Below are 57,382 nucleotides of genomic sequence, written 5' to 3' on the forward strand. Positions count from 1 at the left end.
GCTGATGTTGACCGGGCTGATAACACCGCAGTTTTTAAGCACGTTCTTGACCTGCTTTTTGAAAAAGGGATGATCGTTAAGATACGGAATGTTTTCCCAGCCCTGATCCTCGCCGTGGTACTGCCCCAGCGTCATTTCCGGCGTTACGCCGCCGCTGAAAACCGCGTCAAGCAGGGCGGGAACCCTGTCGGCCGTAATTTTATGGAAAGCAATGCGGTTTCTGCCCGGCAGCCACACGTCCACAAGCGGTTCCATGGCGCAGAACCCCACACAGCCCACCTCAACCACTTCGGCGGCGATTTTCCTGTCCGCCAGATATTTCCTGACCGCCTCCAGAGTCCGGCCCGCGCCGGTGGCGAGCCCGCAGGTGCCCGCACCCACCAGAATCATCGGAACGGAAGGCTTGCGCTCCCTGAAAACCTCTTCGATATCGGCGGCGGACAGACGCTTTAAAAACGCGTCCTTTATTCCAGCCGGCAGACAGTTCAGGCCGTCTTTATACGCTTTATCAATCGCCGCCATATCATTTCCCTCCCTGTTTGTACTGCGCTACCAGCCTGTCCAGCGAGTCAGGCGTCATCTTGGCGTGAAATTCGCCGTTGATGCTGACCACCGGCGCCAGCCCGCACGCGCCTATGCAGGCGACCACCTCGATGCTGAACTGGCCGTCTTTCGTCGTTTCTCCGGCTTTGATGCCAAGAAGCTGCTCAAGCCTCTCCAGCACGCCCAGCGAACCCTTGACGTGGCAGGCGGTGCCCCGGCATAAGAGGATATGGTTCCTGCCCTTGGGCGAAAAACTGAACTGGTTATAAAAAGTAGCCACCCCGTAAATCTTGCTTACGGGCACGTTCAGATATTCCGACGCGGCTATCATGTTCTCGCGCGACAGGTAGCCGAAAGTTTCCTGAAATTCCTGCAACACGGGTATGAGCATGTTGCGCTCGCCCGCGGGATATCTGCTGAGTATTTCTTTAGTTTCCGTTTTCACTGTAGTATCACCTTTGCTGCACACGTTATAGTCTGGCGGCCGCCAGGCGGCACGCCTTTTATAAATTGTTGGAAAAATACGCGGTCTTTTCGATCGCGGTGGTAATATCTATGTTTTCCAGATAAATGCCCTCGCGCACGGCGACGCTCGCCGGGGCGAAGTTAACTATGCCTCGGATGCCCGCGGCGGTCATCGCGTCAGCGGTGCGCTGGGCGTCATCCGCCGGAACGGAGATGATGCCAAGCGTTATCCCTTTTTCCTTCACCACTTCGGACAAACGCTCCGGCGGATAGCACTTGCAGCCGGAAATAACGCGATCCGCCTTGTCCGGGTCGGAATCGAAGGCCGCCACAATCGCTATGTTCGGCCGCCGCTTGGCGAAATATGAAAGCACCGCCCGCCCCAGATTGCCCACCCCGACTATTGCCACATTCACTTTCTGCGGCACCAGCCGCGACTCAATCTCTGCCAGAAACTCTTCTATTTTGTACCCCTTCTGCGGCCGCCCGTTTATCTGAAGACGCATTATATCCCGCCTAACCTGTTCCGGCGAAATATCCGCCGCGCTCGCCAGTTCATGCGAAAAAACATTTTCACGGCCCTCCTGACGAGCCTGCAAAAGAAACTGCCGGTACTTCAGCAACCGACTGACTTCACGACAGGAGATCTTCTCACCCATACTGTTTTCCCCGTGCTCCATACCAAATTCAACATTCGTTATTTTGCAAACAAACCAGCTTCACGGTCTTGTTACTTTATAAACGATTATTGATATTATAAACAAATTACAGTTGATTTTCAATGGTTTACTGATTTTCACTGTACTTTTACAGGAATAATATTTTCGGCTAAAATACTGTTCGTTTTATTATCACGAATTTACAACGGCGGCTCGTTATTTTATTAACGTAACTACCGAAAACACCCCGATGGCACCAAAACCGGGTAACGGCTTTATTTTTTGAAAGCGGATTTCCTTTAAATGCCGTAACAATTAAGGTAATATATACATATGAACAGGATAATGGCGTTTGCTCTTGCCGTAATTTCCCTTTCCGGCTGCGCAGCGCCCGGGAAAATGTCCGCCGCAACAGCATCGGTCGCCAAACCGATACGGGTAGGTGTCTATCAAAACAAACCCGCCGTTTTCATTCTGCCTGATGGCAGCGTCGGCGGACTTTCCATCGCGCCGCTTATCGCCGCGGCAAAAGCTAACAACTGGAACCTTCAATTTGAAGAATGTTACTGGGCGCAATGCCTTATGCTTCTGGAAACCGGCGGCATGGACCTGATGGTTGATATCGCCTATACTCCGGAGCGGGCCAAACTGTACGATTTTTCCCATGAACCGGTTTTTCTGACCTGGGGCCAGTTATATCAGAAGCCCGGAGCCGGACTTGATACCCTCGCCGCGCTTAAAGGAAAAACCGTGGCCGCGCTCGCCAACGATGTGCACAATATCGGGCCGGACGGAATCCGGAAAATGCTGGCTGACGCCGGCGTAAACTGTGAAATCGCTGAAACCGAGTCTTATCTGGACGCTTTCTCCGCGGCAGCTTCCGGCAAAGCCGACGCCGCCATGGTGCCCAGCATGTGGGGCGCGGAAAACGCACGCACATTCGGGCTGGAACCGGCGGGGATCCGTACCGGCTCGAAGGAAATCCGTTATGCCGCGCGCAAGGGAACAGATCCCGCCATTCTGACCGCCATAGACAAAATCCTCAAAACCAATTCAACAACAGCCAGGGGGAATCCGCAAAATGACCGCTAAAACCGTTGTGACCGATTATAAAGTAAAAGATATTTCGCTTGCCGCCTGGGGCCGCCGGGAAATTGAAGTGGCCCAGCATGAAATGCCGGGCCTTATGGCGATCCGCGCCAAATATGCGGCGGCCAGACCGCTTGAGGGCGCGCGGATCATGGGCTCGCTGCACATGACAATCCAGACCGCCGTGCTCATCGAAACGCTCCACGCGCTGGGTGCGCAGGTGCGCTGGGCAAGCTGCAACATTTTTTCCACACAGGATCACGCCGCCGCGGCTATCGCGGAGGCCGGCATTCCGGTTTTCGCCTGGAAAGGCGAAACCCTCGAGGAATACTGGCGCTGCACCGCACGGGCTCTTGATTTCGACGGAAAAGGCCCGCACCTGATAGTGGACGACGGCGGCGACGCGACGATGATGATCCATAAAGGCTGCGAAGCGGAAAAAAATCCCGCCTCGCTCGACTGCGAAGCTGCCGGCGAGGATGAAATTGAACTCATTAAATATCTCAAGGCCGAACTGAAACGCAATCCGCAGCGCTGGACAAAAGCGGCCAAAGAAGTGCGCGGCGTATCCGAAGAAACCACAACCGGCGTGCACCGGCTGTATCAGATGATGGAGCAGGGCAAACTGCTGTTCCCGGCGATCAACGTAAACGACTCTGTCACCAAATCAAAGTTCGATAATCTCTACGGCTGCCGCGAATCGCTGGCCGACGGCATCAAGCGCGCGACTGACGTTATGGTGGCGGGCAAAGTTGTTGTCGTGTGCGGCTACGGCGACGTGGGCAAAGGCTGCGCCAAAGCGATGCGCGGGCTTGGCGCGCGTGTGATCGTGACCGAAATTGATCCCATCTGCGCGCTTCAGGCCGCGATGGAAGGCTATGAAATCACTACCGTGGAAGACACGCTGGGCCGGGGCGACATTTATGTGACCACCACCGGCAACTGCGATGTCATACGGGTTGAGCATATGCTCGGAATGAAAGACCAGGCCATCGTCTGCAATATCGGGCATTTTGACAATGAAATACAGGTGGGCAAACTGAACGCGGCAAAGGGCGTGAAAATCGTGGAAATCAAGCCGCAGGTGGACAAATATATCCTGCCCGGCGGCAATGAACTGTTTATTCTGGCGAAAGGACGGCTGGTCAACCTCGGCTGCGCCATGGGGCACCCGTCGTTCGTGATGAGCAATTCTTTCTCAAACCAGACGCTCGCCCAGCTGGATCTGTGGCAGAAAGATTACAAGACGGGCGTGTACCGGCTGTCGAAGGAGCTGGACGAGGAAGTTGCGCGCCTGCATCTTGAAAAAATAGGCGTGAAACTCACCAGGCTCACGCCCGAACAGGCCGCCTATCTCGGCGTAAACCCCGCCGGGCCCTACAAGCCGGAACATTACCGGTATTAGCGGCCGGCATGGCCTTTAAACAAAAAGGAACTCTCCGGCCGGAGAGTTCCTTTTTGTTACCGGACTGAAATCCTTATTTATAAACCACGAAAGTGTTCAGCATTTTGTCATGCAGCCCCTGCTTATATCGGGTGAAACCGGGCATGCATATAACCACTATTCCCGCGATGGCGACCGGTAACACGATTAACGGATGAACGGCTTTTGAAAGAAACAGCGCCGTTCCGTAAACGAGCGGGAACACCGCCGCGATCAGAAAATACCGCATAAAAGCGCGCCCGAACGACAAACGCCCTCCCGTCGCGCCGATCACCTGTATTTTAAGAAGCATTTTGCCGGGCGTGGCCATTTTATCCGAGCTGTCAAAAAGAGTGAAATACAAGGCGCTTGCAACAAATGACACGAGCGACGGCACCCCCGTGAATTTCAACACCACTTCAACAATCAGCAGGATGATGCCGTCTATCACGCTGGCTACGAACCGGCTGTTTAATGTGGCATAGCGCACGGCATTGGCCGTTTCGGGTTCGCTCTGCGCGACAAAAGCGGAAAAATCCGGAACCGGCGCAATCGAATCGGGAATCTGCTCTGGCAAATCCGGCTGCGGCAACTCGGCAGGCGGCAATTGAGCCTCAAGAGGCTGGCCGGCGGGCCGTTCCGGGGCCTGATTGCCCGGCAAATCAACCGACTGGCCGGCCTGCGGATTCTGCGGCCCGGCCGGTTTTATTTTCGGAAACCACTCTTCCGGCGGCAACGCTTGCGGCGACTGAGAGCCGCCCGACTGGCCCGGAGTCATGTCCTGCGGATCGAAATTCAACTGGTTATTGTTTTCCGGCATGAGATCTCCCTGAGGCAGCCATATTGCATGGCGTTTCATAAATTATAGCATAGTCGCCCTTGATAAACCCCGCCAAAACCGCTAGAATTGAATGGTAAATTATGCCGGACTGCATCTTCTGTAAAATAGCCGCCGGACAAGTCCAGTCGCGTATGGTATACGAGACGGAGGATATTGTCGCATTCGCCGACCTCAACCCTCAGGCGCCGACCCATATCCTTATTATTCCGGTAAAACACATCGCAAAACTTACCGCCGCGGAACCGGCCGAGCTGGAACTGCTGGGCAAACTGCAGCTCGCCGCCGCGGCAATAGCAAAGCAGTTCGGAATAAAAGATTTCCGGCTCGTCACCAATAACGGCAGGGGCGCGGGCCAGTCGGTTGACCACCTGCATTACCATCTGCTGGCCGGCAGGCGGATGAACTGGCCTCCGGGCTGACCGCCGCAGATTTTGTTGCAAATAATTTAAGGCAAAAAAGGCAGGTGATCGAGAGTGGTTTTCATTAAAGTGAGAGATGGCGAATCGTTGGAAGAAGCCCTTAAGCGCTTTAAACGTGAATGCGAGAAGAACGGCATTCTGAAAGAAATCAAACGCCGCGAGTTTTACCAGACCCCGAGCGTAAAGCGCAAATTGAAATCACAGGAAGCCCAGCGCAAGATGCGCCGGGCCAAACGCCGCCGTTATTAATACGGCCAATCAAAACGCGGACAGCCGCCCTTGCCGGACAAGCGGGGCGGTTGTCTGCCTGTAATTTTACGGTAAATGGCGCAAAACAGCCAGATTGAAACGATCCGGGAACGGGTTGACATCGTTGATGTCATCCGGGAATATGTGCCGTCGCTTAAAAAAGCGGGGCGCACCTATAAAGCGAGATGCCCGTTCCATAACGAGAAAACCCCCTCCTTCACGGTCAATCAGGACAAGGGGATGTTCTATTGTTTCGGCTGCCAGTCGGGCGGTGACGTTTTCGCGTTCGTGATGAAGATCGAAAACATCCCGTTCAACGAGGCCGCAGAAAAACTGGCGAAACGGGCGGGAATAGAATGGCAGCAGGACAGCCGCACGCTCGGCCCGGAACAGAAAGAGCGGCTGGAAATCAAAAAAACGCTGGATTTTGCGGCCGGTTTTTTTCATAAAACGCTGCTTGAAACCGCAGCGGCCGGGCCGGCGCGGGACTATCTGGCGAAACGCGGCCTGACCCGCGAAACGACCGGAAAATTCATGCTCGGCTATGCGCCGGGCACGGCAACCGCCCTGGCGAACGCCGCGAAAAAAGCCGGCTACTCCGCACAGCAGCTGCATAAAGCCGGTCTGGTTTCAGCCGCGGAAACCGGCTCGCGGGACTATTTCCGCGACCGGGTAATATTTCCGATAACAGACCAGCGCGGCGATACCGTCGCGTTCGGCGGGCGGGTGATGGGTGACGGCCAGCCCAAATACCTGAATTCGCCGGAAACGGCCGTTTTCGTAAAAAGCCGCGTGCTGTACGGGCTGAATCTCGCGGCGCAGCCGATCCGCAGGACCGGACGGGCCGTTCTGCTGGAAGGCTATATGGACGTGATCGCCTGCCACCAGCACGGCGCGGATTACACCGTGGCGCCACTGGGCACTTCGCTGGGCGAAGGTCACGCCGCGCTGCTTAAACGCTACGCGTCGGAAGCGGTGGTGCTGTTTGACGGAGATTCCGCCGGCATCCGCGCCGCGCTCCGCGCGGGCCGGATCCTGACAGCGGCGGGGATTTACACGAAGATCTCGCTGCTGCCCGACGGGCAGGACCCGGACGATTACGTCAGGGCGCACGGCAAAGACGGGCTTGAAAAACTGCTCGCGCGGGCGGTTGACGTGGCGGCGTTTCATACGCAGCTGGCTCTGGCGGAAGTGAAGAAACCGCTTTCTCCGGTTGACAAAACCCGGCTGGCGGATCTGCTTGCCGAAACCGTGGCGATGCAGCCGGACGAGATAGTGCGCGCGGAATGGCTGCGCGACACGGCGGAAAAAATAGGCGTGTCGGAAAACCTGTTCGCCAAACGGGTTCGGGAAGTCAAAGGCGGAGCGTCCGCGCCCGAACGCGAGGGGAAAACAGCCGCGCCGGAAGAACTGCCGAACCCGCCGGCCGAAGAACGCGACCTGGTGCGCCATCTGCTGCGGCACCCGGAACTCATACGGCTGGCGGATGAACGGACAGAGGAGGAATTTTCCTCCCGCTCCGCCTGGGCGGCGCTTGCGGAACTTAGAATTCTGCTGGATGACGGAGTGGCGCAGGCCGCGCTGGTTACGGAACTTGCGGCGCGCCGGCCGGAACTGGGGAAATGGCTGTTCAGCCTGGCGGTTGAAGAATTTCCCGCGAGCGCGACGCCGGCGCGTGAGATCGCCGCCTGCGCCGAAATGATCAAACGCGCCCATTTAAGCCGCCGGTACAGGGAAATCACCGGCCGGCTTTTACAGCTGCAAAAAACGGGCGAACAGCCGCCCGCGGAACTTTTGAGAGAGCAATTCAAGCTCGGCGTACTGCTTAAATCAAGCCGGACCACAAAGGAGTAGGTATGGCAGAAGAATATAACAAGGCGTTACAGGATCTCATCGAGCACGGCAAGGAACACGGTTACCTGACGCTTGAGGAAATCAACAGGTCGCTTACCACGGCATCCATGAGCAGCGAGGAAATAGACGGCCTGATGACCACGTTCGAGGACCTCGGCATCGCCGTGGTTGACCGCAAGAAATACAAGGCCATGGCGCTGGCAGAAAAAGAAGCCTATACCGAAGAGTGGGTTTCCAGCCCCGACATATCCAATTCGATCCGGATGTATCTGTCGGAAATGGGGAAAGTGCCGCTGCTGTCGCGCGACGAGGAAATAACGCTCGCCCGCAACATCCGCGAACGCGAGAAGGAGCTGCGGCAGCTGGTGCTGGAGTCGCAGGTCACGATGCGCGAAATCTGCAGCTGGGAAGACCTGATTGAGCAGGATGAAATGACCCCCAAGGAACTCATGCCGCGCGGAAGGAAATCAGCGCAGGAACTGTCGGGCATGAGGCGGAAAATAAAGAAAGTCGCGCAGTTTATCGAAACGAACGAGCGGGAAATAACCCGTCTGTCCGACGAGATCCGCTCCGGCAGGCTGAAAGAAGCCGAAAAGCACAAAGCGATCCAGGCGGTTGAGAAAAAGAAGAAAGCAGTAGTCGCGCAGATTACATCGCTTAACCTTAATCAGGACAAGATCAAGCGGCTCACCAACAAGATCAAAAGCATCGCGATGAAACTTGACGAATGCAACCGCGAGAAGGAGGCATACGAAGCCAAATTCGGGAACCTCGCAAAAGCGGCGCAGGAATACAAGAAACATAAGGCGGGGAAGCTGACAAAAGAGCAGTTCCGGTCGGCGACGGGCGCGTCGGTCGCCAATTACGAACTGGCCCTGGAAAACTGCAGCCAGCTGGAAAAACGCATGGAGCGGCTGTGCAAGACCATTCCGGTCCCGCCGGCCGAATTCATGGCGCTCAACGACCGGATCGTGTTTCTGGAAGACATGATTTTGCAGGACAAGCTCAAACTTATCAAGGCAAACCTGCGGCTGGTGGTTTCAATCGCCAAGAAACACGTCAACTCCAACCTGGAACTGTCCGACCTGATTCAGGAAGGCGGGCTGGGTCTGATGAAAGCTGTGGAAAAATTCGAATACAAACGCGGCTTCAAGTTTTCAACATACGCGACGTGGTGGATCCGCCAGTCAATCAACCGCGCGATAGCCGACCAGGCCAACACCATCCGTATTCCCGTACACATGAAAGAGCTGGTTTCCAAGCTGACCAAGGTAACCAACCGCTACCGCCAGGAAAACGGGCGCGAGCCTACGATCGAGGAATATAAAAAACATCTGCATATCTCGATCGAGAAAGTGAAAAACGTGCTCAAGATCATGCAGGATCCGATCTCGCTGTCCACTCCGATCGGAGAGGACGAGGACTCGCACCTTGAAGATTTTATCGAGGACAAGAGCGGGCCGGGCCCGTCTTTTTCAGCCGTGGATTTTCTGCGCCGGCAGGAAGTCGCCAACGTGCTCGACACCCTGTCGGAGCGCGAAGCGAAAATCATAAAACTGCGTTTCGGCATAGATTCCGGGTATCCGCGCACGCTTGAGGAAGTGGGCCGGATATTTAAAGTGACCCGCGAACGCGTGCGCCAGATCGAGGCCAAAGCAATCCGCAAACTGCGCCATCCCTCGCGCAGCAAACTGCTGCGCGATTACATGGACTGACGGCAGATTGAAGTTATCCGGGCATGGCGCCTGCGGAAACCGCCGGCGCCATGTCTGTTGATACGGTTTTTTTGCGTAAAACCCGCCTGCCCGCGCAAAACGCACAGCCGCCCGGTTTGGCGCGCATACCGGGCGGGACGGAAATTGGTATATTGATAGCATGATTCCGTTACTTTATCTGACCGACCGGAAAAACCGGGCCCTCATACCCGACGAAAAGGGCATCGCCGGAGCGTTCGCCTCGGCGGGAATGAACGTTGCCATCGCGATCTGGGATGAAACCGACTGGGACCCGTATCCGAACATTCTTATCCGCACGACGTGGGATTACACTTTGAAACCGGACCTCTTTTTAAGCAAAATACGCGCCGCAACCCGGCGGGGCCAGGCCGTCATTCATCCAGAACACGTCATAAGATGGAATATAGACAAACGCTATCTGGTGGAACTGGCCCGGGCCGGACACAAAGTGGTGCCCACCTGCGTGGAAGAAAATTTCCGGCCCGGAACGCTCGCAAAATATTTCGGGCAATACCCGGCACTGGTGCTCAAACCCGCCATAGGCGCGGGCGGACGCGACACTTTCAAAATGTCCGCCCACGATGATCCTTTGAAACCCGCCGCGCTATTCGGCGGAACGGTTCTCATACAGCCTTTCATCCCGGAAATCGAAACCGTCGGCGAACATTCTTTCATTTTCTTCAATGAAGAGTTTTCGCACGCGGTTCTGAAAAAAGCCGGAACCGGCGAATTCAGGGTGCAGGACGACCACGGCGGCACGGTGGAGGCATACAGCCCGTCCGGAGAAGAAATACGGCAGGCGCGGCGGCTGCTGCAATCAGCCGGTCGCGATACGACTTACGCACGCGTTGACGCGGTGAAATGGAACGGCGAATTTCACCTTATGGAACTGGAGATTATCGAGCCGGAACTGTTTTTCCGGTTTTCAAACCACGCAATGAACCGCTTCGCGCTGGCGGTGCGGGCGAAGTGCGGCTAGCTTGTCATGCCGAAACAGGCCCGGCGCGGCAAGCCGCGCGGAACAGTCGGGTTGACATTAAAAAGGGCCCCCCGTCAGTGACGGGGGGCCCTTTGAAAACATCCGCGTTTTACTTTTTCGCGTGGTCGGCCGAATAATTCTCCAGCAGCCGTGCCACGGAGTCTTTCGCGCCCAGCCCCACTGCCAGCGCAACCCCCAGCCCCACAGAGGCCAGAACCGTTATAATCAGATAATTGATTATCGTGGTGGCGATCTGGAGCTGTTCCAAAGCCATCTGGATGGCGAACATTATGATGGACACATAGACCAGTTTTGCCAGCGCATTGCCGCCGGGCACATTGTTCGCCGTGGCGGAATTTTCCACGATCTGCCGAACAAACCGCGCAAACAGCAGTCCGCCGAATACGATTATTATGGAAACCGCCAGGCTGGGAATGAAAGCGATCAGCCTGTTAAGCAGAACCGTTATGGCGTCCAGCTTCAGCGCGCCTGCCGCCAGCGAGAAAAAAACCAGCATGATCATCCAGTACACGGCATAGGAAATCACGTTGGTGGGCGATTTGCCGAACCCCACCCGGGTAAGAATTTCGTTGATGCCGAACCGGGAGGTGGACTCGTCCAGCCTGAATTTCGACAGTATTTTCACCGCCAGCATTTTCGCCGCGCGCGACAGATAAAGCCCGATCAGAAGAAATACCAGCGAAGCCAGTATGTTGGGCACAATATTCATGAATTTAGTCCAGACCGCCAGCAACGGCTCTTTAAACAGCGCGACGATTTCAGTTGCCATAATCTCTCCTTGGTTTCAGCTAAAAGCTGTCCGTACCTGTTTGATTATAGCAAAGTTTAGCGCGCGGCACGGCTGGCCGTATTGCGCAATCTAAAATCCAGCCACAGGACCAATCGGTGCAATTTACCAGCTAACCCTTTAGCGGCCCGTTTTCGTGGGCCGCAAGGGGCGGATAATGACACGACAAACCCGTATGGCATATGCTTCGCAATCCAAAAAAGATACCGGCAGGCATCCGAAGCTGTTGAGAAAAAGCTGACGGCGGTTTACAGACTGGCGAAAAGGGCGAAAACAGTCAAAATGACTGATTTTAAGAACAGGAGAAAACCGCCTCATGGCCAGATTCCCGGCTTGCTTGACAGTTGGCCCGCAAACCTGAAATACACGGTTTTGCGGGAAGCGATAAATTCCTATAATATATATGCTATTATAAAATACGTTTATGACAAATATTAATCTATCCTCTTATCCCGCCGCCGTGAAATTCGGCACTTCCGGCTGGCGCGCTCCCATAGCCGACGGGTTCACCGCATTCAACCTGCAGCGGTTAACCCAGGCCCTTCTTTCCCATATCATTGAAAATCCGGAATACGGATTCCAGGGCGACCAGTACCGCCGCCACTTGAAAGAAAAAGGCCTCAAACACAAGAAACCGCTTGTCATAGTCGGGTACGACACGCGTTTCATGTCGGAACAGTTCGCCCGGCTGGTGGCGGACGTGCTGGCCTCCAATGCGGTGTCGGTAAAACTGGCGCAGAACCCCGCGCCCGTTCCGGCGGTCGCGTTCGCGGTGGTAAAATACGGCGCGGTCGGCGGAGTGACCATCACCGCCAGCGAGGGCCGGCATTTCCTGAGCGGCTTTAAATGGACCCCGTTCTGGGGCGGGCCCGCGATTCCTGAAGTAACCGAGGATATTGAAAAACGCCTGCACGGAACGATTTCTTCGGTAAACCGCGCGGGCCTGCATGAATTCGCGTTCAACAGTCCGCTCGTGGAACCCGTTGACATAAGCGAATGCTACCTGCAGCACATTGAAACGCTGATTGATTTCAAACGGATAAAGAAAGCCGGCTTGAAAATATGCGTGGATCCGCTGTTCGGGTCGGCCATTTCATACCTGCGCCCGCTGCTTGAGCGGGCCGGGCTCAAGCCCGACGGCATCCACGAATACCGGGATGTGCTGTTCGGAGGGAAACCCCCCTACACCGGGCCGGATTCCCTGGCGGACCTTTCCAAGCGCGTCACCGGAAACAGGCTGGATATCGGCGTCGCGTGCGACTGTGACGGCGACCGGTTCGGCATTATTGATTCCGACGGCAACTGGATCTCGCCCAATGAAGTGCTCGCGCTCGCGCTGGATCATCTGGTGCGCAACCGCGGCATGAAAGGCCGGGTATGCCGCAGCGTGGTGACTTCGCATTTCGTGGACGCGGTGGCCCGCAGCCACGGCCTGGAAATACGCGAAACGCCGGTCGGCTTCAAATTTGTGGGCGAACTGATGCGCACGGGCAATTATATTATCGGAGGCGAGGAGTCGGGCGGGTTTTCCATTCTCGGCCATGTGCCGGAGAAAGACGGAATGCTCGCCTGCATGCTGATTATCGAAATGCTCGCCTACGACAAGAAACCGCTAAAAAAAATACGGCAGGATCTGCATAAGCGGCTCGGCGAATTTTTCAGCGTGAAGACCAGCATGCCCATAATGGACGACATGGAACGCATGATCGAACGGCTGACGCTCAAGCCGCCGCTGGCGCTGGCAGGTTTTTCAGTCTGGCGCATAGACCAGACCGACGGGTTCAAATTCATCCTGCGCGACGGTTCATGGCTTGGGCTGCGGCCCTCGGGCACGGAGCCGATGGTGCGCATTTACGCCGAAGCGACGGGCCAGAAAAAACTGGATCAGCTGGTGCAGGCCGGAAAAGAGATAATCAAGGGGAAATTCTAAGATGAAAACCAAAATAACCAAAATAACTGCCAGAGAAATTCTTGACTCCCGCGGCTTTCCCACGGTGGAAACGGAAGTGCTTCTTGCCGACGGATCAGTGGGCCGCGCCGCGGTCCCCAGCGGCGCGTCAACCGGAAGCCATGAGGCGCTCGAACTGCGCGACGGCGGCAAACGCTACAACGGCAAAGGCGTGCTCAAGGCTGTCAGAAACGTCGCCCGGATTGAAAAGGCGGTCAAAGGAATGGATGCGCTGAAAATCCGCGCGCTTGACGAAACCCTGCTCAGGCTCGACGGCACCGCCAACAAAAGCAAGCTCGGCGCCAACGCGATGCTGAGCGTTTCCATGGCCGCGCTCAGAGCCGGAGCCGCCAGCAAAAAAACCGCCCTTTACAAACACATCCGCGCCGCCTATTCAATAAAGGAAAAAAACTATCTGCTGCCCGCGCCGATGCTTAACATCATAAACGGCGGCAAGCACGCCGATTCCGGGCTGGACGTGCAGGAGTTCATGATCGTGCCGGTCGGCGCGCCGAATTTTTCCGAAGCGCTGCGCAAGGCGGCGGAAATCTACCAGCAGCTGAAAAAACTGCTCGCGTCGCGCAAAATGACCGTATCCGTAGGCGACGAAGGCGGGTTCGCGCCCCAGATCAGGCGGCATGAAGACGTGCTCAAAACCATCATGGAGGCCGTGCGCAACGCGGGCTATTGCGACAAGGACGTTAAAATCGCGCTCGACTGCGCCGCCAGCGAATTCTGCCATGACGGAACATATGTGTTCGAGGGCAGGAAATGCGACGCCCGGCAGATGACCGCGACCTACGCCGAATGGGTGAAGAAATATCCGATCATTTCAATAGAAGACCCTCTTGCGGAGGACGACTGGGACGGCTGGAAGCACCTGACCGACAAACTGACATCAAAAATCAGCATAATCGGCGACGACCTGTTTGTCACCAACCCCGGCAGGCTCGAAGAGGGCATCAGCCGCCAGATCGCCAACGCGATCCTCATCAAGCTCAACCAGATCGGCACCGTGACCGAAACGGTGGACGTGATCAAAACCGCGCACAAAGCCGGTTATACCTGCGTCATTTCGCACCGGTCGGGTGAAACGGAAGACGCGTTCATCGCCGATCTGGCGGTCGCCGCCAACGCCGGCGCGATCAAAACGGGCGCGCCCTGCCGGTCGGAACGGCTGTGCAAATACAACCAGCTGCTCCGGATTGAAAACGAACTGGGCGCCAAAGCGAAATACGCCAAAGGCCGCGTTTTCAAAGCGGTGAAGTGATTTTAACGCAAAACCGGTTCCAGTCCCCGTGCCGGCAACAGGGCGGGGACAGGAACCGGCTCCGCGCACGACTGTATGAAAAAATTGCGGAAATACTGGATCTATATCGCGGTCGCGGCTACGGCGCTGTTTCTGGCGACCCGCAGCGATTTCCGGGTGCTGATTCTCAACAGCATCGAACTGCACCGGCTCAAGGGCGAAAACGCCCGGCTGGACGCGGAATATGACAGGCTGGCGGCCGAGCATAAAAAACTTCAGGACTCGGACCGGTATCTGGAGCGCGTCGCCCGGAAAGAGCTGAACATGACCAAGCCCGGCGAACTGGAATACCGGTTCGACCCGCCCGGGAAAACGGATAGCCATGACAATCAGGGTAATTCAGATTGAAACGGGCCGCATGGCCAATTTCTCCTATCTGGTCTGCGCCGAAAACGCCGGCAGGGCGGTGCTGGTGGATCCGTCGTGGGATATGGCGAAACTGGAAAAGCATGCGGCGCGGGAAAAAGTCGCCATAGAAGCCTGCCTGCTGACACACGGGCATTATGATCATTCGATGCAACTCGCGCCATTGCTTGAAAAGCTCGGCATCAAGGCGCATATTGACGAACGCGACATTTTCATGCTCGAAGATCTGCCGCAGCGCCTTCTCGCTCCGTTAAACAGCGCCACGAAACTTGAACTGGCCGGCCTGACAATTGAAGTCGTCCCCACGCCGGGCCATTCGCCCGGCTCGGTCTGTTACATCATGGACGGCAATATTTTTACCGGCGACACGCTTTTCACGGGCGCCTGCGGCCGGGTGGATCTGCCCGGCTCGGATCCGCGCGCGATGACGGAAAGCCTGCGCAGGATCGCCACGCTTGATCCGGCGCTTGTCATGTGGCCGGGCCACGCGTACGGAACCGTAAACTCAATTACGCTGGGCGCGGAAACGAAAACCAATCCTTACATAAAATTCGCGCTGCGCGGCATAACGCCGGCCGAATGACTTCGAAACCCGAAAAATGGGCGGTGGTGGCCGATTTCGACGGCACGGTTTCCATGAAAGATGTTTCTGACGAATTATGCTTTCATTTCAAAACCGCCAGCCGGGCCGGGATACGCGGCTCCTACGCGCCGGGCGTGAAAGTCGAGGACTGGCTAGCAGCCTCGTTCGGCGCCATAACCGCGCGGCGCGGCGAAATTGAAAAATTTGTTTCCGGATTTGCGCGCCCGCGCGCGGGTGCGCGCAGATTTTACGAATATTGCAGGCGGAACGGACTCCCTTTTGAAATAGCGAGCGGCGGGCTTGATATTTACATCGCGCCTCTGCTGGAAAAATGGGGGCTTGGCGACAGCCGGTATTTCTGCGCCGCGGTCACTCCCGCGCGGCCGGCCGGGTACAGTGTAAACTACCGGAAAATGCTCGGCCGCGCCGCGACGGTGGACGAATTCAAGGCACAGCGGGTTCGCCGACTGAAAAAACAGGGGTTCAGAGTGCTTTTCTGCGGCGACGGGACAAGCGATCTTCTGGCCGCGCTTGAGGCCGACGCGGTATTCGCGCGCTTCAAACTCGCGCGGCTGTGCGCGCGGGCCGGGAAAAAAACGAAACGCCTTGTCAGCTTTGACGCGGCGCTTAAATTTTTAAAGGACAGAGAACATGCATCCGGAGCTGTTTAATTTAGGACCAGTCCATATCGCCTCGTACGGCGTGATGACGCTGATCGGTTATACCGCCGCCATCTGGTACGCGCACGCGAATCTGGTGCGCATGCAGCTGGATGCCGACCGGTTCTGGAACCTCGTCACCGCCATCATTATCGGCGCGCTGCTGGGCGGAAAACTGCTTTATGTGGCAATCTACTGGCACGGGATGGGCGCCGACTTTTCCGGGCGGCTGCGCGAAGCTTTAACGGGCATCCGTTATGGCTTTGTATTTTATGGCGGGCTGCTGGGCGCGCTCGGTCTGAGCTGGTGGTATGCGCGGCGCGCTAAAATACGGTTCTGGCAAACGGCGGATTGCTTCGGCCCGGCCATTGCGCTGGGCCACGCATTCGGCCGGATAGGCTGTTTTCTGGCAGGCTGCTGTTATGGACGGATTGCGCCGCGCTGGGCGGGCGTATCGTTCAGCGATCCGCAGTGCCTGGTTCCGGCCAGTCTGCTGGGCGTGCCGTTATATCCGGTTCAGCTGTTTGAATCGGCGGCGAATTTCGCGTTGTTTGCCGTGCTGCACCGGCTGCTGACAAAAAAATCCGCCGGATATGGAAAATACGGGATCGTAATGCTTGGATACGCGGGCGGATACGCCGTCATACGGTTTATTACGGAATTCTTCCGCGGCGACGACAGGGGCGGCGCGCTGCTCGGCCTTTCGCCTTCACAGCTGCTGGCGCTGTCGGCGGCGGCGGCGATAGCGGCGGTTTACAGGGTTCTGCCCGAACGAAAACCCGGCCGCCCGGCAGGAAAGGATTGATTATATGAAGAAAGAAGTTTTTCAGTTCAACGGGGAGTTCCCGGAACGGCTGGACGCGTTTGTCACTCAGCAGCTGGAAAAATACTCGCGCGCTTTCGTGCAGGACCTGATAAAAAACGGCGGCGTGAAGGTGGACGGCAAACTCAAAAAACCGTCGCATCTGCTGGAAAAGAAATGCGCCGTTGAAATTGCCTGGCCCGAGCTGGAAAAACCCGCGATGAAACTGTCGGACATGATCATTTTCGAGGAAGAACGGTTCCTGGCGGTTGACAAACCGGGCGGACTGCTGGTTCACCCCACCCGCGACGACTGGGGCACGGACGACCGCATACTTTATTCCGGCGAGGACACTCTCGCCGGGCTTATTCTCAAGGACCGGCCAGAACTGAAAAAACTTGACCGCGCGGGCATCGTGCACCGGCTCGACCGCGACACCAGCGGCGTGATGCTGATCGCCAAAACGCCGGCGGCGCAGAAAAGCCTGCTCAAGCAGTTTCATGACCGCAAGGTGCATAAAACCTACAATTGCATAGCGGTGGGCGAAATACCGGACGAACGCGGTATCATTGACGTGCCGATCGGGCGCATAACCGGCGGCAAGATCAAGGCCTCTCCGATGGGCCGCTCCGCGGTCACCGAATATCACTGTCTGCAACGCAGGCACGGCTACACCTTTGCGGAACTGTTTCCGAAAACGGGCCGCACCAACCAGATCCGCGTTCATCTGGCGTGGCTGGGGTATCCGGTGCTGGGCGATACCGTGTACGGCAAAAAACCCGTGCCGAGGCTGATGCTGCATTCGCGCCGGATCGAGTTTGCCTGCCCCGGAACGCGCAAAAAGGTCAGTTTCGAGTCGCCGCTGCCAAAGGATTTTGAAGCCATCTGGCGGAAAGTGACGGGCGCGGCGATCGGAACGTAAAAAACGGTGTTTATTTTAAGCCGGCAATAGAGTAGAATGATAATAACCTTAATAATGACGCGTTTGCGGCGGCATTCATCGGGGGCGACTAGCTTCGACGGGCGGATGTGAGGCTGGCTTCGCAGGCCATGGTTGACCAGGCCATGTAAAACAGGGTCAAAAACATAGTTGCCAACAGCAACGAAATGGCCTGGGCACACGCCTAAGTGAGCCCGCGCGTTCGTCCCGTGTCCGCGGGGGCTGAACGCGTTCATAAGCGGACTGCCGCGTCGCAAGCTTGATTCCGTGCTTGCGGAGCGAAAGCTGAACGGAATTCTTGTTCGGGTCGGCGGTTCCGGTGCCAGCCCGGCAAGTACCAAAACCGGGACTATGCCTGTAGTGAACCAGAGTAGCTCCGGCCGGACCCGGGTGCGAATCCCGGCGCCTCCACCAAATAGCGCTTACGCACCGCGTTTAAAACGCGGTGCGTTTTTAATGACGGCAATTTTGGTATGATCTTAGAATAACCGGGTAAGACGCCGCGCACAGCAACAGGGAAAACGGAGCAGGGTTTAATGTCCGATACGGGTAAAATTTGCGCTCAGCAGGATATTGTTATTCCAGACAGGCTGCGCGAGCAATGGACGGCCATGCTCGGCGCGCTGGCCGGCGCGCTCGGAGTGTCGGCTGCGGTGCTGATGCGCGTGCACGGCAACCGGGCGGAAATTTTCGCGGAACACGCCGAATTCCCGGGTTTTTTCAAAAAAGGCGATTCCTCAACCCTCAATTCCTGGAATTACTGCGCCGAAGTGCTGCGGCGCCGGCGCGAGCTTTTCGTGCCCAACGCCTTAAACACCGGAGAATGGAAAAAACATCCTGCGGTGAAGATGGGTCTGGTCTGCTACCTTGGCCAGCCGATTTTCCTGCCTGACGGCAAAGCGTTCGGCACGATCTGCGTGCTGGATAAAAAGGAAAACCAATTCACGGCGCGGCAAAAAGCCGTGCTGAGCCAATTCCGCGCAATGGTCGAGTCAAACCTGGCGCTGCTGCATGAAAAACATCTTTTATCCCTTGAAATTGCCGATCGTGCCGCGCTGGCCGGAAAGCTGCGCGAATCGGAAAAACTTTTAGACGCCATTCAGCACACCTGCGGCGGCTGGGACACGCTGATCCAGACTGACGGACGCGTTAAATGGATCAGCAGCTCGGTAAAACGGTTCACAGGGCGCAGCGCGGCACAATGCATGGTTATGCGCGATTACCCTTACCGCTTTGTGCATCCGCAGGACCGCCAAAATTTAAGCGATTTGCTGTCCGCCAAAACCGCAACCGGACCGATAAAAATACGCTGCCTGCGCCATAACGGAAAACCGTTATGGTGCAACGCGAACCGCCGCAAAACAGATAAAAAAAACCTGCTTCTGTTAAACATCTCCGAAACCGGACAGGCCCGGAACCGGGAATACGAAACCGTAAAATTTCTGCAGCGCATACAGCAAATGGGCGGAATAGCCGGCTGGGCAATAGACGCGGAAACAGGCATCCTTTCCGCGAGCGCGGGCGTGCATCGTTTTTTCGGCTATCCGCAAAAAAACAAACTGACGACCAGGTGGATATTGCAGCGCATACATCCTTCAGACCGGCAGAAAACGCTGGCGCATGTCAACGAGCTTTTGCAAGCGGAGCCCGGCACAAAAGACTCCTTCACATACCGCGTCAAACACGCCGACGGAAAGGAACGGTTTGTGGAATCGCGCTGCGAGGTTGACCAGCCCGTTCCGGGCGAACCGCGCCGCATCACCGGAGTCAGCCGCGACATAACCGAACTGAAGCTGACGGAAAAAACTTCCATGGAGCGGGATTTCAAATACCGGCTTTTGTTTGAAACCTCGCGCGACGCGATTTTGATAAGCGACAGCGCCGGCTATGTGGATTTCAACAACGCCGCGCTTGAAATGTTCGGCTACACAGCGGAAGAATTGCGGGCGCGGCGGCCCGGCATGATCTCGCCGCCCCGGCAGCCGGACGGCTCGCTTTCCGTGAAAAAAGCAGCCCGGCTGGTCCGGCTGGCGCATAAAAAAGAAACCACTCCCTTTGAATGGGTTATCCGGCGGAAAAACGGAGAATGCGTTTACACCAGCATTCAGCTGTCGCCGTTCCGGCTCGACGGGAAGCAATATCTTCAGCTGCTGGTCCGCGATGTTTCGCAAGAACGGCAGGTAATGCGGCAGCTGGTTGAATCGAATCAGAAGCTGGCTCTTATACTTGGCGCCGCTTCGATGGGGTTCTGGGAGTATTTCCCGAAAACCGGCAAGCTCATACTGAGCCAGCCGTGCCTGAATCTGCTGGGCCTGCCCCAAACCTGCGCGGCCATGACGCCGGCAGCCTGGCGCAGGCTTGTCCACCCGCAGGACCGCGCCGAGTTCGCCGTCCGCGCTGACAGTTTCCGGACAATGAGCGCACTTTCCTACCGGACACAATACCGCATCCGCGTTAAAAACGGCAAATACAAATGGGTGCAGGACATCGGCAAAGCGGTGACCATCTCCGGCCGGAGCCCTGACCGCATGGCCGGCATCATCATGGACATTGACGCGCAGAAAAAGCTCCAGCGGCATATTGACGAAAGCAAAACCTGGCTGCAAACCATCATTGACAACGCCAACACGGTTATTTTCACCAAGGATGCGGCATACCGCTACACCCTGGTCAACAAAAAACATGTGATGTCGGTTGGATATCCGCACGAGCACATAGTAGGAAAAACCGATTTTGAGATATTCCCGCCTGAAATCGCCAAACGCTACCGAAGCACGGACGTGCTGGTTTTTAAATCCGGAAAGCCGGTCACGTTTGACGCCACTGTCCGTCACCCGGACGGAGTGGAGCATATTTACCTTACCACCAAGGTGCCAGTCAAGAGCGCGGACGGCAAAGTAACCGCGCTCATCTGCAACGCGACCGACATCACTCCGCTCAAAAACATGCAGAAACAGCTGGAACACGCCAAACTGGAAGCCGAGGCGGCCAGCCGCGCCAAGAGCGAATTTCTGGCCAACATGAGCCACGAGATCCGCACGCCCATGAACGCCATCATAGGAATGAGCTACCTGACGCTCTCGGGCGAGCTTACGCCGCGCCAGCAGAACCAGGTGCGGCGAATTTATGAATCCGCGCACGCGCTTCTGGGAATCATCAACGATATTCTGGATTTCTCGAAAATAGAAGCGGGCAAAATCACGCTGGAGCAAATCCCGTTCAGCCTCAATGACATCATCAGCGATATCGCCGAAGCGAGCGAAATACGCGCGCGGGAAAAACAGATCGAACTGCGCCTGCGGATCACGCCGGATGTGCCCGACCGCCTGCTGGGAGATCCGCTGCGGCTGTCGCAAATACTTAATAACCTTATTTCCAACGCGATCAAATTCACTTCGCGGGGGCATGTGACAATCACCATCCGGCGCGCCGGAGCGGCCCGTATTGCGCCGGAACTGGAATTGAGCGTTAAAGACACCGGGATCGGCATGTCGCGCGAACAGCAGCCGCGGGTATTCAACGCGTTCACCCAGGGCGACGGTTCGATCACGCGCCGGTTTGGCGGCACGGGCCTGGGGCTCGCTATTTCACGCCAGCTGGCCGAGCTGATGGGCGGCCGGATCCGGATGCGAAGCGCCCGCGGACACGGCAGCGTGTTTTCCTTGCGCCTGCCGCTGAAACCGGCGCCCGCCGTTACGGAGCAGCCGCGCGCGTCCGGCCTGCGGAAAAAGCGCGTGTTGGTGATAGATGACAATTCCATTTCCCGGGAGATCATCTGCCGGATGCTCAAATCCATGAAATTCAAAACGGAAAACGTGGCTTCGGGCAGACAGGCGCTGGCCTTGCTGAAAAAGTCAAGGGTTCCGTTCGACTTTATCATTATTGACTATCATATGCCCGGACTTAACGGCATAGACACTGCGCGCGCGATTTACCGGCAAGAACTGTCCGCCGCGCAGATGCTGATAATGGGGCCGGCAAGCATAAAGGAAAACTCCGTCATTGCAACGGACAACCTGCCGATCGCCGGGTTTCTGCCGAAACCGGTGTATCCGTCCACATTGTTTGACACGCTCAGCGCCGCCTGCAGGAAAAAACCGGCCGCCTGCAAACCAAGCGGCCTGCATGCGCCGGTACTGGCGGGGCGGCGAGTGCTGTTCGTGGAAGATCAGGAAATCAATCAGATGCTGGGGCTGGAACTGCTGAAAAAATCCGGCATTAATGTAACGGTGGCGTGCAACGGGCGCAGCGCGGTGGACCTGGCCGCAAAATACAATTATGACGCGGTTCTGCTGGATATCCAGATGCCCGTGATGGACGGGCTTACCGCAACGCGGCTCATCCGCCGGCTCAAAAAACCCGACGCCAAAACACTCCCGATCATCGCCATGACCGCACATGCCATGAAAGGCGACAAAGAAAACAGCCTGGCTGCCGGCATGAGCGACTACCTCACCAAGCCTGTCGAACCGCGTGAATTGAACAAAAGCCTGGTGCGCTGGATTGCGGCGCGCACCGGCTCCGCGCCCGCCGCGCCCGCCATCGCCGGAGTGGACACGCGGACCGGCCTCGCTCTGGCCGGCGGGAAACTGGCGGCTTACAGGCAGAACCTCGCGCATTTTCTGGCAGCCGCCGCGCCTTACGCGGAAATGGAGAAGATACTGGCAAGCGCGCCCGATACGATAGAGCGGCATCTGAAAAACATCTCCGCGGCGGCCGAAAAAATAGCCGCCGACGCGCTGGATGCCGCCAGCGAAAACATGCGGCTCGCCCTTGAAACGGTAAATGTGGACCTGAACCATTACAAACAGGAACTCGCCAACACTTTCAACAGCACGGTTTCGGCGGTTAGATCCTTTCTTGATGCCGGCTCCGGGCAACCGGCCAGATCCGGCAAATGAGGATATGGTCACTGCACCCGGCCTATCTTGATCCTGCCGGGCTGGTCGCAGTCTGGCGGGAAGCCCTGCTTGCACGAAAAGTACTGGAAAACAAAACGTCCGGATACAGACATCACCCGCAGCTGGACCGGTTTAAAACCTGCCGGTCACCCGCAAAAACGGCTGACCGGTATCTGCGGGCGTTATATCTGCACTCGCTGAGCCGGGGTTATCATTTCGATTCGGAAAAACTGTATGAAAGCAACCGTACGCGCGAAAAAATCTTCGTAACGGACGGTCAACTGGATTTCGAACTGAAACATCTGCTGCGCAAGCTCAGGGTGCGCTGTCCCGCCAGATGGCGCGAATTGCGCGGGCTGGAAAAAGCCTTGCCCCACCCGCTTTTCACCGTTGTGCCCGGCCCTGCCGAGCCATGGGAAAAAACACCCGGAAGAACGCGGCCTCGCCGCCGGAAACACCATAAAAACAGCTTAACCGGCCGGCAAAAAACAACCGTTCAGGCAACCCCTCCGATCCGATAACTGGGCGGCGCAGCTCCGCCTGAAAAACAACCGGTCAGGCGAAACAGGTGCCGTCCTGCGCGCGCAGCACGGTAACGGCGCGCAATATATTTTTTTCGGAGCAGTTTTTCAGGATGATTTTCTGGAAATTGCCGGCCACACCCAGCGCGGAACCGTCCGGTCGGCATTCCTCTACGGTCACCAGCTGACTGGTGCCCGCCAACGCGGCCGCAAACGCCTTTCTTAGCATACCGTCAAGCGCGCGCAATTCATCGGCCCGGCGTTTCAGTTCGGACGGAGCGTGCCCCTCAAGCGCGGCGGCTTCGGTGCCCGGCCTCGGCGAAAACCGGAATACATGCAGGCCGGAAAGTTGCAGCGCCTGCACGAATGCTTTTCCGGCCTCAAAATCCGGCGCGGTCTCGGCCGGATAACCGGCTATCAAATCCGCGTAAATTCCCGGCTCGGCGAATGCCGAACGCAGCAGCGCCACCCGGCTGGCGTAAAAATCCGTGTCATAGCGGCGGCCCATAGCCGCCAGCACGCGGTCGGTTCCGGCCTGAAGCGGAAGATGGAAATGCGCGCAGAATTTATCGGCTCCGGCGGCGCAGGCCGCGATAAAACGCGGCGTGATGTTTTTAGGCTCCAGGGACGACAGGCGCACCCGGAACCGCCCCTCCAGCGCAAAAACGGCCGTCAGTAAACCGTCCAGCTCCGCGCCGGTTTCCGGGCAGCGGTAATTGCCGACGTTAATGCCGGTCAGCACTATTTCGGGATACCCGGCCTCCACCAGACCGCGTATTTCGGCGACAGCGTCCGCCAGCGGCTTGGAATACATTACCGAACGCGCTTTCCACACTATGCAGTAGCGGCAGCCGTCGGAGCACCCGTCCTGGATTTTGACAAACGCGCGGGTATGGCCCAGATGTCCGGCGATCGTCCAGCGCCCGGCGTCGTCACCCGCGCAGGACCCGAGCAGCAGCGCGGAAATGTTTTTTTTATCCGCATTGCCGATCACTTCAGCCGACGGGATGACCTCGCGTATTCGCCGGCTGTGCATGGTGGCGTAGCACCCGGTCAGTATCAGCCGGGCGGAGGGATTTCTGCGCGCTATCCGGCGCGCCAGCCGCTCGACATCCCGGTCGGCTTCGCCTGTAACAGTGCAGGTATTAAGCAGGCACACGTCGGCACACTCGAACGTGCCGCACAATTCGCACCCTGCGGCCAGAAATTTCTCGCTCAGATGCTGGCTCTCAACCTGATTGACCCGGCACCCGAAAGTTTTTATATAGATTTTCATTCAGAGGATACCGCTCCCGCAAACCGGCGCGCCCGGCTTGACCGCGCGCTTTTGCTAAGCCGCGCACAATATGGCGCATGCGGCTGCGCAGGCGGTTTCGGCGCGCAGGGTATTGACGCCAAGGCTCACGGGAACCAGGCCGGCGCACACGGCGGTTTCCGTTTCGTCCGCAGTAAAACCGCCTTCCGGGCCTATGAAAACGGATACTCGCGCGCCGGCCAAAAACCCGAGCCTTTTCAGCCCGTCCGGCAAAGGCGCCGCATCCGCCGCAAGCAGGGCGATAAAACCGGGACTCGCGGCCCGCACAGCCTGCCCCAACTCCAGCGGCGCGCGCAACTCCGGGAGATCCGCCCGGCCGCACTGCTTGCAGGCCGCCAGCAGCGTTCTGCGCTAGGCCGCGGACTTGCTTTCAAACCGATCCGCTATCTTATGCTCGCATCTGGCGGTAAGAACGGGCGTAAAAGAACAAACCCCGAACTGAGTGCAGGAATCAAGCAGTTCCTGCACCGCGTTTTTAGATACGGGCGCAAAATAAAGATCCACCAGCAAACGCGGACTCCTGACAGACAGCTCCCCGATAATCCTGCCGGTTAATTCACCGCGCCCGGTTTCGATAACCGCGGCGCGCCATTTTTTCCCGCATCCGTCGAAAAGAGTCAGTTCCGCGCCTGGCGCAAGCCGCATAACCCGCACGGCGTGTTCCGCTTCCGGCCCTTTCAGCACGAAAACGCCGGACTCCAAATCCTGTCGTTCGATAAAATATTGCGGCATATCCGGCGCACTCTAGCCAAAAACTTTTTTCAGCAGACCGGGCCCGGAACCGGTGTCGACGTTCATCGTCTGCGCCAGTTCCTTGAGCAGCTTTTTCTGTTTCTCGCTGATCGCGGCCGGCACGTCTATATTCGCCTGCACCAGCATATTCCCGCGCCGCCCGCTGCGCAGATGCGGCATCCCCCTGCCTTTCGAGGTGAAAACCGTGCCGTGCCGGGTGCCCGGCGGAATGCTGACGGCGACGGAACCGCCGTCTATGGACGGCACTTTGACCGTGCCGCCCAGCACCGCTTCAGGATAGGAAATGACGGCTTTATACACAAGATCGTCGCCCTGCCGCTCGAAATCCCTGTGCCGCGCGATCTCTATCTCCACATACAGATCGCCGTGCGACGCGCCTTTCTCGCCGGCGTTTCCGCCGCCGGACACGCGCAGGATCGTGCCGGAATCAACGCCCGGCGGAATCTTTATATTGGTTTTCGCCGCCGCGCGCACACGCCCCGCGCCGGAACAGGCGGGACAGGGTTTTTCAATAACGCTGCCAGAGCCTCCGCATTCGCCGCAGGTCTGCGCGAACGAAAAAAAGCCCTGCGAATAGGTGACCCGTCCGCTGCCGCGGCAGGCGCGGCAGGTTTTCCTGCCCGACCCGGACGCCGCGCCCGTTCCAAGACACGCGGAACAGGTGTCATGCCGGGCATATTCCACCGAACGCTCCGCGCCGTTGAAAGCCTCTTCAAGAGTCAGGCTGACGGAATGCTGCAGATCAGCGCCGCGCCGGGGGCCCTGCCGCCCGCCGCCTCCGCCAAAGATATCGCCGAACACGCTGCTGAAAATATCGCCGAAATCGGCCGCGCCGCCGGCTCCGAACCCGCCCGGCCCGCCGCTCAGGCCGGCATGCCCGTAATGGTCATACACTTCGCGTTTCTGCGGATCGGACAATACGCCGTACGCCTCGTTCAACTGCTTGAATTTTTCCTCCGAAACGTGATCGCCGGGATTGCGGTCCGGATGGTATTTCATAGCCAGTTTACGGTACGCGGATTTCAGTTCCGGCGAATCGGCCTCTTTCGATACGCCAAGAACCTGATAGTAGTCTTCTTTGTTGTCTGACATTAAATCCCTCTGCGCAGCCGCTTTCGCCCCGCGCTGCCACCATTACCGCTAGTTTGCGTACCTGCGCGATTCCGCAAGAAACATGAACGGGTTAACGCTGGGAACCCGTTCCCGGCCCGAACCGCAATGCACACAGCCGATGGTATAGCCGTCCGGCCCGTCGCTCATTAACAGAAACTCGCGGCCGGATATCGTTCCGCCGCAGAAAATACAGCGGATCCCCTCATGCAGCCTGCGCCGCCTGAGATATCCGTCCCGTTCGCTTATCAGGTTAACTACCGCCTGAGAAAAAACCATTTTTTCCGTTGCAGTCATGCCTGAAACTCCTCGCCCGCCCCGGCTTGACGCGGGGCGGGCGGGTTTGAATTTTATTTCTTGTCTTCCACCACTTCAGCGTCCACCACGTCTTCCTTGCCGGCAGCCGCTCCGTCGCCCTGCTGCGCGGCCGCTTCCTCCGCGCCCGGACCCGCGGCGGACGCCTTGGCCTGCGCGTCTTTATAAATAATTTCACCAAGCTTCTGTGAAGCCGCAAGCGCGGCTTCGGTGTTTTTCTTGATGCTGTCAACGTCGTCGCCCTTGAGCGCTTCCTTGAGGTCGGCCAGCGCGCGGTCAATAGCGAGCCGGTCGTCCTGCGAGATTTTGTCGCCGTGTTCCTTGAGCGCTTTTTCGGTCTGGTAAAGCACTCCGTCAGCCTGATTCTTGGCCTCGACTTTCTCTTTGTATACACGGTCGCTTTCGGCGAATTCCTCGGCTTCCTTGATGTATTTCTTGATATCGTCGTCCTTGAGCTTGTTGGGCGCGGATATCGTTATATGCTGCTGCTTGCCGGTGCCCAGATCCTTGGCCGACACTTTCAGCAGGCCGTTAGCGTCAATATCAAAAGTGACCTCGATCTGCGGCACGCCGCGCGGCGCGGGCACAATGCCGTCGAGATCGAACTTTCCGAGCGACACATTGTCCACCGCCTTGGGCCGTTCGCCCTGCAGCACATGAATGGTGACCGCGGGCTGGTTATCGCTCGCGGTGGAATAAATCTGCGTCTTGCGCACGGGAATGGTGGTGTTGCGCTCGATCAGCCGCGTGGTCACTCCGCCCAGCGTTTCCAGACCCAGCGACAGAGGCGTGACGTCCAGCAGCAGCACATCCTTCACCTCGCCGGTGAGCACGCCCGCCTGAACCGCCGCGCCGACCGCCACGCATTCCATCGGGTCAATGCCGCGCTCTATAGGCCGGCCCACATGGGTTTCCACGAACTTCTGCACGACCGGCATCCGGGTAGGCCCGCCGACAAGAATGATCTTGTCAATCTGCGAAGCGCCTAGCTTGGCGTCCGACATAGCGATGTCTATGGACTTGCCGCACCGTTTGACGATATCGTCAACCAGCGATTCCAGTTTCGCGCGGGAAATTTTCAACTGCAGATGCTTCGGGCCGGACGCGTCCGCCGAAATGAACGGCAGGTTTATTTCCGTTTCCATCACGGTCGAAAGCTCTATCTTGGCCTTCTCTCCGGCTTCCTTGAGCCGCTGCTGCGCGGTCTGGTCGGAGCGCAGGTCAATGCCCGTGTTCTTTTTGAACTCGTCGCAGATAAAGGCGATTATCGCGTTGTCCATATCGGTGCCGCCGAGCTGCGTGTCGCCGGAAGTGGAAATAACGTCAAACGTGCCTTCCTTGCCCATCTCCATGACCGTCACGTCGAGCGTGCCGCCGCCCAGGTCGAACACCATCACTTTCTGTTCCTTGCCCGCCTTGTCAACGCCGTAAGCGAGCGCCGCCGCGGTCGGTTCGTTTACCAGCCGCACCACTTCCAGGCCCGCGATGGTGCCCGCGTCCTTGGTGGCCTGCCGCTGATTGTCGTTGAAATAGGCCGGCACCGTGATAACCGCCTTTTCCACCTTGTCGCCCAGAAACGCTTCCGCGTCCGCCTTGACCTTCTGCAGCAGAAACGCCGACAGCTGCTGCGGCGTGAATTCTTTTCCGATAATGGAATATTTATGGGTGGTGCCCATTTTCCGCTTGAACGCGGTTACGGTTCCTTCAGGATTGGCCACCGCCTGCCGCCGCGCCGGCTCGCCCACCAGCATCTGCCCGTCGCGCGTAAACGCCACATACGAAGGAAACGCCTTGCCGCCCACCGAACTGCCTTCCGCCGACGGGATTATAGTGGCGTGTCCGCCTTCCATCACCGCCGCCGCCGTATTCGAAGTGCCGAGATCTATGCCTATTATTTTTGCCATGCTTCCTCCTTATTTTTCCCTGCGCTGAAATTTTTACTCGCCTTCCGCCGGCGTTCCGGGCGCCGCCTGCGCTTTCTGCCGCGCGATGCTGACCCGCGCCGGCCGCAGCACCTTGTCGCCGCAGATAAACCCTTTCTGCATCTCCGCGACCACATGCCCGTCGTTCTCCGAACCGCCTTCCACAACGCTGAGCACCTCGTGCTGCATGGGATTGTACGGCTGGCCCACGCAGTCCATCGGACGCACGTTGTGACTTTCAAAAACCTTTTCAAATTCCTTGAAAATCATGTCTATGCCGACCGCCAGCTCCCGCACCGCCGCTTCCGGCGGCTCGCCGCTCATAATTTTCTCAAGCTGGCACCGCGCCTGAAGCATCACGTCGTAAACCGGCAGCAGGCTGACCAGCATGTCGCGTTTGCCCCAGGCTATCAGCTCCGGCCTGTCCCGTTCGACACGTTTGCGGTAATTGTCAAATTCCGCCTTGAGGCGCAGCAATTGATCGTAGTAGTCCGGCGCGGCTTCCGCCGGACAGGCGGGCGCCTGCTGCCCGTCCTGCTGCAAGGCCTGCTCCTGCTGCGCCGCGTTCTGCGCCTCGGCCGCCTTTCCGTCGTGCTTATGTTGCTTGTGCTGTGTCATTTAAAAATCCTGTTCTCCGCCGGAGCTGCGTTCGCCGGCGCCGTCGTCGTTGAGCAGGCCGTCCCACTGGCTTATGGTTTCCTCCATAAGCGAACCCATGAAATCCACCAGCGAAAGCATGCGGCCGTACTCCATATGCCGGGGGCCCAGAATGCCGATCATCCCGACCGGCTTGGAGCCCACGCGGCAGGTGCGGGTGACAAGGCTCATGTTATGCAGTTCTTTAATGTCATTCTCGCTGCCGATGGATACGCTGGCGCGGCGCAGCTTGTCGCATTCCAGCCCCTTGATGCGATCCTTGAGCATGGCAATGAAGCGCTGTTTTTCGTCCATGACGCTGAGCATTTCAAAAAACCCGTCGAACTCGGTTTCCTCAACCTCGCCCGCCAGCTGGCCCAGCCCTTCGATATGCAGTTCCTGCCCGCCCGACGACTGCCGCTCAACCGTTTCCAGAAACCGGCCGGCCAGATCGGCGGCGTCGCGCAGTTCGTCCCGGCCCGAGCGAAGATAATCCCACAGCACCCGCCGCGCCTGCCCTATCGGCAGGCCGGCAACCTGCTCGTTAAGAAATGCGGCCATCAGGCGCAGCCGCCGGGGCGAAAGATCAATATCCGTCTTCACCGGCCAATGCTTTACGGCGCCCGATTCCGACACCAGCAGCACCAGTATGCAGCCCGGCCCCATCGGCACGAAATCAATGCGCGCGATGCACTGCTCCCCGATGCCGGACGACAGCACAAAACCCGCCGAATGCGAAACCGCGGCCAGCAGTCTGGAGGTTTGCGCCATGATCCGGTCAATCTCGTCCATCTGGCTGTGATACTCGTTTTCTATGCGCCGGCGTTCTTCAAGCGCGAGCTTGCGCGCCTCGGAAAGATAATCAACGTAAAACCGGTACGCCTTGTCAGTCGGATAGCGCCCGCCGGATATGTGCGACTGGCTGAGATAGCCTTCCTCCTCCAGCTTTTTCATGATGCCGCGCACCGTCGCGCTGGACACGCCCAGCCCGCACCGGCACGCCACCTGCTCCGACGCAACCGGCCGCCGGTGCTGCACAAAATCCTGTATCACCCAGCGCAGGATGCGCCGCTCGCGTTCAATGGCAATTTCAGGTTTCAAGACTCGCATCGCTATTCCTTATAGTAACGGAGATCCGCTTTCGCAGATAATTAGCACTCTGCGTTTATGACTGCTAATATTTTACACCTAAACGCGGATTTATGTCAACCACCGCTTAAACGGAATTCAAACTTTCCTCCACGGCAGCGCGATATTTTTGTAGAATATGTAAAAGCGTTTCTGTTCTTTTTCAAATATTATGGGTAAACGACGGCTGGCACGCGAGTTCTGTCTGCAGGCTTTATACCTGTCCGATACCGGCAGGCTGACCAGAGAGGAAATAACCTCCGCTCTGGCGGAATCGTTCCGGCTTGACGCCCCGACCCGGGAATTTGCGGGGCTGCTGCTGGCGGGCACCATTGAAAACCTTCCCGAACTGGACCGGCTGATAACGGAATACGCGAAAAACTGGTCGCTGACGCGGATGTCCGCGGTGGACCGGAGCATACTGCGGATGTCGGTTTATGAAATTGTGTACGGCGCGGGCACTCCCGTGCCCGCCATTATAGACGAAGCGATCGAGCTGGCAAAAAAATTCTCCACTGAAAATTCGGGGTCGTTCATCAACGGACTGCTCGACCGCATGAAAAACGAACGTATCAGGACCGCCGGCGGAAAATAAATGAAGCCCGAACAGGAAATCGCCCTTCTGCGGGAAAAGCTCCGTTATCACAATTATCTCTATTACAATCTGGACAATCCGGAAATTTCCGACGCGCAGTACGACGCGCTCCTCAAACGGCTCGGCCAGCTGGAACGGGAGAACCCGCTCCTTATCACGCCGGATTCGCCCACGCAGAAAGTGGGCGGCGCGCTATCGTCGGAATTCAGGCCGGTCCGGCACCGCGTGCCGATGCTGTCGCTGGATAATTCCTATTCGCAGGAAGACATAGCCGCGTGGCACGCGCGGGTTGTGAAAGGCCTGAACGGCGCGCCGCATGAACTGATCGCGGAAGGCAAGATAGACGGGCTGTCCTGTTCCCTGGTTTATTCCGGCGGCATGCTTCTGACCGCCGCCACCCGCGGCGACGGCGAAACCGGGGAAGACGTCACGCTCAATGTCCGCACGATGATAGATATTCCGCTTTCGCTCAGGGAGCCGGTGCCGGGCACTGTGGAAATACGCGGCGAGATTTTCATGTCAAAACAGGACTTTCTGCGCCTGAACGACCGGCAGCGCCGGGACGGGCAGGAACCGTTCGCCAACCCGCGCAACGCCGCCGCCGGCTCGCTGAGGCAGAAAGACCCGCGTGTAACCGCCAAACGTCCGCTCGGATTTTTCGCCCATTCCTACGGTTTCTTCGACAGGATCACCGAACCGGCCCGGCACTCCGATTTTCTCGACAAATGCGCCGGATGGGGCCTTAAGCCCTGTCCCGTGCGGCGCATATGCCCGGGCATAGACGAAGCGCTGGCTTTTTTGCGGGAAACCGCGCTGGAACGCCAGGCCCTGCCTTTTGAAATAGACGGCATGGTGCTGAAAGTGAATGAACTGGCCAGCCAGCGGCTGTTAGGCTCAACCGCGCGCAGCCCGCGCTGGGCGGTGGCTTTCAAATTTCCCGCGCAGCAGGCGACGACCGTTCTGCGCAACGTATATTTTTCGGTGGGCCGGACTGGCGTTATCACCCCGGTCGCCGAGCTTAACCCCGTGGAATGCGGCGGCGTGGTGATATCCAGCGCGACACTGCACAATTTCGACGAAGTGGCGCGGCTTGGCGTGAAAACAGGCGACACCGTGATTGTTGAACGCGCCGGCGACGTGATCCCCAAGATAGTGAAAGTGGTCACCACTTCCCGCCAGGGCAACGAGCAGGAAGTTCTGCCGCCTCAGCAATGCCCGGTTTGCCACGGCGCGGTGCAGAAAGATCCGGAGGAAGTGGCTTACCGCTGCGCCAATCCGTCCTGCCCGGCCCAGTTGCGCGAAAAACTCCTGCATTTCGGCTCGCGCGACGCCATGGACATTGACGGACTGGGCGAAACGGTGGTGGAACAGCTTGTTTCAACAGGGCTGGTGCACGACATGGGCGACCTGTACATACTCGAAAAAGCCCAGCTCGCACAGCTCAAGGCATTCAGCGATCAGAAAGGCGTGCACAAGAAAGCCGACAAACTGCTCGCCGCCATCAGCGCCAGCCGTGGCCGGACACTGGCCCGGCTGATATACGCGCTGGGAATACGGCATGTCGGGGAAAAATCGGCGGAGTTGCTGGCTTCGCATTTTAAAACCATGGACGCGCTCACGGCGGCTTCCGCGCAACAGCTGGAGGAAATAGCGGAGATAGGGCCGGTGATCGCCGGGGAAATCAACGCGTTTTTTTCGGCGCCGGAAGCAAAGGCGCTGGTTTTCAAGCTCAAGACCATCGGGCTCACTTTCACGCAGGACGCTGCTGCCAGCGCCGCGGCGCGCACGCTGGAAGGAAAAACCTTCGTGTTCACGGGCGAACTGTCCGCCATGCCCAGAAGCCGGGCGAAAGAACTAGTGCGGGAACACGGAGGCAAAGAGGTGTCCGCCGTGTCGGCCGCAACGGATTTTCTGGTAACGGGCGAAAAGCCGGGCTCAAAACTCGCCAAAGCCCGGGAGCTGGGCGTCACTGTTCTTACCGAACGGGAATTTATGAAACTTGTGAACCCGCAGCAATCCGCCGCGAACCCGGAAACCGGCAGGCACGCCAGGCCGGATCAGCCTGAATTGTTTTAAAAAAAGAGCCAATTAATAAAGGCCGCCACAAGTGGCGGCCTTTTTTGCCGGACACAAACCGGTTACAAACGCTGAATCGCCTGTAAATTTATGCTGCGGCCATCGGCGGCGTCCTCGATCCGCTGCAGCACGTCGCCATCCGGAAACGCAAACCCTTCTATTTCACGCAGATTCCAGAATATCGTGGTGCCTCTTGGCAGGGCATCCAGAACCTGCAGGAACCCGTCAACACCGGTTATGGATTTGTAGGTCGCGATAATTTCGTCGAAAGAGCTTAGCCTGCTCGTGCCGGACACAAGAATAAAGTCCCACGCCTCTCCGGTTTTCCAGCTATAGAGTTCATATGTGCCCGGAGTGCGGCTTATCAGGCGGGTGGCATCCGCCTGCGTCATGCTTCGGGGCTGGGCGAATTCCCCGCCGCAACCCGCTGTAAACGCCATTGCGGCAAGTAAAAAAATTGTAAATATTCTCATCGGGAATATGATACCATTTTGACAATCCATTTCAAAAAAGAATATGATATAGGCATTATCGGGGAGCCAGGAGCGCTTGATGTCAGTCAGATGGAGTAAAAATTACGAGACCGGTTTCACTGCCATTGACAATCAGCACCACGAGCTGTTTAACAAAGCTGACGAATTCGTGCTGGCCATCATGGCCGAGAAAGAAGACGAGGAACTGGAAGGCCTGTTCACTTTTCTCGAGGGCTATGTCAAAAGCAGTTTTTATGAAGAAGAGGCAATGCTCATAAAAACCGGCTGGCCCGATACGGACAAACATATCGCGCAGCATGAATACTTCAGACGCCGTTACGCCCAGCTCCAGCGCGATTTTCTGTTCAAAGGCGCGAATGAATTTCTCGTGCGCGACATCCACCAAAAAGTGGTGGCCTGGATGAGCGGACACATCCAGAATGAAGACAGCCAGTGGGCCCAGTGGATCCGCGCCAACCACGCCGAATACAACAAATAACCCGGGCGCGCGGCATTTTTTCAAATCCTCTCAAATCCTCCGGTCAGGCCGGAGGATTTTTTATTTCCGGGGCCAGCGCGGAACCGGCGCAATAAACGGACAGCTCGCTAAACAGCAGCGCCGCCATGATCAGCCCGCCGCCCGCGATAGCCGGGCCGGTTACGGGTTCGCCGCCCAGCGTCCAGGCAAAAACGGCGGCGAAAACCGGCTCCAGCGCGAAAATCAATGCCGCCCGAACCGGTGAAACCGTCCGCTGCGCCCACATCTGCACATAAAACCCGGACAGGGTCGGAAATACCGCGAAAAAAATCAGGATACCCGTGCATTTCAAAGGCGATTGCATAACATGCGGGAAGCCAAAAAGCAGCACCGCCGCAAGGCACAGCGCGCCCGTCATCCACATCTGCTGGAAAGTAAGCACCGTGATATCAAATCGAGCTTTGGCGTAACGGTCCATAAGCAGCACATGAAGCGCATAGGTAACGGCCGTTATGAGCGAGAGCCCGTCCCCCAGATTAAACCCGTTTATCCCGCCAGTAAGAACCCACAGACCCGACAGCGCTATCGCCGAAGCCGCCCACTGGGCTTTCGGAACCGGTTTCCTGAAAATCAAAAACAGGAACAAAGGCACCAGCACCACGAACAGCCCGGTAATAAACCCCGAATTGGACGCGGTGGTATACTTCAGCCCCCATGCGTTTGACACATACATCGGAGCCAGCAGCAGCGTAAGCAGGAAGCTTTCCCGCAGATACCTGTGCACGCCGCGCTTGAGCAGCACAAAAGGCAGCAGCAGCAATGCCGCTATCAGAAACCGGTACGCCACCATTGTGACCGGATGCACCAGTTCAAGCGTATCCTTGACTAGGAAAAAAGTGCTTCCCCAGATGGCGGAACAGTACAAAAGAGCGAGATCATAAAGGTAACGCATACCGTATTCTATAAATTAAAACGCCCGTTTTCAAACCTATTTTCAGATAATACCCAGCTGCCTGCCGACTTTGGCGAATTTCCCGACCGCCGTTTCCAGATCCTGCTGCGTATGTCCGGCCGTGACAATCGTGCGCAGGCGCTCCTTGCCCTTGCTGACAGTGGGGAACCCGATCGAAAGCGCAAACACCCCTTCCTCGAACAGCATCGAGGAGAACTGCTGCGCCTTCACCGTATCGCCCACCATGACGGGCGTGATGGGCGTTTCGCTGCGGCCCGTGTCGAACCCGGCTTTTTTAAGACCTTCCTTGAACTGCCGGGAATTTTCCCACAGCCGCTGCAGCCGCTGCGGCTCGTTATAAAGCACGTCGAGGCCCGCCGAGCAGGTGGCCACCACCGAAGGCGGGTGGGAACTTGAAAACAGGAATGGCCGGGCGGTGGAGATGAGATACTGCCGCAGTTCCTTCGTGCCCGCCGCATAGCCCCCGATCGAGGCGAACGCTTTGGACAGGGTGCCGATCTGGATGTCAACGCGGCCTTTAAGGTTGAAATGGTCCACCGTGCCGCGGCCCTGCCTGCCGAGCACGCCGCTTGAATGCGCGTCGTCTACCATAAGCGTCACGCCGTACTTCTCGCACAGTTCGACGATTTCCGGCAGTTTCGCTATATCACCGTCCATGCTGAACACGCCGTCGGTAACGAGCAGTTTTCTGCGGGCCTTGCGCGCTTCGGGCGACTGAAGAATCTGCTCCAGGCTTGCCATGTCGGAATGTTTGTAAATCTTGCGCGCGCTTTTGGCCAGCCGCGCGCCGTCAATAATGGACGCGTGGTTCAGCTCATCGGAAACAAGCAGGTCGTCCGGGCTGGTCATCAGCGACTGGCAGACCGCCACGTTCGTGGAAAACCCCGACTGCAGCATCAGCGCCGCTTCCGTGCCCTTGAACTCCGCCAGCCGGGCCTCCAGCTCCTCGTGAATGCACATCGTCCCGATAATGGAGCGCACGGCGGCGGTGCCCACTCCGTATTTCTCCGTGGCCTCCACGGCGGCCTTTTTCACTTTCGGATGGGTGGTGAGGCACAGATAGTTGTTGCTGGTAAGATTGATCACTTTCCTGCCGTCAATCACCGAAACCGCATCCTGCGCGCTTTCCAGCACACGCGGCACGATGAGCCTGTGTTCCGCTTGCAGCTGGCGCACTTCGTCTTTAAGAAAATCCAGCCTGTCCGACTTGCTGACTGTAGCCATTTCAAATGCCTCCCGGCAATAGATTTCAAAGCTATCGCGCATCCGCACCGCGCAGGAATATTTTACATAATTACCCGCCGGTGTAAAGTTGACAAAGGAGAGCGATTTAGGGGATAATGTATACGTCGTCGGAAGCTGTGTTCAGGGGACTGTTTTATGACGGACGCGAAAACTTACTGGAACGAAAGCCTCGGCTCGGCGCGGGACAGGCTGATTATCCTGCCGCGCGGGCCGCAGTCCATGTTCGTTTACTGGGAATGGACGGCGGCGCGTTCCGCGCTGTTCCGGGCCGGCAAACTGGATCCGGCGGTCAAGATAAGGCTTTTTTTCGCAGGCGCGAATTCACCGGCGGCGGAATATGCGCGCCCGTGGGACACGCTGAAAATGTATATCGAGCCGCCCCAGCGGGGCCGCCAGTATTACGCCATGCTGGAAATCAACAGTCCCGGCGGCGGGCATCATACCCACCTTAATTCAAACACGATTCTGATACCGTCGGGTTTTCCGGCAGGCGCGCCGGAAGATTATGTGCCGTCAAGCGGCGAGCGGATGCTGTGCATGCCGTCAAGCATGGAAGCCATCCGCCCGGAGCATCTATGAGCGCAAAAGGCTCGCTGGCCATTGTGCTGCACGCGCATCTGCCTTATATCCGGCACAGCGAAGCCCAGCAGTTTCTTGAAGAAGACTGGTTCTTTGAAGCCGTAACCGAATGCTATATCCCGCTGATCACCATGATCGAACGGCTGGCGGGCGAGTATATCCGCGCCGCGCTTACGATTTCCCTTTCCCCCACTTTATGCGCGCTGGTCGAAGATCCCGGCATGAACGACCGCTGCCGCCGTTACATTGACCGGCGGCTGGAATTGCTGAAGCTGGAACTCACGCGGATACCGCGCGGCTCCGCCGCGGAAAAAACCGCGCTGATGTACCGCGCCATGTTCGAGCAGTCGCGCAAGACGCTTGACCGGTTCGACGGCAATCTTCTCAACGCCTTCAAACTGCTTCAGGAAAAAGGCCATATCGAAGTCATAACCACCACCGCCACGCACGCGGTTCTGCCGATCATGATCCACCCGGAAGCCGTGCGCGCGCAGGTGCTGGCCGCGGTGAACGACTACCAGCGCCGGTTCGGCACGCGCCCCAAAGGGCTGTGGCTGCCGGAATGCGCGTTCACGCCGGCGATCGTTTCCGCGCTTCAGCTGTCCGGCATCAAATACGTTTTTCTTGAAAAACACGCTATAGATTTCGCCAATCCGCGCCCCCGCAGCGGCGTGTTTACGCCCGTGCTTATGAAAGGCGGCCTGTTCGCCTACGCGCGGGACGCGGAATCGGCGCGCGGAGTGTGGAGCTCGAAATACGGCTATTCCGGCGCGCCGGAATACCGCGAATTTTACCGCGATCTGGGGTTTGACGCCGATTACGAATACATAAAACCGTACCTGCATGAGGACGGGGTGCGCCGCAGCCTGGGAATAAAATACCATAAAATAACCGGCAGCGTGCAGCTCGCCAGCAAAGAAGCATACGACCCCGAAGCCGCACAGAACAAGGCCAGAGAACACGCGCGCGATTTTCTCGACAAGCGGATAAAACAGGTGGAAAAAATCAACGCGGAGCTTAATATCCGGCCGGTCATAACCGGCACCTACGACGCCGAGCTGTTCGGGCACTGGTGGCTGGAAGGCCCGGCGTTTCTGGAAAACGTGCTCCGCTATATCCGGTCAGAAAGGCTGCCGATACAGGTCATAACTGCGTCCGAAGGGCTTAACCTGATGCACGACAGCACGGAAACCGAGCCGGAGGCCTCGTCGTGGGGCGAAGGCGGCTATTTCGAGCCGTGGATAAACGAAAAGAACGACTGGATCTATCCGCGCCTCAACGCCGCGGCGGAACGCATGATAGAACTGGCAAACCGGTTCCAGCATCAGGAAACAACCATTTTGCAGCAGCGCGCGCTCAATCAGGCGGCGCGGGAGCTGCTGCTGGCGCAGTCGTCCGACTGGGCATTCCTGCTGTATGTGCAGTCGCACAGTTCTTACGCCGAAACCCGCATAAACAAGCACTGCGAGCGGATGTTCAAACTGGCGAATATGCTCAGCGACAACAATATTGACGAGGAATATCTGGCCGACGCCGAACGCCGCAATCCGGTGTTTTCCGGGCTGGATTACCGGATCTTCGCATCACCCGCTTCATTCTGACGCAAAAACATTTCAGCCGGAGCCGTCCGCATACCGGGCCGCGGAAGGGCTTGCCCTGCCCGCACGCCTCCCGGTTCTCCGACGACGATCGTTGAACGCGCGGCCGGTAAAATGATATAAAAAGACATGGTTGATATCTGGATAATCGTCTTGACGGCGTTTCTGCTCGCGCTGCTTATCGCCTGGTCCGCTTACGCCGTAAGTTCCACGGTGATCCATCCCCGGAACCTGCGCAAACCGGTCACGGTATTCCCCGACCAGCTGCATCTGGTGCATGAAAACGTCACCTTCCGCACAGCCGACGGCATAAAACTGTCCGGCTGGTTCATACCCGCGCCGGAAAACTCGGGCAAAACGATCATCGTCCTGCCGGGCCGCGGCCAGAACCGCGGAGAAATTCTGGCCTCCACGCATTTTCTGCGCCGGTTCGGCTTCAACCTGCTGTATTTTGATTTCCGCGGCGCGGGCGACAGCGGTGGCACGACCTCGTCCATCGGCTATCTGGAATTGCGCGATTTCGACGCGGCGTTCGAATTTTTAAAGCGCAACAAAGAGGAAGAGTCGCGCAATATCGGCGTATACGGGCTTTCCATGGGCGGCGCCGTCGCGCTCTATGAAACCGCTAACCGGCCCGAAATAAAATGCGTGGCGGCGGAAGCGGCATTCGAATCTTTTAACAGCATAGTGGCGCGCTACGCCTGGGTCAACAAGAAAACGCCCTATTTCCCGGTCGTGCAGCTCGGCCTGATGCTGATACGCCTGCGGCTCGACGTTGACCCCGAACCGTTCAGCCCGCTGTACCACATTGCGAAAATCAGCCCGCGCCCCATTTTCTTCATAGCCGGCAGCCACGACGCGATCATGCCGGTCAAGGAAGTGGAACGCCTGTTCAGCAATGCACGGCATCCGAAAGAAATGTGGGTGGTGCAGGGCGCGGCCCACGGCAAATGCGCGGAAGTGGGCGGCGAGGAATACAAACAGCGCCTGTCCGCGTTTTTTTCTAAAAACCTTTAAGGATGCGTTTCAATCCTATTGAAAAAGCCCGCCCCAGATAAACGGCGGGTTTTTTCATGGCCTGTGCCGCAGTCGCGCCGGCGTCATCAACCGCGCTGACGGCGCAGGTTATTCCATGCCGGGCAAGCGTCTTGCGGGGCAGATTATCGCGCCCGCCCGCGACGAACAGCACCGGCCTGCTGTGCCTGCGCGCCAGTTCCGCCACGGCGCAGGGCGCCTTTCCGAAAAAAGTCTGCTGGTCGAGAAATCCCTCTCCGGTAACCACGATATCGGCCGCTTTAACGCGCCGCTCCGCATCCAGCAGTTCCAGCACGAATTCCGCGCCCGGCGCGATTTCCGCTCCGCAAAACGCCATCAGCCCCGCCGCCAGCCCGCCCGCCGCGCCGCCGCCGGGCACCGCGCCGATATCGGCGCCCAGATCACGCTTTACCACAAAAGCGACATGTTTGAGCGCGCGCTCCATTTCCAGCACCTGCGCCGGAGTCGCTCCTTTTTGCGGCCCGTACACGGGAGCGGAGCCCTGTTTACCCAGCAGCGGATTGCGCACGTCGGTCACGGCAAAAAATTTCGCTTACCGCACAAGCGTATCAAACCCGGACAGATCTATCTTGCGCAGCCGCGCGGCCGGCCCGATACCGGGCGGGAGTTCCCGCCCCGCGCAATCGAGAAAACGCGCGCCGAGCGCGGCCGCCATGCCCAGCCCCGCGTCGTTGGTGGCGCTTCCGCCCAGCCCGATATATACTTTCCGCGCGCCTTTCTCCAGCGCGTGCGCGATCAGCTCTCCGGTTCCCCGCGAAGTCGCGGTCATGGGACGCAGCGGCCGCTTTCGCACCAGCGCCAGCCCGCTCGCCCGCGCCATTTCAATGAGCGCGACGCCGCTTTTGCGCGCGAACATATAGGAAGAAGCCGTCCTGTCGCCGAACGGGCCGGTAACGCGCAATTTAACCGTTCTGCCGCGCAGACGGAAAGAAAGCGACTCGGCGAACCCGTCGCCCCCGTCCGCAACGGGCATCTGCTCGGTCTCCAGTCCGAATTCGGTTCCGGCGATTTCAGCGAAAAGTTTAGCGGCCGAAGCCGCGCCGAATGATCCTTTATAGGCGTTCGGCGCCAGCAGTATTTTCATTTTTCTCCTTGCGGCGGCATTGCGGGGGCGCGCTTGTTTGCGGCTCAGTAAATGATAGAATAATAATATGAATAAGTCATCCGAATGCGTATACCGGTTCAAGGACGCGGTCTATTTCAATATCACGAACGAGTGTCCCAATTCCTGCGTTTTCTGCATAAAACGGAAATGGGACATGCAGTTCATGGGCCATAACCTGGCGCTCGGCGCACCGCCGCCAGCCGAAGAAATCATCAGCGCGCTTGACGCGGAATTGAAACGCGCGCCGGCGCGCGAGGCGGTTTTCTGCGGGTACGGAGAATCCACGATGCGGCTGGAAACCCTGCTCGCGGTAGGCCGGGCCGCCAAAGCGCTGGGCCTGAAGCTGCGGCTTAACACGGTGGGGCTGGGCAATCTGGTGAACGGGCGCGACATCACGTCCGATCTGGCGGAAGTGCTCGATTGCATAAGCATAAGCCTCAATTCGGCTGATCCGGGCCAATGGAAACAGCTCGTGCGGCCGCTGAAAAAATACGAGGCGGAAGGCTTCGGATCCGTGCTGGAATTCATCCGCCTGTGCGCCGCAAAAATACCGGAAACGGTGGTGACGGCGGTGGAAGATCCCGCTGTTGACATGCGGCTGCTCGAAGCAACGGCCGGGCAGCTGGGCGCGAAATTCCGGGCGCGCCCCGCGCTGGGCGAAAACGGACCGGAAGGCTAGCCTTATGCATACCCGCCGCGCCACTTTCTATACTGCGCTGATCGCCATTTTCGCAGCACTGCTGGCGGTTCCTTCGACTTTTTTTGTGGATTCATTCACCGATTATTTCACGTTTCTCGCGCGCTGGAGTTCCGGCCTGACCCGTTCCGAACAGCTTGATATGACCGCGCCGCCGGCGCATACCGCGCGTTATCGCCCTAAAAAGAAACCGAATGTAAAACTGGTCAGCCTGAAATACCGCACGACCCGCGCCCGCTCGGTACGGCTGGCGGCGGATTTCAACCACTGGAAACCGGAATTCGCGTCTTTCGAAAAAATCGCGGGCAGCGGCTGGCAACTGACGCTGCCGCTCCCGGCCGGACGCTACCGCTACCTGCTGGAAGTGGACGGCGAACTCAAAACCGACAGCGAAAATCCCTTAAGCGAAACTTTCAATGGCAGAACTGTTTCCGTACTGGAGGTAAAATGAAAAGATTTTTTCTCGCGGCCGCCTGCGCGGCGGGTTTGCTGTGCGGCCCGTGCGCGGCCCAGCAGGGAGTAGCCCTGTTGTGGATACCTGAACCCGGCTCCGACATCCTGCCGGTGCTTTCGGAAACCGGCGCGAATCCGGATTTCAAATTCACCGTGGCAATCGCGCCGGAAAACGTAACGGAGCAGGTGAAACCGCGTCTTCAGCAGCTGGAAACGGACGGGCGGGCGGAAACCGCCCTTCGCATAGTCGGAGATCCGCCTCTGCCGCTGCTTTTTTCGCCCCAGAGCGCTGAAGTCGTCTGGCCCGGAAAAACGGACAAGAAGCTCTGGTCCACCCGGCTTGACGAACTTGCGTCCTGCATTTTCAAGGAGCGGAACCTGTTTGAAAAGAAATTCGTCAGCGAACCGCTGGGCTGGGTGCCACAGGCCGGCGGCATAACGCCGGAAATGATCTCGCTCACCAAAGCCTACAGCATGAAGTGGCTCGCCGCCGGCCCGAACGGGGCGGGCGGCAACACCGTGTACGGCGACGATGATATCAGCGTGGTATCGTTCTCGCGAATCGCCAGCACGGCCGCGTTCGCCGAGCTGCTGGGCGGCCGGGAAACGGACTTCGTGTTCGCCGTAATAGATGAAACGCTGCCGCGCGGCGGTGACGAGCCGGACCCCCGGCAGACGCTGCTTTCGCTAATCCGCGAATCCACAGCCACGCCGAACTGGCAGACCGTCTCGCAGGCGCTGGCCGGCGACATTTACAAAGCCTCGCTTGACCCGGAATCTTCCTCATACCAGCCGTGGACCGGCGACTACGCGCTCTGGGCAGGTTCGGCGCGCCAGCAGGGCGCGCTCAGAAGCCTCGACGAAGCCCGGCGCAATTACGGAATTTTCATAAATTCCGGGAGCAATACCCGCGCAGCCGCCGCGCTGCAGCGGGAATTCGATGAAATCCAGTCATCCTCGAACCTGCTGGTGCTTGGCAGCACCGTGCCCGAAACGGGAAACGCGGCCGAGGAAACTTTCAAAACGCGGCTCAAAAGCATCTACCGCAAAATGAACAGGCCGATACCGCCCACTTTGTCGCAGCCGCTTTCGGCTTCCGATGCGGCCTCGGCCGACCTGTCAGCCGCCGCGCCGCAGTCCGCCTCCATGAAAAGCGGGCCCGGCTGGCTGAAAATTGACAATCCGGCGGAGCAGCTGAAACTGCCGGAAACGCTTGCGAAAATGAAAAATCTTTCCGCCGAGGCGTTCAGCGTCGCTTCGTTACAGGCCGAATGGACTGACAGCACGATCACCTTTACGGTTAAATCCGAGTCCGGCGCGGATTTCAAAAACCTTTTTCTGGCGGATCTGTATATAGATCAGAACCATCGCGCGCGCTCCGGGCTTACCGAACTGCTCGACGGCCGCGGCGGGCTCAGAACGTCCCCGGAAGACGCCTGGGAATTCGCCTTCAGCGTGTACGGCGGCGGCGCCAGATTTTACCAGGCCACGCCCGACAAGGCCCTTTTTCTCCGCAGTTATCCGGTCCGGCAAAAAAACGGCTCGCTTTCGTTTGAAGTGCCCCGGACGGATTTGCGCGGCAATCCGGAAAACTGGGGTTACTGCCTGCTGGTAATGGCGTACGACTCAACAGCGAACGACCTTTATTACCCGCTGCAGTTTGACGACAAAACTGCCGTGATAGACACCGTAGCGCTGGACAGACTGGGTTCCACGCTGTACTTTTTCCGGCTTCCCAAAAAATACTGATCCGGACACGCTATTAACAGGGCAGGCCCCCGCAATTGCGGGGGCCTGCCGCATAAAAACCAGTCAGCGTGATGGCGGCGGCCAGCCGGACGCGGAGTCTCGCCGGTCAAGTATTTTCATGACAGTCCACAAAATCACAAGCTCGGCCGTGAAAAGCGCAAGCAGCGGCATCACGAATTTTGCGGGGATCAGCCCGAACGGCAGCAGCGCCAGAAAAATTCCATACCCCAGCACGGAACCAAGAACCAGCAGCCCGAACACCTTGCGGCGAGACCGGAGGTATTGAAGCCGTATCCGCTCCGCTTCCTCCTGCCCGGCGGCCATTTCCATGGCGGATTTTTCTTTCATTTTTTCCATTTGGCAACTCCTGACCGGTGCCGGATATAAAGATACAGCCCGGCGAGCGCGCCCGCCGCGTCAACAGCGACATCCGCCGAACTGCAGAACCGGCCCGGCACAAAGCTCTGGTGATATTCGTCCGTCACGGCGTAAAGAACCGCCAGACAAAGCGCGCAGGCCGCGCGCCTGCGGACCGACAGGCGCGCTCCCGCTCCGGCGCGCGCCAGCAGAACGCACAACACCGCATATTCAAACGCGTGCGCGGTTTTGCGCAACGCATAGTCCCATTCCAGCGGCGTTTTCAGGCCCGGCACCGAAGACAGATAAAAAATCAGCCAGGCCCACACCACCGGCGGACCCGCGTATCCCGGCAGATAGTCCGCCACTGGCTTTAAACCGGAAAATGAATAACCGCGCGGCATCGGTTCATTATCCCAATTTATCAGCCGGACCGCCAGCCGCTCTATTGCTCAAATTGCCAGAAACTGGTTTAATATTGTACTCAATGGAGGCGTAATATGGATATATTAATCTCGGTTCTGTCTGTAATAGTGGTCGGAGCGATGGTCACCGCGGCCGTTTTTTTCATTAACCTTACGCTTCAGCTGCGGGAAACCGCGAAAGCGGTGGAACTGGCGGCAAAATCCGTTGCGGCGGCCACACAGCGGCTGGAGCAGTCAATTGACCGGATTGACGAAACCGCCGCAGCTTATGCGGGGCTGGCAAAATCAGTGGAAGCGCGCGTGGAAAGCACAAAAGAAATGTTTGACGCGGTCAACGCCATCACGCACGGCGCGAAAACCGGCTGGCTTAACCTGGCCAGATTCGCGCTGGGATTTATCACCGGCCTCAAGCGCGCCTGACGCGCGGCAATACCGGGAGGTGTCCGCCAATGAATTCCAATTTCGCGTACAGCATGTTTCTTGACGACGAACAGCGCGCCAAACGCGCCTTTCTCACGAAACTGCCCATTTTCAAAAATCTCCATTACAGCGACTTCACCTATCTCCTGCGCACACTGCAGGAACACACCTATCTGAAAGGCGAAACGCTTTTCGAGGAAAGCGATATCGGGCGCGCGCTGTTCATTGTGATCAGCGGGCGCATAAACATTTACCGCAGCATACCGGGCGGCGGCACGGAAAAAATCGCGTGCGTGGAGCAGGGCGAGCTGTTCGGCGAAATGGCGCTGCTTGAGGAAATGCCCAGAACCGGCAGCGCCGTGGCCGACGAAAACACCCGCGTTTACATGCTGTTTAAAAGCAAGCTGGATTCGCTGCTTTATTCGCATCCGCGCATCGGCGTGGTGATCACGCATTATCTGGCGCAGACACTGTCGGCGCGCCTGCGCGCCCAAATCGAAGCGCAAAACCTGGAACAGATAAAATGAGCACGGACAGGCCAGTATATTTCCAGAAAAAAATCTGGAAACGCACCGAACTCATTATCCCGGGCATAACAGTCCTGGGGCTTCTTGTTCTGCTGATCTCGGTGCGCGGCGCGGCATTTCCGTTTGTCATAAGCATTGCGGTGGCTTATCTGCTTAATCCGGTGGTGGAGTTTTTCGAATCACGGGGAATCAAGCGGGTTTACGCCGTAAGCGGGATCTACCTGTTTTTCGGGCTGCTGTGCATTGTCGCAATGGCGGTGCTGGTGCCGTTCATAAACGCCCAGGCGGCGATAATCGCCAATTCCTGGCCGGAATACATGGCCAAAATGCAGCAGCTGATCATAGAGCTGCAGGAGAAGATTTACCGGTCCACCCCGATCCTGCGCCAGTTCGGCGACTGGAAAACCCTGTTCGCTAAAATTTCAGTCCTGCTGGAACGGCTGCCGGGCTTTTTCATCAGCCTTGTGCCGATGCTGACCACGCTGCTGCTGGTTCCGCTGATCGCGTTTTTCTTTCTGCTTGACGGGCCGTTCATGATTGACGCGCTCAAAAACCTCATCCCGGCAAAATATGTGGAAATAGTGGCGCATATCACCAATGAAATTGACGAATCGCTCGGAAACTACCTGCGCGGCATAATGCTGGAAGCGATGATCCTGTTCGTGCTCGCGCTCGCCGGCCTGTTCTTCATGGAAATCAATTACGCCGTCCCGATAGCCATTATAATGGGGGTCAGCTGTCTGGTGCCGTATGTGGGGCCGGTGGTGGGCGGACTGCTGGGCGCGATAGCGGCGTTTCTGCAGTTCGGTTCACTGATCATGGTGCTGAAAGTATTGCTGTTTTTTGTGGCGCTCCGGTTCATTGACGACTGGTTTCTTCAGCCTCTTATTCTGGAGCGGGCGGTCAAAGTCCATCCGGCCATCATCATTTTCGCGATCATGTCGGGCGCGGAGATGTTCGGCATCTGGGGCGTTATTTTCGCCATGCCGGTTACCTGCATAGCCAAGGTGCTCATCAGCATCGCGTTCGAACTGCAGCGCACGGAATTCGCGTGGAAGCCAAAACCTGAACCGACCCGGGTAAGTATTCCCTACCTGTAACTCTTTTTCACATTCTTCGGCCCCCGCTGCGAGCTGCACCGGGGGCCGTTTAAATTACAGCGCGCCAGACAGTCACTGCGCGCAATTGCGGGCTCCGTCCGCGTAAATCTTGAGATGTTTAGCCATCAGCCGCACCGCGTTGAAGCGGTGGCTCAGCCTGTTTTTTTCTGGAGCAGGCATTTCCGCCAGAGTGCTGGCATACCCGTCCGGCGCGAAAAGCGGATCATATCCGAACCCGTTCGTTCCGCGCGGCGCGGCCGTTATAACGCCTTCAAGCACGCCCGCCTCCGTGATGACAGTTCCGTCCGGCGAAGCCAGCGCCATCACGCACCGGAACCGCGCGGTGCGTTTTTTTGCGTGCGCCATAAGCTGGAGCAGTTTGCTGTTGTTGGCGGCATAGTCCCGTTCCGGCCCAGCGAACCGCGCGCTGAAAACACCGGGCGCGCCGCCGAGCGCGTCCACCTCCAGCCCCGTATCGTCTGCCAGCGCCCACAGCCGGCAGTTCATGGCGGCGGCGCGGGCTTTGATGACGGCGTTTTCAGCGAGCGTCAGCCCGTCTTCCGGCGGCATCTGAAACCCGGGGAAATCACGCAGCGTGAGATACTCCAGCCCAAGCTCCGGCATCAGCGCCGCCAGTTCCCGCGCCTTATGCTCGTTTTCCGTTGCGATGAGAAGTTTTTTCATGGCAGTTGCGCCGCGCTCCTAACCGGCAAGATCAGCCATCGCCGTTTTCACCTGTCCGGCCTTGTGTTCGGCTTCGGCCAGCCGCAGCCGCATGGACGCGACCTGATCGGCCGGAGCCTTTTTCACGAAATTTTCGTTTTCCAGCCGGGTCCTGCACAACTCGACTTCTGTTTCCAGCTTCTCCATTTCCTTGACCAGACGCTCGCGCTCCTTGCCCATATCTATGATTCCCTCGAGCGGAATATAGATGGAAAGGTCCTTGAACACCGCCGTGGCCGACTGGCGCGGTTTTTCCACGTCAAGCCCGATATCGAACCCGTCGAGCCGCGCCAGCAGGGCGATATAATCCGCGTTCTGCCGCACGGTCAGCAGCGTGCCGCTGGTTTTAGCCGACATGATGACGCGCAGCTTCAGGCCCGGCGGCACGTTGAAATGCGAGCGCACCGTCCGCAGCGAAGTGGTGGCGCCCATGATGAGCTCCATTTCCGTGGCGGCGGTTTCATCGAACCAGTCCTGCCGCACGGCGGGATACCGCTCCTCCAGCAGATAGCGCGCTTTCGAGTCGGTATACGGGCGCAGCGCCGCCGCAAGCTCTTCGGTTATGTAGGGCATGAACGGATGCAGCGCCTTGAGCGTGCCGTAAAGCACATACACAAGCACCGCAAGCGCTTCTTCCTTCTCCGACTCGTTTTGCAGGCGCGGTTTGGCAAGCTCGACATACCAGTCGCAGTACGCGCCCCACAGAAAATGATACAGGTCAACCGCCGCGCTGGCGAGATCGAAATTCTCTATGTCGGCGCGCGCGTCGCGCACGGCAGTCATGTAGCGGTCCACGATCCAGCGGTCGCTCAGGCTGGAAAATTTCCCCGGCAGTTTCAGCTCGCGCGGAGTTTCCGGCAAATGCATCATCACGAACCGCTGGGCGTTGTATATTTTGTTGCAGAAGTTGCGCGCGCCGGTGATGGACTCCTCCCCGAACGGGATATCCTTGCCGGGGAAGGCCTGCGCAAGCAGGGAAAACCGCACCGCGTCCGTTCCGTATTTGGCGATAAGATCCAGCGGATCAACCACGTTGCCGATTGATTTCGACATTTTCTTGCCGTGCTTGTCGCGCACTATGCCATGAATGTACACGTCCTTAAACGGCACGTCGCCCATGAATTCCAGCCCCATCATCAGCATCCGCGCCACCCACAGATAAATGATCTCGTAGCCGGTTACCAGCACCGAAGTCGGGTAATAAAAATCCAGTTCCGGGGTTTTCTCCGGCCAGCCAAACACCGAAAACGGCCACAGCGCGGATGAAAACCAGGTGTCCAGCACATCCGGATCCTGTAGAAGGTCCTGGCCGCCGCAGCAGGGGCACTTTTCCGGCCTGTCATATGACACGATCGGCTGCGCGCCGTGCGCGAACGACACCCGCGACAATTCGCCCGCGGCGTTATAAACCAGCCCTCCGTGCGAACAGGTTTTGCAATACCACACCGGTATGCGGTGACCCCACCAGATCTGGCGGGAAATACACCAGTCCTCGATATTGCGCAGCCAGTCAACAAACGGTTTTTTCCAGGCCGCCGGGTGGATTTGCACCCGGTCCGACACCGCCGCCCGGATCGCCGGCTCCGCCAGTTCCTTCATATGCACGAACCACTGCTCGCTCACCATCGGTTCAATGGGCTGGTGACAGCGGTAACAGGTGCCTACCCCGTGGCCGTGGTGTTCCTCCTGGACGAAAAAGCCCGCTTCGGTCAGGTCGGCAATAATCCGGTGACGGCACTTGCCCCGCTCCAGACCCAGATACGGGGCACAGCAGCCGATCATGCACCCGTCATAATCAATCACCTTGATCACTTCTAGATTGTGACGTTTGCCTATCTCGAAATCCACCGGGTCGTGCGCGGGAGTCACTTTAACGGCGCCCGTTCCGAACTGCATGTCCACCTCGTCATCGCCTACCACCGGGATCAGCCGGCCGGTCAGCGGCAGCCGCAGTTTTTTCCCGATCAGCGCGGCATAGCGTTCGTCGCCGGGGTTGACCGCGACAGCCGTATCGCCCAGCATCGTTTCAGGCCGGGTTGTGGCGACTATTATCTCCCCGTCGCCCTCCGCGAACGGATAGCGGATATGCCAGAGCTTGGAGTTCTGCTGTTCGTGTTCCACCTCTATGTCGGACAGCGCGGTCCCGCACCGCACGCACCAGTTGATCATGCGCTCGCCGCGGTAGATATATTTCTTTTCCCACAACCTGCGGAAACTTTCGAAAACGGCCCGCCCGCGCGTTCCATCCATAGTGAAACGCACGTTATCCTTGCCCAGATCAAGCGCGCAGCCCAGCTTGTTAAGCTGGCCCAGTATGGTGCCGCCGCATTCCTCATACCAGCACCACAACTGCTCGATGAATTTTTCCCGGCCCAGATCGGTGCGCTTTAACTTGCGCTCCCTGGAAATCTTTTTTTCCATCACCGTCTGGGTGGCTATGCCGCCGTGGTCGGTGCCGGGCACCCAGAACGCCTCCGACCCGAACATCCGGTTCGCGCGCACAAGCGCGTCCTGCAAAGTGTCGTTGAGCGCGTGGCCCATGTGCAGCGCGCCGGTTATGTTGGGCGGCGGAATGACTATGACGAAAGATTTTTTGCTGCTGTCCTGCGGAATATGGGAAACAAAAAGCCGGTCTTTCTGCCACAGTGCGGCCAACTTTTCCTCAACAGGCTGCGGTTCATAGGTTTTGGGAAGCATAATAATCTCTCGCTGTTTTTTATGCCGCCGGTTAACCCGGCAGGCACTTGTTTATGATATTTTAGAACTTAATGGCCTTATAATGCAAAGCGCCCGGTTCCGCCAAACAGGCGGGATATTTTGATATCATTTTATATATGGATGAACATGCCCTGCGCATTATTCCGTCCGGCCCGGCCCGTCAGCCGGGCCCGGACGAAGCGATAGAGCCCGAAATACTCGAACCCGGCATGCGGCCGGACTTTGCCGAGGGAGCGGAAGAGCCGCGCGTGTATTCTTGCGGCTCCGCGCCGAAACGCGGCCTTGTGTCCGCCGTGCTCGGAGGCGCGGCCGGCCTGGCGCTGGCTGTTGCGGCCGGCCTGTTTTTCCTGATAGTGGCGGGCACGGCAATAATTATTGCGGCATTTTACGGTCTGGCAAAACCGGTGCTGGCGTTGTTCGGCATCCGCGCCAGCCCGGCGATGAACATTAAAACCTTCCGGTTCGGATCTCGCGGATTCGGCGGACACTGACAACAGGACACTTATGACTCTGGCTTTTCTGCCCGTAACTCAGGAAGAAATAAAACAGCTCGGCTGGGATTATGTTGACGTAGTGCTGGTTTCCGGCGACGCCTATGTTGACCATCCCAGCTTCGCCGCCGCCGTGATAGGCCGCAACCTTGAGGATCTGGGCCTGCGGGTAGCCATCCTGCCGCAGCCGCGCTGGGCCGGGCCGGATGATTTCCGGCGGTTCGGGCGGCCGCGCCTGTTTTTCGGAATCAGCGCCGGCAATGTGGACTCGATGATCAACCATTACACCGCCGCGAAAAAACCGCGCTCCGACGACCAGTATTCTCCGGGCGGACAGGCGGGCCTGCGGCCGGACCGCGCTTCGATCGTTTATTCCCAGCTGGCGCGGCAGGCGTACCCCGGAGTGCCGGTGGTGCTGGGCGGGGTGGAAGCGTCGCTGCGCCGCGCGGCGCATTACGATTTCTGGAGCGATACGGTAAAACGCTCCATCCTGCTCGACTCGAAAGCCGATATCCTGGTATACGGAATGGGAGAATATCCCGTGCGCGAAATTGCCATGCGGCTGAACGCCGGACAGGATGTCAAAACAATAAGGGATCTGCGCGGCACCGCTTTCGCGCTCGGAGCCAACGAAGCGCCCGATCTGGCAACAGCCGCAGCGCTGCCGTCTTTCGAAAGCGTGAAAACCGACTTCAAAGCGTTCAACCTGGCCACAAAACTCATTCTGGAGAACACCAACCCGCTCAGCGCGCAGCCGCTGGTGCAGTATCACGACAAACGCGCGGTGGTCATCAATCCGCCGGCGCTGCCGCTTACGGAAGCGGAAATGGACGCCACTTATTCGCTGCCCTACAGCCGCGCTCCGCACCCGGTTTACCGGGCACCCGTGCCGGCGTTCGAGATGATACGGGATTCCGTCACCATCCACCGCGGCTGTTTCGGCGGGTGCGGGTTCTGCTCGCTTACGCTGCATCAGGGGCGGATTATCCAGACCCGCAGTGAAAAATCAATCATCGCGGAGCTGAAGCTTCTGGCCGCACGGCCGGGGTTTCACGGCATCATTTCCGATCTGGGCGCGCCGACCGCCAACATGTACGGCCTCAACTGCAAAAACCCCGCCGCGCGCAAACGCTGCCGCAGAACCTCCTGTCTGTATCCCGGGGTCTGCCCCAATCTGGACACCTCGCACACGAAACTGTTCCACCTGCTTGACGAAGCCGCTAAAATAAACGGCATCAAAAAAATACTCATTAATTCCGGCATCCGCATGGATCTGGCGATTCTCAACCCCGAATACATCAAACGGCTCGCATGCAGGCACACCGGCGGACAGTTAAGCGTCGCGCCGGAACACATCTGCCCCGACGTGCTCCGGTATATGCAGAAACCGCCGGTCGAAACGTGGGAACAGTTCGACCGGATTTTCAGCGAAGCCAGCTCGGCCGCCGGGAAAGACCAGTTTCTCGTGCCGTATTTCATCGCCGCGCACCCCGGCTGCGGGCTGAGCGGCATGATAGATCTGGCGCTGTATCTCAAACGCAACGGCTACCACCCGCGCCAGGTCAACGATTTCATTCCGTCGCCGATGGACTATGCCACCGCGATTTATCACACCGGAATGGACCCCTTCACCAGCCGCGAAGTTTTTGTGGAAAAAACGGAACGCGGCAAAAAACTCCAGCGCGCGCTGCTGCAGTTTTTCAAGCCGGAGAACAAACCGCTTGTCATTCAGGCCTTGCGGCTGGCAAAACGCATGAACGACGCAAGCGAGCTTATTTCCGCCGCGCCCGGCCAGAAATTTCTGCTCCGCAAGCAACAGGAGCGGAAACAGGAAAAAGCCGTGCGCGACGGCACCGCCCGGCCCCATGACAACAGCTGCCGCGGCAATGCCGGACATAACCGGCCCCGCAATTGCTCGCCAACCGCCCGGCCTGACCGGCGCGGCGGACAGCGTTGCGCCCGCGCTACGCGATATGACGCAACCCGGCGCGCGCCCGCCGCAGCGCCGGACGCGCGGCAGTCCGGTCCGCGCCGCAGCCCGCCAGCCGGCCATTCCGGCCGGGCCGCGCACGATAAACCGTTTTCGGGCGGCAAGGGTGACAGGCGCGGATCAAAAAATCCGTCCGCGCAGCCCGCGCGACACCCTGACGACACCGCGCGCGAGCCGAAAAAATCAATGCGCGAACTGATCCGCGAATCGGACAGCAGGCCCGGCAAAACCAAACGCCGCAATGAGCAGGACGAGCGAGCCGCGCCCGGCAAACACAGGCCCTTTGACAAATTCAGAAAATGAACCCGGCTATCTCCATAAAAACAGTGCTTGTGCGGCCACGCAATTCGCTTAACGTGGGCGCCGCGGCGCGGGCGATGGCTAATTTCGGGTTGTCCGAACTGGCACTGGTGGATCCGTACGAACCGACGTGGGATGCGGTCGTCTCGGCCGTGGGCGCGGAAGAAATAATAAAAAACGCGCGGCTTCATAAAACCGTGGAAGAAGCCGTGGCGGACTGCCATCTCGTACTCGCCACCACCGCCGGCCAGCGCAGAATGCCGGACCGGGACGTGGTACTGCTTGATACCGCCGCGGAATTCATTGAAAAACGCGCGCGGCCCGGCATATTCAAGACAGCCGTTCTGTTCGGCTCCGAAAAAACCGGCCTGACCAACGAGCATATCGCATTTTCCCACGCGCTGCTCAATATACCCACTTATCCGGGCCAGCCGTCCATGAATCTGGGGCAGGCGGTGGCGGTGACCTGCTACGAACTGTCCAAAACCTCCGGCCGCACCCGCGCGCTGACGCGCGCCGGCGGATCGGCGGCCGTGACCGTTGCGGATATCGAGCGGCTGGCGCGCGACATCAACCGGGTATTCCGGCTGACCTCGATAGAATCCGGCGCGAGAGAAGAAACGCGTCTGAAACGAATCCGCCGGGTACTGTTCGAGCTGAATCTGTCGTATGACGGGCTTAAATACGCGCGGTCGCTCGCGTCAAAAATCCAGGCGCGGCTTGACTCCATCGAAAAAGCCGCGAACGAACCCGAAAGCGCATGAAATTTTTTGTAGAATAAAACCAATAATCGGAGTATCGGCGCAATGCGCCGGGGAGCCTGAAATGTTTAGCGGCATGAATTGGCGGATCTGGAAAACCGGAGCGGCGCTCGCCGCGTTGCTGGCGGGTTTCTGCGCGCAGGCCCCATTTGCTTTCGCCGCGCCGGACGCGCCGTCAAAAGCGGTACGCATAGGCGAAGTGGCTATTTTCGAAATGGTGCAGGGCACCACTCGCTATATCACTGTGGAGGAAAGCGCGGATCTGGCCAACACCCGCATAAAAACCCTGCTGGCCGACACCGTCACCGGGCCGGACGAGATCCGGCTGGAGGAACGAGCAGGAGCGTTTTACATAATGGCCGGCACCGCCACGATCGCCATACTGACTCCGGAGATGACCGGCCTGGACATAGAAGCCACCCGCGCGCAGGCCGGCGAAATCACCGAAAAAATACGCCGGGAATTCGAGCTCCTGAAAAAACGCGACATAAGCGTTTCCCTGCTGACCAAGTTTTTCGTTTCGTTCGTATATCCGCTGCTGATGGTGGCACTGCTGGTGGGCCTGCGGCTTTTATACAGAGCGCTGCTGCATGTCATTTACCGGATAGAGGAAGGCATAAAAATCGGGCAGTTCGAGCTTATTTCGCCGCACCGGCTGCGGATCTCGCTTAAAATAGCGCTGATCACGGGCATTTGCGCCGTCATTCTGGTGACGGTCTATATCTTCCTGGCGGTCACGTTCTACTATTTCCCGGTCACCCGCAGTTACGCGCTGAGCATGTACTGGTTCACGAAAAGCGTCTGGTCGGCTTTCACGCACAAGCTGGTGCTGGTGGCCTGGCGCATTCTGGCAGCCGCGTTCATAGTGGGCGGCGCGCTCGCGCTTGTCAACACGGTTGACAAGCTGTTCGATGAAATCGAGCTCGGCCGGGTGCAGCCGACCTCGTTCATCAAAATCGAGCATATAGACATATTCGAGTATCTGGCCAAGGCCGCGATAGTGCTTTTCGCCATAACGCTTATTATCCTGCTGTTGCCCGGCCGGGGCAGCAACGTGGGGATGGTGGTGCTGGCTTTTCTGGGCCTGTCCGTTTCGTTCGGCTTCGTGCCGGTGCTGAAAAACGCGGCGGCCGGGTTCCTGATCGCTTTTTCAAAATCGCATCACAAAGGCGCGGTGCTCATCATTGACCAGCAGGAAGCCGCGATCATGCGCACGGGCGTGTTTTTCACGTCGCTGCGGTTTGCCAGCGGCGAAATCCACCAGCTGCCGAACAGCCAGATTCTAAAGGGCCGCACGCGCCTTACGCCCAACGGCGACATCATCACCTGGGCCGGCTGCATACGGGTGGCGCACGACTATCCCGTTTCCGAAATACAGGAATCGCTGGAGGAGTGGTCGGCCGGCTGGAGCGGCAAAGCGATGGTGCGGATCAGCGGCATAGACAACGGACATGTGCGGTTCGAAATAAAGATGCCGTACCTGCAGTCCAGTTCCGAGGTGTTCCTGCCCGCGGCGTTTGACGGCCTGCGCGAGACCATGCTCGAGAAAAAGGCCGACCTGTTAAGCTTCGCCCTCAAGTCCTGACGGGCGCTGATATGCCACAGCGAATTTTACCGGCGTTATACCGTGTCATCCAGTCGCTGATGTTTGCGATAGGAACCATAGCCACGGCGGCGCTTGTTTATGAATACGGGTTCGGCATGCCGGACAACTGGTACGCCCGTGCGCACCAGTATGAATTCACCGCCGCCTATGTATTCTGTTTTCTGCAGCTGCTGAAATTGCTGCTCGTGCAGCATCCGATCCGTTACCTGCGCAAGCACTGGCTCCAGTTTACCCTGGTGCTGCTGATGCTGTTCCAGCTGGCGGCGGGGATCGGGATCAGCATGTCGCCGGAATACAAATACCTTGAGCAGCATTATGGCCAGGTGCCGCTGTCCTCGATCTCGCTGGCATTCGTGCAGTTATATTTCATCATCGCCGCGTTTATCGGCTCGGCGGCCTTCCACCGGCTGCTTGCCCGGCTGCGCATGCAGCCGGTGTTTATGGTGGGGACAAGTTTCGCGTCGCTTATCGCGCTGGGCGCGGTATTTTTAAAATTTCCGAAATCAGTCAATCCCGGCCAGCATATAAGCTGGACTGACGCGTTCTTCACCGCCGCCAGCGCGGTTTGCGTAACAGGCCTTGGCACCGTTGACACCGGCACGACCTTCTCGCTGTTCGGGCAGATTGTCACGCTGCTGCTGTTTCAGATAGGCGGGCTGGGCGTTATCACGTTCACGGCGTTCATGGCGTTTTTCAGCGGCGCGGGCATTTACGGCGACAACGCTAAAAAAATCATGGTCATTCTGGACGAGGACCAGCACAGCGCGGGCCGGGTGCTGTTTAAAATCATCGCCGCCACGCTGGCCATCGAAGCGATAGGAGCGTGGCTGCTCTATCACGGCTGGCGCAACGAAATTTCAGACCCGCTCATGCGCGGCTATTTCGCGCTTTACCACAGCGTTTCCGCGTTTTGCAACGCCGGGTTCGGGCTTTACTCCGACAGCCTGTTCCGGTTCCGCGCCGACACCGCTGTAATGCTCTGCTTCTGCTGCCTGATAACGCTGGGCGGGCTGGGCATGCCGGTTCTGTTTAATGCGCCCGGCTCGCTAGCAAAAGCCCTGCGCGGACGCTTTGATGAAATCCCCGCGCACTTCAAGGCGGTTGTGGGGATCAGCGCCTTTATGATAATAGCCGGAACAGCCGCTTTTTTCGCGCTGGCCGGGCCGGGATTCATGGAAGGTTTCAGCCTGAAGGAAAAATTCCTTTCCGCGCTGTTTCTTTCAATCACGACCCGCACCTGCGGATTCGCCACCGTTGATCTAGCCGGAATAAGCGCCCTGGCGGCGGGGCTGTTTGCGCTGTACATGCTTGTTGGCGGTTCGCCCGCATCCACGGCGGGCGGAATCAAGACAACGGGTGCCGGCGTGCTGTGCGCCGCAGCCTATAAAAAATTATTCCGGAAACCGTATGAAGCGGTGCGGCTCGCCGGCGAGATTGTCATCGGCAAAACCGTGCGAAAAGCGCTGGTTATCGCCGCAGTGTTTCTGGGCGTGGCGGCGTGTTCCGTAATGCTGCTTGCGCACCTTGAGACCTTCCCGCTGAAAAAAATTGTTTTCGAGGTTTTTTCTGCGATCGGCACGGTAGGCCTGTCCATGGGAATAACGCCGCTGCTTTCCTGCGCTTCGAAATGGACGCTGATCCTGTGCATGTATATCGGGCGGGTTTCTCCGGGCATTATCGTCATACTGATCAACAACCGCGATCAGGAAAAAGAAGACATCATTCTTGGCTAAGCGGCCCGCGGCTTCACTCGCCATTACCGCACCACCGGCCAAGGTTAAAACGGCTCCACGAACTCCCGGAAGACGCTGTTGGAAAGATAAAGCCCTTCAGAAGAAAGCCGGACGGCATGGCCGGTCCGCTCAAGCAGGCCGGACGCCTCCAGTTCCTCAAACTGCCGGGCAAAAGCGTCTTCCATTTCGGGCGTGACGGTTATGCCGCATAACATCCGCAATCCCAGTATGATACGCTCGCCGAGCGCGGCTTTGCCCGCCAGCCGCTCGTGAAACCGCACAGCCGGAGAAACCGCGCGCGACGGACAGATGCTCCCGCGCACCGCAATATGACCTCCTGAAAACGCGCCCAGATATTCGTCCAGCACGGCGGTATTGACCGTGCGCTCTCCGCGCAGATAAGACGCGGCGGAACAGCCCAATCCCATATATTCTCCTCCGCGCCAGTAATTCATGTTATGGGCGGACTGGCGGCCCGGCAGCGCGAAATTTGAAATCTCGTAATGCTCATAGCCCGCGGCGGCAAGCAGTTCGCGGGCGGCATCATACTCGGCGCGCGCGAGCTCGTCGTCCGGCGCGACGCCGCTGTCATGAAATAACGTGCCTTCCTCCACGCTGAGCGCGTAAAGCGAAATATGCTCCGGTTTCAAAGCCGCAAGCCTTTTAAGCTCCGCGCGGAAAGCGGTTTTGCCGCGCCGGGCGACTCCGGTGATCAGGTCGGCGTTGATATTGTCGAATCCGTTTTTGCGAAGCGCGGAAAACACGCGCTCGAAATCCGCGCCGGAATGCGCGCGGCCGAGGAATTTAAGAACCGCGTCGTCGAAAGACTGAAGGCCCAGGCTCACCCGGTTAAACCCGCCGGTTTTTACCGCCCGGATTTT

52 protein-coding genes, 1 other RNA gene and 2 pseudogenes (1 of these 55 cut by a window edge) are annotated in these 57,382 nt (G+C 58.1%); 34 read left to right on the forward strand and 21 right to left on the reverse strand.

The features are described 5' to 3' along the window. The 3 genes from PHW69_00700 to PHW69_00710 all read right to left on the reverse strand — a co-directional run. A partial coding sequence (locus PHW69_00700) for a (2Fe-2S) ferredoxin domain-containing protein (protein ID MDD4003707.1) occupies window positions 1–522 on the reverse strand: 522 nt, incomplete at its 3' end. 1 nt (window position 523) lies between these two features. After that, window positions 524–988: an NADH-quinone oxidoreductase subunit NuoE gene (nuoE, locus tag PHW69_00705; GenBank protein MDD4003708.1), complete on the reverse strand. Its 465-nt coding sequence runs from the start codon at window positions 986–988 to the stop codon at window positions 524–526. 58 nt (window positions 989–1,046) lie between these two features. Next, entirely contained in the window at window positions 1,047–1,667 is a 621-nt protein-coding gene (locus PHW69_00710; protein MDD4003709.1) for a redox-sensing transcriptional repressor Rex, read from the reverse strand. Between the two features lie 333 nt (window positions 1,668–2,000). Between PHW69_00710 and PHW69_00715 the strand changes: the two genes are divergently transcribed. Further along, complete coding sequence (locus tag PHW69_00715) at window positions 2,001–2,759, forward strand: transporter substrate-binding domain-containing protein (GenBank protein ID MDD4003710.1); 759 nt, start codon at window positions 2,001–2,003, stop codon at window positions 2,757–2,759. Beyond that, the gene (gene ahcY, locus PHW69_00720; protein ID MDD4003711.1) at window positions 2,749–4,161 is read left to right on the forward strand and encodes an adenosylhomocysteinase; all 1,413 of its coding nucleotides are present in this window, start codon (window positions 2,749–2,751) and stop codon (window positions 4,159–4,161) included. The genes PHW69_00715 and ahcY overlap by 11 nt, the downstream gene beginning before the upstream one ends. 73 nt (window positions 4,162–4,234) lie before the next feature. Here the strand turns inward: ahcY and PHW69_00725 are convergent, their stop codons facing one another. Next, complete coding sequence (locus PHW69_00725) at window positions 4,235–4,999, reverse strand: RDD family protein (GenBank protein ID MDD4003712.1); 765 nt, start codon at window positions 4,997–4,999, stop codon at window positions 4,235–4,237. Window positions 5,000–5,100: 101 nt separating this feature from the next. On the opposite strand from PHW69_00725, the gene PHW69_00730 reads away from it, so the two are divergent. From PHW69_00730 to PHW69_00750, 5 genes are all read left to right on the forward strand, one after another. Next, the gene (locus tag PHW69_00730) at window positions 5,101–5,439 is read left to right on the forward strand and encodes a histidine triad nucleotide-binding protein (protein ID MDD4003713.1); all 339 of its coding nucleotides are present in this window, start codon (window positions 5,101–5,103) and stop codon (window positions 5,437–5,439) included. A gap of 54 nt (window positions 5,440–5,493) precedes the next feature. Beyond that, a complete protein-coding gene (gene rpsU, locus PHW69_00735; protein MDD4003714.1) occupies window positions 5,494–5,688 on the forward strand; it encodes a 30S ribosomal protein S21 in 195 nt (64 codons plus the stop codon). A 75-nt stretch (window positions 5,689–5,763) separates the two neighbouring features. Beyond that, window positions 5,764–7,542 carry a DNA primase gene (gene dnaG / locus PHW69_00740; protein MDD4003715.1) on the forward strand — a complete coding sequence of 593 codons (1,779 nt, stop codon included), beginning with the start codon at window positions 5,764–5,766 and terminating at the stop codon, window positions 7,540–7,542. A 2-nt stretch (window positions 7,543–7,544) separates the two neighbouring features. Continuing rightward, window positions 7,545–9,257 carry a sigma-70 family RNA polymerase sigma factor gene (locus tag PHW69_00745; protein ID MDD4003716.1) on the forward strand — a complete coding sequence of 571 codons (1,713 nt, stop codon included), beginning with the start codon at window positions 7,545–7,547 and terminating at the stop codon, window positions 9,255–9,257. 160 nt (window positions 9,258–9,417) lie between these two features. Further along, window positions 9,418–10,257, forward strand: coding sequence for a hypothetical protein (locus PHW69_00750; protein ID MDD4003717.1), 840 nt, complete (start codon window positions 9,418–9,420; stop codon window positions 10,255–10,257). A 109-nt stretch (window positions 10,258–10,366) separates the two neighbouring features. Here PHW69_00750 and PHW69_00755 read toward each other — a convergent pair whose 3' ends face one another. Then, complete coding sequence (locus PHW69_00755) at window positions 10,367–11,047, reverse strand: hypothetical protein (GenBank protein ID MDD4003718.1); 681 nt, start codon at window positions 11,045–11,047, stop codon at window positions 10,367–10,369. A 442-nt stretch (window positions 11,048–11,489) separates the two neighbouring features. On the opposite strand from PHW69_00755, the gene PHW69_00760 reads away from it, so the two are divergent. The 10 genes from PHW69_00760 to PHW69_00805 all read left to right on the forward strand — a co-directional run bounded on the left by PHW69_00760 (window position 11,490) and on the right by PHW69_00805 (window position 23,094). Then, the gene (locus tag PHW69_00760; GenBank protein MDD4003719.1) at window positions 11,490–12,995 is read left to right on the forward strand and encodes a hypothetical protein; all 1,506 of its coding nucleotides are present in this window, start codon (window positions 11,490–11,492) and stop codon (window positions 12,993–12,995) included. A 1-nt stretch (window position 12,996) separates the two neighbouring features. Next, on the forward strand, window positions 12,997–14,283 hold the full coding sequence (gene eno, locus PHW69_00765) for a phosphopyruvate hydratase (protein MDD4003720.1): 1,287 nt from the start codon (window positions 12,997–12,999) through the stop codon (window positions 14,281–14,283). Between the two features lie 75 nt (window positions 14,284–14,358). Continuing rightward, the gene (locus PHW69_00770) at window positions 14,359–14,670 is read left to right on the forward strand and encodes a septum formation initiator family protein (GenBank protein ID MDD4003721.1); all 312 of its coding nucleotides are present in this window, start codon (window positions 14,359–14,361) and stop codon (window positions 14,668–14,670) included. Further along, complete coding sequence (locus PHW69_00775) at window positions 14,645–15,271, forward strand: MBL fold metallo-hydrolase (protein ID MDD4003722.1); 627 nt, start codon at window positions 14,645–14,647, stop codon at window positions 15,269–15,271. The genes PHW69_00770 and PHW69_00775 overlap by 26 nt, the downstream gene beginning before the upstream one ends. Further along, window positions 15,268–15,942 carry an HAD-IB family phosphatase gene (locus PHW69_00780; GenBank protein MDD4003723.1) on the forward strand — a complete coding sequence of 225 codons (675 nt, stop codon included), beginning with the start codon at window positions 15,268–15,270 and terminating at the stop codon, window positions 15,940–15,942. The genes PHW69_00775 and PHW69_00780 overlap by 4 nt, the downstream gene beginning before the upstream one ends. Continuing rightward, a complete protein-coding gene (gene lgt, locus PHW69_00785; GenBank protein ID MDD4003724.1) occupies window positions 15,923–16,735 on the forward strand; it encodes a prolipoprotein diacylglyceryl transferase in 813 nt (270 codons plus the stop codon). The genes PHW69_00780 and lgt overlap by 20 nt, the downstream gene beginning before the upstream one ends. 4 nt (window positions 16,736–16,739) lie before the next feature. Then, the gene (locus PHW69_00790) at window positions 16,740–17,654 is read left to right on the forward strand and encodes an RluA family pseudouridine synthase (GenBank protein ID MDD4003725.1); all 915 of its coding nucleotides are present in this window, start codon (window positions 16,740–16,742) and stop codon (window positions 17,652–17,654) included. An 80-nt stretch (window positions 17,655–17,734) separates the two neighbouring features. After that, window positions 17,735–18,086: a transfer-messenger RNA gene (gene ssrA / locus PHW69_00795) on the forward strand. A 122-nt stretch (window positions 18,087–18,208) separates the two neighbouring features. Next, window positions 18,209–22,573, forward strand: coding sequence for a PAS domain S-box protein (locus tag PHW69_00800; GenBank protein ID MDD4003726.1), 4,365 nt, complete (start codon window positions 18,209–18,211; stop codon window positions 22,571–22,573). Beyond that, window positions 22,570–23,094, forward strand: coding sequence for a pyrimidine dimer DNA glycosylase/endonuclease V (locus PHW69_00805; GenBank protein MDD4003727.1), 525 nt, complete (start codon window positions 22,570–22,572; stop codon window positions 23,092–23,094). Before PHW69_00800 ends, PHW69_00805 begins: the two co-directional genes overlap by 4 nt. Before the next feature lie 34 nt (window positions 23,095–23,128). Here PHW69_00805 and PHW69_00810 read toward each other — a convergent pair whose 3' ends face one another. The 7 genes and pseudogenes from PHW69_00810 to hrcA form a co-directional block, all read right to left on the reverse strand. Beyond that, window positions 23,129–24,370: a MiaB/RimO family radical SAM methylthiotransferase gene (locus PHW69_00810; GenBank protein MDD4003728.1), complete on the reverse strand. Its 1,242-nt coding sequence runs from the start codon at window positions 24,368–24,370 to the stop codon at window positions 23,129–23,131. 54 nt (window positions 24,371–24,424) lie between these two features. After that, a pseudogene (locus PHW69_00815) lies at window positions 24,425–25,141 on the reverse strand (RsmE family RNA methyltransferase). Window positions 25,142–25,153: 12 nt separating this feature from the next. Next, window positions 25,154–26,254, reverse strand: a complete 1,101-nt coding sequence (gene dnaJ / locus PHW69_00820; GenBank protein MDD4003729.1) for a molecular chaperone DnaJ — start codon at window positions 26,252–26,254, stop codon at window positions 25,154–25,156. A gap of 48 nt (window positions 26,255–26,302) precedes the next feature. Further along, complete coding sequence (locus tag PHW69_00825; GenBank protein MDD4003730.1) at window positions 26,303–26,569, reverse strand: hypothetical protein; 267 nt, start codon at window positions 26,567–26,569, stop codon at window positions 26,303–26,305. 53 nt (window positions 26,570–26,622) lie between these two features. Next, window positions 26,623–28,491 carry a molecular chaperone DnaK gene (gene dnaK / locus PHW69_00830; GenBank protein MDD4003731.1) on the reverse strand — a complete coding sequence of 623 codons (1,869 nt, stop codon included), beginning with the start codon at window positions 28,489–28,491 and terminating at the stop codon, window positions 26,623–26,625. Between the two features lie 33 nt (window positions 28,492–28,524). Beyond that, on the reverse strand, window positions 28,525–29,127 hold the full coding sequence (locus PHW69_00835; protein MDD4003732.1) for a nucleotide exchange factor GrpE: 603 nt from the start codon (window positions 29,125–29,127) through the stop codon (window positions 28,525–28,527). Continuing rightward, window positions 29,128–30,255 carry a heat-inducible transcriptional repressor HrcA gene (gene hrcA, locus PHW69_00840; protein MDD4003733.1) on the reverse strand — a complete coding sequence of 376 codons (1,128 nt, stop codon included), beginning with the start codon at window positions 30,253–30,255 and terminating at the stop codon, window positions 29,128–29,130. A 190-nt stretch (window positions 30,256–30,445) separates the two neighbouring features. On the opposite strand from hrcA, the gene nusB reads away from it, so the two are divergent. Both nusB and ligA read left to right on the forward strand, forming a co-directional pair. Continuing rightward, window positions 30,446–30,868: a transcription antitermination factor NusB gene (gene nusB / locus PHW69_00845; GenBank protein ID MDD4003734.1), complete on the forward strand. Its 423-nt coding sequence runs from the start codon at window positions 30,446–30,448 to the stop codon at window positions 30,866–30,868. Then, window positions 30,869–32,944, forward strand: coding sequence for an NAD-dependent DNA ligase LigA (gene ligA, locus PHW69_00850; protein ID MDD4003735.1), 2,076 nt, complete (start codon window positions 30,869–30,871; stop codon window positions 32,942–32,944). A gap of 62 nt (window positions 32,945–33,006) precedes the next feature. On the opposite strand, the gene PHW69_00855 is transcribed toward ligA, so the two are convergent. Next, window positions 33,007–33,384 carry a hypothetical protein gene (locus PHW69_00855; protein MDD4003736.1) on the reverse strand — a complete coding sequence of 126 codons (378 nt, stop codon included), beginning with the start codon at window positions 33,382–33,384 and terminating at the stop codon, window positions 33,007–33,009. Between the two features lie 112 nt (window positions 33,385–33,496). Between PHW69_00855 and PHW69_00860 the strand changes: the two genes are divergently transcribed. Next, window positions 33,497–33,916: a hemerythrin family protein gene (locus PHW69_00860; GenBank protein MDD4003737.1), complete on the forward strand. Its 420-nt coding sequence runs from the start codon at window positions 33,497–33,499 to the stop codon at window positions 33,914–33,916. Window positions 33,917–33,959: 43 nt separating this feature from the next. On the opposite strand, the gene PHW69_00865 is transcribed toward PHW69_00860, so the two are convergent. Both PHW69_00865 and PHW69_00870 read right to left on the reverse strand, forming a co-directional pair. Further along, entirely contained in the window at window positions 33,960–34,847 is an 888-nt protein-coding gene (locus PHW69_00865) for a DMT family transporter (GenBank protein MDD4003738.1), read from the reverse strand. Window positions 34,848–34,889: 42 nt separating this feature from the next. After that, the gene (locus tag PHW69_00870) at window positions 34,890–36,092 is read right to left on the reverse strand and encodes a glycine C-acetyltransferase (GenBank protein ID MDD4003739.1); all 1,203 of its coding nucleotides are present in this window, start codon (window positions 36,090–36,092) and stop codon (window positions 34,890–34,892) included. A 156-nt stretch (window positions 36,093–36,248) separates the two neighbouring features. Here PHW69_00870 and PHW69_00875 point away from each other — a divergent pair, with 156 nt between their 5' ends. From PHW69_00875 to PHW69_00885, 3 genes are all read left to right on the forward strand, one after another. Beyond that, window positions 36,249–36,692: a DUF4912 domain-containing protein gene (locus tag PHW69_00875; protein MDD4003740.1), complete on the forward strand. Its 444-nt coding sequence runs from the start codon at window positions 36,249–36,251 to the stop codon at window positions 36,690–36,692. Next, on the forward strand, window positions 36,689–38,293 hold the full coding sequence (locus PHW69_00880) for a DUF1957 domain-containing protein (GenBank protein ID MDD4003741.1): 1,605 nt from the start codon (window positions 36,689–36,691) through the stop codon (window positions 38,291–38,293). The genes PHW69_00875 and PHW69_00880 overlap by 4 nt, the downstream gene beginning before the upstream one ends. Window positions 38,294–38,419: 126 nt before the next feature. After that, window positions 38,420–39,307: an alpha/beta hydrolase gene (locus PHW69_00885; protein MDD4003742.1), complete on the forward strand. Its 888-nt coding sequence runs from the start codon at window positions 38,420–38,422 to the stop codon at window positions 39,305–39,307. Here the strand turns inward: PHW69_00885 and PHW69_00890 are convergent. Continuing rightward, window positions 39,294–40,430 (reverse strand): annotated as a pseudogene (locus PHW69_00890) (glycerate kinase). The gene PHW69_00885 and the pseudogene PHW69_00890 overlap by 14 nt on opposite strands. Before the next feature lie 67 nt (window positions 40,431–40,497). On the opposite strand from PHW69_00890, the gene PHW69_00895 reads away from it, so the two are divergent. The 3 genes from PHW69_00895 to PHW69_00905 are packed head-to-tail and all read left to right on the forward strand — an operon-like array spanning window position 40,498 to window position 43,350. Then, a complete protein-coding gene (locus tag PHW69_00895) occupies window positions 40,498–41,130 on the forward strand; it encodes a TatD family nuclease-associated radical SAM protein (protein MDD4003743.1) in 633 nt (210 codons plus the stop codon). A 4-nt stretch (window positions 41,131–41,134) separates the two neighbouring features. Continuing rightward, window positions 41,135–41,599 (forward strand): hypothetical protein, encoded by a 465-nt coding sequence (locus PHW69_00900; protein ID MDD4003744.1) that lies wholly within the window; start codon window positions 41,135–41,137, stop codon window positions 41,597–41,599. After that, window positions 41,596–43,350, forward strand: a complete 1,755-nt coding sequence (locus tag PHW69_00905; protein ID MDD4003745.1) for a hypothetical protein — start codon at window positions 41,596–41,598, stop codon at window positions 43,348–43,350. The genes PHW69_00900 and PHW69_00905 overlap by 4 nt, the downstream gene beginning before the upstream one ends. 63 nt (window positions 43,351–43,413) lie before the next feature. Here PHW69_00905 and PHW69_00910 read toward each other — a convergent pair whose 3' ends face one another. Together PHW69_00910 and PHW69_00915 are read right to left on the reverse strand one after the other, a co-directional pair. After that, window positions 43,414–43,707, reverse strand: coding sequence for a hypothetical protein (locus PHW69_00910; protein ID MDD4003746.1), 294 nt, complete (start codon window positions 43,705–43,707; stop codon window positions 43,414–43,416). Then, a complete protein-coding gene (locus PHW69_00915; GenBank protein MDD4003747.1) occupies window positions 43,695–44,075 on the reverse strand; it encodes a VanZ family protein in 381 nt (126 codons plus the stop codon). Before PHW69_00915 ends, PHW69_00910 begins: the two co-directional genes overlap by 13 nt. A gap of 132 nt (window positions 44,076–44,207) precedes the next feature. Here PHW69_00915 and PHW69_00920 point away from each other — a divergent pair, with 132 nt between their 5' ends. From PHW69_00920 to PHW69_00930, 3 genes are read left to right on the forward strand one after another with little or no spacing between them, the layout of a single operon-like run. Further along, window positions 44,208–44,552 (forward strand): hypothetical protein, encoded by a 345-nt coding sequence (locus tag PHW69_00920; protein MDD4003748.1) that lies wholly within the window; start codon window positions 44,208–44,210, stop codon window positions 44,550–44,552. Between the two features lie 29 nt (window positions 44,553–44,581). Then, the gene (locus PHW69_00925) at window positions 44,582–45,079 is read left to right on the forward strand and encodes a cyclic nucleotide-binding domain-containing protein (GenBank protein ID MDD4003749.1); all 498 of its coding nucleotides are present in this window, start codon (window positions 44,582–44,584) and stop codon (window positions 45,077–45,079) included. Then, complete coding sequence (locus PHW69_00930; protein ID MDD4003750.1) at window positions 45,076–46,179, forward strand: AI-2E family transporter; 1,104 nt, start codon at window positions 45,076–45,078, stop codon at window positions 46,177–46,179. The genes PHW69_00925 and PHW69_00930 overlap by 4 nt, the downstream gene beginning before the upstream one ends. Before the next feature lie 72 nt (window positions 46,180–46,251). On the opposite strand, the gene rdgB is transcribed toward PHW69_00930, so the two are convergent. Beyond that, window positions 46,252–46,863 carry an RdgB/HAM1 family non-canonical purine NTP pyrophosphatase gene (gene rdgB / locus PHW69_00935; GenBank protein ID MDD4003751.1) on the reverse strand — a complete coding sequence of 204 codons (612 nt, stop codon included), beginning with the start codon at window positions 46,861–46,863 and terminating at the stop codon, window positions 46,252–46,254. A gap of 18 nt (window positions 46,864–46,881) precedes the next feature. Next, window positions 46,882–49,599 carry a valine--tRNA ligase gene (locus PHW69_00940; GenBank protein MDD4003752.1) on the reverse strand — a complete coding sequence of 906 codons (2,718 nt, stop codon included), beginning with the start codon at window positions 49,597–49,599 and terminating at the stop codon, window positions 46,882–46,884. A gap of 137 nt (window positions 49,600–49,736) precedes the next feature. On the opposite strand from PHW69_00940, the gene PHW69_00945 reads away from it, so the two are divergent. From PHW69_00945 to PHW69_00965, 5 genes are all read left to right on the forward strand, one after another. Beyond that, window positions 49,737–50,111, forward strand: coding sequence for a hypothetical protein (locus PHW69_00945; protein ID MDD4003753.1), 375 nt, complete (start codon window positions 49,737–49,739; stop codon window positions 50,109–50,111). 13 nt (window positions 50,112–50,124) lie between these two features. Beyond that, window positions 50,125–52,404, forward strand: a complete 2,280-nt coding sequence (locus tag PHW69_00950) for a YgiQ family radical SAM protein (GenBank protein ID MDD4003754.1) — start codon at window positions 50,125–50,127, stop codon at window positions 52,402–52,404. Continuing rightward, complete coding sequence (locus PHW69_00955; GenBank protein MDD4003755.1) at window positions 52,401–53,165, forward strand: RNA methyltransferase; 765 nt, start codon at window positions 52,401–52,403, stop codon at window positions 53,163–53,165. Before PHW69_00950 ends, PHW69_00955 begins: the two co-directional genes overlap by 4 nt. 73 nt (window positions 53,166–53,238) lie before the next feature. After that, window positions 53,239–54,747: a mechanosensitive ion channel gene (locus PHW69_00960; protein ID MDD4003756.1), complete on the forward strand. Its 1,509-nt coding sequence runs from the start codon at window positions 53,239–53,241 to the stop codon at window positions 54,745–54,747. 11 nt (window positions 54,748–54,758) lie between these two features. After that, a complete protein-coding gene (locus tag PHW69_00965) occupies window positions 54,759–56,501 on the forward strand; it encodes a potassium transporter TrkG (protein MDD4003757.1) in 1,743 nt (580 codons plus the stop codon). A 44-nt stretch (window positions 56,502–56,545) separates the two neighbouring features. Here PHW69_00965 and hemW read toward each other — a convergent pair whose 3' ends face one another. Continuing rightward, window positions 56,546–57,382: the 3' portion of a radical SAM family heme chaperone HemW gene (gene hemW / locus PHW69_00970; protein MDD4003758.1), read on the reverse strand. 309 nt of this gene lie beyond the right edge of the window; only the last 837 of its 1,146 coding nucleotides appear in the window; its start codon lies beyond the right edge, outside the window; its stop codon occupies window positions 56,546–56,548.

This window comes from Elusimicrobiaceae bacterium (genome assembly GCA_028700325.1).
Classification (GTDB): domain Bacteria; phylum Elusimicrobiota; class Elusimicrobia; order Elusimicrobiales; family Elusimicrobiaceae; genus JAQVSV01.

Coding starts and splice junctions, on each gene's coding strand:
- PHW69_00960 (MDD4003756.1), top strand. CDS start 53,239: ATGAATTGGCGGATCTGGAAAACCGGAGCGGCGCTCGCCGCGTTGCTG.
- PHW69_00800 (MDD4003726.1), top strand. CDS start 18,209: ATGTCCGATACGGGTAAAATTTGCGCTCAGCAGGATATTGTTATTCCA.
- rdgB (MDD4003751.1), bottom strand. CDS start 46,863: ATGAAAAAACTTCTCATCGCAACGGAAAACGAGCATAAGGCGCGGGAA.
- PHW69_00880 (MDD4003741.1), top strand. CDS start 36,689: ATGAGCGCAAAAGGCTCGCTGGCCATTGTGCTGCACGCGCATCTGCCT.
- PHW69_00925 (MDD4003749.1), top strand. CDS start 44,582: ATGAATTCCAATTTCGCGTACAGCATGTTTCTTGACGACGAACAGCGC.
- PHW69_00875 (MDD4003740.1), top strand. CDS start 36,249: ATGACGGACGCGAAAACTTACTGGAACGAAAGCCTCGGCTCGGCGCGG.
- nusB (MDD4003734.1), top strand. CDS start 30,446: ATGGGTAAACGACGGCTGGCACGCGAGTTCTGTCTGCAGGCTTTATAC.
- PHW69_00810 (MDD4003728.1), bottom strand. CDS start 24,370: ATGAAAATCTATATAAAAACTTTCGGGTGCCGGGTCAATCAGGTTGAG.
- PHW69_00860 (MDD4003737.1), top strand. CDS start 33,497: ATGTCAGTCAGATGGAGTAAAAATTACGAGACCGGTTTCACTGCCATT.
- PHW69_00885 (MDD4003742.1), top strand. CDS start 38,420: ATGGTTGATATCTGGATAATCGTCTTGACGGCGTTTCTGCTCGCGCTG.
- PHW69_00750 (MDD4003717.1), top strand. CDS start 9,418: ATGATTCCGTTACTTTATCTGACCGACCGGAAAAACCGGGCCCTCATA.
- PHW69_00805 (MDD4003727.1), top strand. CDS start 22,570: ATGAGGATATGGTCACTGCACCCGGCCTATCTTGATCCTGCCGGGCTG.
- PHW69_00900 (MDD4003744.1), top strand. CDS start 41,135: ATGCATACCCGCCGCGCCACTTTCTATACTGCGCTGATCGCCATTTTC.
- PHW69_00775 (MDD4003722.1), top strand. CDS start 14,645: ATGACAATCAGGGTAATTCAGATTGAAACGGGCCGCATGGCCAATTTC.
- PHW69_00790 (MDD4003725.1), top strand. CDS start 16,740: ATGAAGAAAGAAGTTTTTCAGTTCAACGGGGAGTTCCCGGAACGGCTG.
- PHW69_00825 (MDD4003730.1), bottom strand. CDS start 26,569: ATGACTGCAACGGAAAAAATGGTTTTTTCTCAGGCGGTAGTTAACCTG.
- PHW69_00725 (MDD4003712.1), bottom strand. CDS start 4,999: ATGCCGGAAAACAATAACCAGTTGAATTTCGATCCGCAGGACATGACT.
- PHW69_00865 (MDD4003738.1), bottom strand. CDS start 34,847: ATGCGTTACCTTTATGATCTCGCTCTTTTGTACTGTTCCGCCATCTGG.
- PHW69_00955 (MDD4003755.1), top strand. CDS start 52,401: ATGAACCCGGCTATCTCCATAAAAACAGTGCTTGTGCGGCCACGCAAT.
- PHW69_00895 (MDD4003743.1), top strand. CDS start 40,498: ATGAATAAGTCATCCGAATGCGTATACCGGTTCAAGGACGCGGTCTAT.
- dnaK (MDD4003731.1), bottom strand. CDS start 28,491: ATGGCAAAAATAATAGGCATAGATCTCGGCACTTCGAATACGGCGGCG.
- dnaJ (MDD4003729.1), bottom strand. CDS start 26,254: ATGTCAGACAACAAAGAAGACTACTATCAGGTTCTTGGCGTATCGAAA.
- PHW69_00920 (MDD4003748.1), top strand. CDS start 44,208: ATGGATATATTAATCTCGGTTCTGTCTGTAATAGTGGTCGGAGCGATG.
- lgt (MDD4003724.1), top strand. CDS start 15,923: ATGCATCCGGAGCTGTTTAATTTAGGACCAGTCCATATCGCCTCGTAC.
- PHW69_00780 (MDD4003723.1), top strand. CDS start 15,268: ATGACTTCGAAACCCGAAAAATGGGCGGTGGTGGCCGATTTCGACGGC.
- eno (MDD4003720.1), top strand. CDS start 12,997: ATGAAAACCAAAATAACCAAAATAACTGCCAGAGAAATTCTTGACTCC.
- PHW69_00905 (MDD4003745.1), top strand. CDS start 41,596: ATGAAAAGATTTTTTCTCGCGGCCGCCTGCGCGGCGGGTTTGCTGTGC.
- PHW69_00770 (MDD4003721.1), top strand. CDS start 14,359: ATGAAAAAATTGCGGAAATACTGGATCTATATCGCGGTCGCGGCTACG.
- PHW69_00835 (MDD4003732.1), bottom strand. CDS start 29,127: ATGACACAGCACAAGCAACATAAGCACGACGGAAAGGCGGCCGAGGCG.
- PHW69_00855 (MDD4003736.1), bottom strand. CDS start 33,384: ATGGCGTTTACAGCGGGTTGCGGCGGGGAATTCGCCCAGCCCCGAAGC.
- hrcA (MDD4003733.1), bottom strand. CDS start 30,255: ATGCGAGTCTTGAAACCTGAAATTGCCATTGAACGCGAGCGGCGCATC.
- ligA (MDD4003735.1), top strand. CDS start 30,869: ATGAAGCCCGAACAGGAAATCGCCCTTCTGCGGGAAAAGCTCCGTTAT.
- PHW69_00870 (MDD4003739.1), bottom strand. CDS start 36,092: ATGGCTACAGTCAGCAAGTCGGACAGGCTGGATTTTCTTAAAGACGAA.
- PHW69_00950 (MDD4003754.1), top strand. CDS start 50,125: ATGACTCTGGCTTTTCTGCCCGTAACTCAGGAAGAAATAAAACAGCTC.
- ahcY (MDD4003711.1), top strand. CDS start 2,749: ATGACCGCTAAAACCGTTGTGACCGATTATAAAGTAAAAGATATTTCG.
- PHW69_00965 (MDD4003757.1), top strand. CDS start 54,759: ATGCCACAGCGAATTTTACCGGCGTTATACCGTGTCATCCAGTCGCTG.
- PHW69_00745 (MDD4003716.1), top strand. CDS start 7,545: ATGGCAGAAGAATATAACAAGGCGTTACAGGATCTCATCGAGCACGGC.
- PHW69_00760 (MDD4003719.1), top strand. CDS start 11,490: ATGACAAATATTAATCTATCCTCTTATCCCGCCGCCGTGAAATTCGGC.
- PHW69_00755 (MDD4003718.1), bottom strand. CDS start 11,047: ATGGCAACTGAAATCGTCGCGCTGTTTAAAGAGCCGTTGCTGGCGGTC.
- PHW69_00940 (MDD4003752.1), bottom strand. CDS start 49,599: ATGCTTCCCAAAACCTATGAACCGCAGCCTGTTGAGGAAAAGTTGGCC.
- dnaG (MDD4003715.1), top strand. CDS start 5,764: ATGGCGCAAAACAGCCAGATTGAAACGATCCGGGAACGGGTTGACATC.
- PHW69_00930 (MDD4003750.1), top strand. CDS start 45,076: ATGAGCACGGACAGGCCAGTATATTTCCAGAAAAAAATCTGGAAACGC.
- PHW69_00710 (MDD4003709.1), bottom strand. CDS start 1,667: ATGGGTGAGAAGATCTCCTGTCGTGAAGTCAGTCGGTTGCTGAAGTAC.
- PHW69_00945 (MDD4003753.1), top strand. CDS start 49,737: ATGGATGAACATGCCCTGCGCATTATTCCGTCCGGCCCGGCCCGTCAG.
- PHW69_00715 (MDD4003710.1), top strand. CDS start 2,001: ATGAACAGGATAATGGCGTTTGCTCTTGCCGTAATTTCCCTTTCCGGC.
- PHW69_00910 (MDD4003746.1), bottom strand. CDS start 43,707: ATGGAAAAAATGAAAGAAAAATCCGCCATGGAAATGGCCGCCGGGCAG.
- PHW69_00730 (MDD4003713.1), top strand. CDS start 5,101: ATGCCGGACTGCATCTTCTGTAAAATAGCCGCCGGACAAGTCCAGTCG.